Origin of the sequence: Enterovibrio norvegicus (assembly GCF_002876705.1) — a bacterium.
Lineage (GTDB): Bacteria > Pseudomonadota > Gammaproteobacteria > Enterobacterales > Vibrionaceae > Enterovibrio > Enterovibrio norvegicus_B.
On the sequence record NZ_MDAG01000035.1, the window covers coordinates 114,466 to 165,345 of the forward strand.

General features: G+C 48.8%; 48 protein-coding genes. 38 read left to right on the plus strand and 10 right to left on the minus strand.

The window, feature by feature from the left end:
* Positions 1-155 precede the first annotated feature (155 nt).
* The 17 genes from fliO (at position 156) to BCT27_RS17355 (ending at position 16,665) form a co-directional block, all read left to right on the plus strand.
* The gene (fliO, locus tag BCT27_RS17275) at positions 156-587 is read left to right on the plus strand and encodes a flagellar biosynthetic protein FliO (protein WP_102318298.1); all 432 of its coding nucleotides are present in this window, start codon (positions 156-158) and stop codon (positions 585-587) included.
* Complete coding sequence (fliP, locus tag BCT27_RS17280) at positions 577-1,419, plus strand: flagellar type III secretion system pore protein FliP (RefSeq protein WP_017009373.1); 843 nt, start codon at positions 577-579, stop codon at positions 1,417-1,419. The genes fliO and fliP overlap by 11 nt, the downstream gene beginning before the upstream one ends.
* A 9-nt stretch (positions 1,420-1,428) precedes the next feature.
* A complete protein-coding gene (gene fliQ / locus BCT27_RS17285; protein ID WP_017009374.1) occupies positions 1,429-1,698 on the plus strand; it encodes a flagellar biosynthesis protein FliQ in 270 nt (89 codons plus the stop codon).
* Positions 1,699-1,711: 13 nt separating this feature from the next.
* A complete protein-coding gene (gene fliR / locus BCT27_RS17290) occupies positions 1,712-2,509 on the plus strand; it encodes a flagellar biosynthetic protein FliR (RefSeq protein WP_102318299.1) in 798 nt (265 codons plus the stop codon).
* Entirely contained in the window at positions 2,509-3,642 is a 1,134-nt protein-coding gene (gene flhB, locus BCT27_RS17295; protein WP_017009376.1) for a flagellar biosynthesis protein FlhB, read from the plus strand. The genes fliR and flhB overlap by 1 nt, the downstream gene beginning before the upstream one ends.
* A gap of 112 nt (positions 3,643-3,754) precedes the next feature.
* Entirely contained in the window at positions 3,755-5,857 is a 2,103-nt protein-coding gene (gene flhA / locus BCT27_RS17300) for a flagellar biosynthesis protein FlhA (protein WP_102318300.1), read from the plus strand.
* A 31-nt stretch (positions 5,858-5,888) separates the two neighbouring features.
* The gene (gene flhF / locus BCT27_RS17305) at positions 5,889-7,598 is read left to right on the plus strand and encodes a flagellar biosynthesis GTPase FlhF (protein WP_102318301.1); all 1,710 of its coding nucleotides are present in this window, start codon (positions 5,889-5,891) and stop codon (positions 7,596-7,598) included.
* A complete protein-coding gene (locus tag BCT27_RS17310; RefSeq protein ID WP_017009379.1) occupies positions 7,591-8,478 on the plus strand; it encodes a MinD/ParA family protein in 888 nt (295 codons plus the stop codon). Before flhF ends, BCT27_RS17310 begins: the two co-directional genes overlap by 8 nt.
* Complete coding sequence (locus tag BCT27_RS17315) at positions 8,471-9,193, plus strand: RNA polymerase sigma factor FliA (protein WP_017009380.1); 723 nt, start codon at positions 8,471-8,473, stop codon at positions 9,191-9,193. The genes BCT27_RS17310 and BCT27_RS17315 overlap by 8 nt, the downstream gene beginning before the upstream one ends.
* 49 nt (positions 9,194-9,242) lie before the next feature.
* Entirely contained in the window at positions 9,243-9,611 is a 369-nt protein-coding gene (cheY, locus tag BCT27_RS17320; RefSeq protein ID WP_017009381.1) for a chemotaxis response regulator CheY, read from the plus strand.
* A gap of 35 nt (positions 9,612-9,646) precedes the next feature.
* Entirely contained in the window at positions 9,647-10,369 is a 723-nt protein-coding gene (locus BCT27_RS17325) for a protein phosphatase CheZ (RefSeq protein WP_102318303.1), read from the plus strand.
* A gap of 9 nt (positions 10,370-10,378) precedes the next feature.
* Positions 10,379-12,511 carry a chemotaxis protein CheA gene (locus BCT27_RS17330; RefSeq protein WP_102396343.1) on the plus strand — a complete coding sequence of 711 codons (2,133 nt, stop codon included), beginning with the start codon at positions 10,379-10,381 and terminating at the stop codon, positions 12,509-12,511.
* A 17-nt stretch (positions 12,512-12,528) separates the two neighbouring features.
* Positions 12,529-13,692 carry a protein-glutamate methylesterase/protein-glutamine glutaminase gene (locus BCT27_RS17335; protein ID WP_102396344.1) on the plus strand — a complete coding sequence of 388 codons (1,164 nt, stop codon included), beginning with the start codon at positions 12,529-12,531 and terminating at the stop codon, positions 13,690-13,692.
* Positions 13,693-13,701: 9 nt separating this feature from the next.
* Entirely contained in the window at positions 13,702-14,481 is a 780-nt protein-coding gene (locus BCT27_RS17340; protein WP_102318306.1) for a ParA family protein, read from the plus strand.
* Positions 14,471-15,718 (plus strand): chemotaxis protein CheW, encoded by a 1,248-nt coding sequence (locus BCT27_RS17345; protein ID WP_102396345.1) that lies wholly within the window; start codon positions 14,471-14,473, stop codon positions 15,716-15,718. Before BCT27_RS17340 ends, BCT27_RS17345 begins: the two co-directional genes overlap by 11 nt.
* A 33-nt stretch (positions 15,719-15,751) precedes the next feature.
* Positions 15,752-16,240: a chemotaxis protein CheW gene (locus BCT27_RS17350; protein ID WP_017009387.1), complete on the plus strand. Its 489-nt coding sequence runs from the start codon at positions 15,752-15,754 to the stop codon at positions 16,238-16,240.
* Positions 16,240-16,665 carry a DUF2802 domain-containing protein gene (locus BCT27_RS17355; protein WP_102391965.1) on the plus strand — a complete coding sequence of 142 codons (426 nt, stop codon included), beginning with the start codon at positions 16,240-16,242 and terminating at the stop codon, positions 16,663-16,665. Before BCT27_RS17350 ends, BCT27_RS17355 begins: the two co-directional genes overlap by 1 nt.
* 29 nt (positions 16,666-16,694) lie before the next feature.
* On the opposite strand, the gene BCT27_RS17360 is transcribed toward BCT27_RS17355, so the two are convergent.
* Entirely contained in the window at positions 16,695-16,988 is a 294-nt protein-coding gene (locus BCT27_RS17360) for an EscU/YscU/HrcU family type III secretion system export apparatus switch protein (RefSeq protein WP_017009389.1), read from the minus strand.
* Positions 16,985-17,749: a flagellar hook-length control protein FliK gene (locus BCT27_RS17365; protein ID WP_102396346.1), complete on the minus strand. Its 765-nt coding sequence runs from the start codon at positions 17,747-17,749 to the stop codon at positions 16,985-16,987. The genes BCT27_RS17360 and BCT27_RS17365 overlap by 4 nt, the downstream gene beginning before the upstream one ends.
* A gap of 122 nt (positions 17,750-17,871) precedes the next feature.
* Here BCT27_RS17365 and ccmA point away from each other — a divergent pair, with 122 nt between their 5' ends.
* The 10 genes from ccmA to BCT27_RS17415 all read left to right on the plus strand — a co-directional run bounded on the left by ccmA (position 17,872) and on the right by BCT27_RS17415 (position 25,705).
* Positions 17,872-18,486 carry a cytochrome c biogenesis heme-transporting ATPase CcmA gene (gene ccmA, locus BCT27_RS17370; protein ID WP_102318311.1) on the plus strand — a complete coding sequence of 205 codons (615 nt, stop codon included), beginning with the start codon at positions 17,872-17,874 and terminating at the stop codon, positions 18,484-18,486.
* A complete protein-coding gene (gene ccmB / locus BCT27_RS17375; RefSeq protein WP_017009392.1) occupies positions 18,486-19,154 on the plus strand; it encodes a heme exporter protein CcmB in 669 nt (222 codons plus the stop codon). The genes ccmA and ccmB overlap by 1 nt, the downstream gene beginning before the upstream one ends.
* A 31-nt stretch (positions 19,155-19,185) precedes the next feature.
* Positions 19,186-19,923 carry a heme ABC transporter permease gene (locus BCT27_RS17380; RefSeq protein ID WP_017009393.1) on the plus strand — a complete coding sequence of 246 codons (738 nt, stop codon included), beginning with the start codon at positions 19,186-19,188 and terminating at the stop codon, positions 19,921-19,923.
* Positions 19,924-19,925: 2 nt separating this feature from the next.
* Positions 19,926-20,132, plus strand: coding sequence for a heme exporter protein CcmD (gene ccmD, locus BCT27_RS17385; RefSeq protein ID WP_017009394.1), 207 nt, complete (start codon positions 19,926-19,928; stop codon positions 20,130-20,132).
* Positions 20,129-20,608 (plus strand): cytochrome c maturation protein CcmE, encoded by a 480-nt coding sequence (gene ccmE, locus BCT27_RS17390; RefSeq protein WP_017009395.1) that lies wholly within the window; start codon positions 20,129-20,131, stop codon positions 20,606-20,608. The genes ccmD and ccmE overlap by 4 nt, the downstream gene beginning before the upstream one ends.
* On the plus strand, positions 20,608-22,584 hold the full coding sequence (locus BCT27_RS17395; RefSeq protein ID WP_102396347.1) for a heme lyase CcmF/NrfE family subunit: 1,977 nt from the start codon (positions 20,608-20,610) through the stop codon (positions 22,582-22,584). The genes ccmE and BCT27_RS17395 overlap by 1 nt, the downstream gene beginning before the upstream one ends.
* 2 nt (positions 22,585-22,586) lie before the next feature.
* Positions 22,587-23,141, plus strand: a complete 555-nt coding sequence (locus BCT27_RS17400; RefSeq protein WP_102396348.1) for a DsbE family thiol:disulfide interchange protein — start codon at positions 22,587-22,589, stop codon at positions 23,139-23,141.
* Positions 23,141-23,629, plus strand: coding sequence for a cytochrome c-type biogenesis protein (locus BCT27_RS17405; protein ID WP_102396424.1), 489 nt, complete (start codon positions 23,141-23,143; stop codon positions 23,627-23,629). The genes BCT27_RS17400 and BCT27_RS17405 overlap by 1 nt, the downstream gene beginning before the upstream one ends.
* Complete coding sequence (gene ccmI, locus BCT27_RS17410; protein WP_102396349.1) at positions 23,626-24,843, plus strand: c-type cytochrome biogenesis protein CcmI; 1,218 nt, start codon at positions 23,626-23,628, stop codon at positions 24,841-24,843. Before BCT27_RS17405 ends, ccmI begins: the two co-directional genes overlap by 4 nt.
* Before the next feature lie 73 nt (positions 24,844-24,916).
* A complete protein-coding gene (locus BCT27_RS17415) occupies positions 24,917-25,705 on the plus strand; it encodes an MlaA family lipoprotein (protein WP_102391961.1) in 789 nt (262 codons plus the stop codon).
* A 99-nt stretch (positions 25,706-25,804) separates the two neighbouring features.
* On the opposite strand, the gene BCT27_RS17420 is transcribed toward BCT27_RS17415, so the two are convergent.
* From BCT27_RS17420 to BCT27_RS17435, 4 genes are all read right to left on the minus strand, one after another.
* A complete protein-coding gene (locus BCT27_RS17420) occupies positions 25,805-27,121 on the minus strand; it encodes an outer membrane protein transport protein (RefSeq protein WP_102396350.1) in 1,317 nt (438 codons plus the stop codon).
* Positions 27,122-27,436: 315 nt separating this feature from the next.
* Complete coding sequence (locus BCT27_RS17425; RefSeq protein ID WP_102396351.1) at positions 27,437-28,756, minus strand: outer membrane protein transport protein; 1,320 nt, start codon at positions 28,754-28,756, stop codon at positions 27,437-27,439.
* A gap of 230 nt (positions 28,757-28,986) precedes the next feature.
* A complete protein-coding gene (locus BCT27_RS17430) occupies positions 28,987-29,709 on the minus strand; it encodes a DUF3379 family protein (RefSeq protein WP_102396352.1) in 723 nt (240 codons plus the stop codon).
* The gene (locus tag BCT27_RS17435; protein ID WP_074926237.1) at positions 29,696-30,271 is read right to left on the minus strand and encodes a sigma-70 family RNA polymerase sigma factor; all 576 of its coding nucleotides are present in this window, start codon (positions 30,269-30,271) and stop codon (positions 29,696-29,698) included. Before BCT27_RS17435 ends, BCT27_RS17430 begins: the two co-directional genes overlap by 14 nt.
* 728 nt (positions 30,272-30,999) lie before the next feature.
* Here BCT27_RS17435 and fadI point away from each other — a divergent pair.
* The gene (fadI, locus tag BCT27_RS17440) at positions 31,000-32,310 is read left to right on the plus strand and encodes an acetyl-CoA C-acyltransferase FadI (protein ID WP_017014189.1); all 1,311 of its coding nucleotides are present in this window, start codon (positions 31,000-31,002) and stop codon (positions 32,308-32,310) included.
* Positions 32,310-34,466 (plus strand): fatty acid oxidation complex subunit alpha FadJ, encoded by a 2,157-nt coding sequence (fadJ, locus tag BCT27_RS17445; protein ID WP_102318320.1) that lies wholly within the window; start codon positions 32,310-32,312, stop codon positions 34,464-34,466. The genes fadI and fadJ overlap by 1 nt, the downstream gene beginning before the upstream one ends.
* Positions 34,467-34,540: 74 nt before the next feature.
* On the opposite strand, the gene BCT27_RS17450 is transcribed toward fadJ, so the two are convergent.
* Positions 34,541-37,315, minus strand: a complete 2,775-nt coding sequence (locus BCT27_RS17450; RefSeq protein ID WP_241908591.1) for an insulinase family protein — start codon at positions 37,313-37,315, stop codon at positions 34,541-34,543.
* Positions 37,316-37,455: 140 nt separating this feature from the next.
* Between BCT27_RS17450 and sixA the strand changes: the two genes are divergently transcribed.
* Complete coding sequence (gene sixA / locus BCT27_RS17455; protein WP_102396425.1) at positions 37,456-37,944, plus strand: phosphohistidine phosphatase SixA; 489 nt, start codon at positions 37,456-37,458, stop codon at positions 37,942-37,944.
* 108 nt (positions 37,945-38,052) lie between these two features.
* Here sixA and smrB read toward each other — a convergent pair whose 3' ends face one another.
* Positions 38,053-38,583 (minus strand): endonuclease SmrB, encoded by a 531-nt coding sequence (gene smrB, locus BCT27_RS17460; protein WP_017009410.1) that lies wholly within the window; start codon positions 38,581-38,583, stop codon positions 38,053-38,055.
* A gap of 134 nt (positions 38,584-38,717) precedes the next feature.
* On the opposite strand from smrB, the gene prmB reads away from it, so the two are divergent.
* Together prmB and aroC are read left to right on the plus strand one after the other, a co-directional pair.
* On the plus strand, positions 38,718-39,650 hold the full coding sequence (gene prmB, locus BCT27_RS17465) for a 50S ribosomal protein L3 N(5)-glutamine methyltransferase (RefSeq protein WP_074926420.1): 933 nt from the start codon (positions 38,718-38,720) through the stop codon (positions 39,648-39,650).
* Positions 39,651-39,879: 229 nt separating this feature from the next.
* Entirely contained in the window at positions 39,880-40,965 is a 1,086-nt protein-coding gene (aroC, locus tag BCT27_RS17470; RefSeq protein WP_102396353.1) for a chorismate synthase, read from the plus strand.
* 96 nt (positions 40,966-41,061) lie between these two features.
* Here aroC and BCT27_RS17475 read toward each other — a convergent pair whose 3' ends face one another.
* The gene (locus BCT27_RS17475; protein ID WP_102396354.1) at positions 41,062-41,721 is read right to left on the minus strand and encodes a trimeric intracellular cation channel family protein; all 660 of its coding nucleotides are present in this window, start codon (positions 41,719-41,721) and stop codon (positions 41,062-41,064) included.
* A 225-nt stretch (positions 41,722-41,946) separates the two neighbouring features.
* On the opposite strand from BCT27_RS17475, the gene BCT27_RS17480 reads away from it, so the two are divergent.
* The gene (locus BCT27_RS17480) at positions 41,947-42,471 is read left to right on the plus strand and encodes an elongation factor P hydroxylase (RefSeq protein ID WP_017014184.1); all 525 of its coding nucleotides are present in this window, start codon (positions 41,947-41,949) and stop codon (positions 42,469-42,471) included.
* Between the two features lie 8 nt (positions 42,472-42,479).
* Positions 42,480-42,746, plus strand: a complete 267-nt coding sequence (locus tag BCT27_RS17485; RefSeq protein WP_017014183.1) for a YfcL family protein — start codon at positions 42,480-42,482, stop codon at positions 42,744-42,746.
* 123 nt (positions 42,747-42,869) lie between these two features.
* Here BCT27_RS17485 and mnmC read toward each other — a convergent pair whose 3' ends face one another.
* Positions 42,870-44,888, minus strand: coding sequence for a bifunctional tRNA (5-methylaminomethyl-2-thiouridine)(34)-methyltransferase MnmC2/FAD-dependent 5-carboxymethylaminomethyl-2-thiouridine(34) oxidoreductase MnmC1 (mnmC, locus tag BCT27_RS17490; RefSeq protein WP_102396355.1), 2,019 nt, complete (start codon positions 44,886-44,888; stop codon positions 42,870-42,872).
* 308 nt (positions 44,889-45,196) lie between these two features.
* On the opposite strand from mnmC, the gene fabB reads away from it, so the two are divergent.
* The 4 genes from fabB to BCT27_RS17510 all read left to right on the plus strand — a co-directional run.
* Complete coding sequence (fabB, locus tag BCT27_RS17495; RefSeq protein WP_102318325.1) at positions 45,197-46,408, plus strand: beta-ketoacyl-ACP synthase I; 1,212 nt, start codon at positions 45,197-45,199, stop codon at positions 46,406-46,408.
* Between the two features lie 240 nt (positions 46,409-46,648).
* Entirely contained in the window at positions 46,649-47,788 is a 1,140-nt protein-coding gene (locus BCT27_RS17500; RefSeq protein ID WP_102396426.1) for a 4-phosphoerythronate dehydrogenase, read from the plus strand.
* A 2-nt stretch (positions 47,789-47,790) separates the two neighbouring features.
* On the plus strand, positions 47,791-48,816 hold the full coding sequence (locus BCT27_RS17505; protein WP_102396356.1) for an aspartate-semialdehyde dehydrogenase: 1,026 nt from the start codon (positions 47,791-47,793) through the stop codon (positions 48,814-48,816).
* 183 nt (positions 48,817-48,999) lie between these two features.
* Positions 49,000-50,880, plus strand: a 1,881-nt coding sequence (locus BCT27_RS17510; RefSeq protein ID WP_277872022.1) for a FimV/HubP family polar landmark protein, incomplete at its 3' end; no start/stop codon positions are given.

Genomic DNA, 50,880 nt, shown 5'->3' on the forward strand with positions numbered 1-50,880 from the left:
CGCATTGCCACACACGTTTGTTTGTGCATTTTTAGCCATGCGCGAAGGTTCAAAGGGCGTCTCTGTTTAGAGGCGCTTTTTTTAGGCCTGAATCTTGCTTAATCCCTCTTTACGTCACGCATTTTATTCTTATCCAACTTTCAATGGACGTCACGATGGCACAGAAACGACTGGCAATAGTTAGCGCATTATTCGCGCCAACGGCATTCGCCGCGCCCACTTCAAGCGAAAGCTTGGCAACAACCCTTGCAGCGTTGCTCGCGGTCATTGGTTTGATCTTTGCGTTGGCGTGGTTGTTAAAACGTATGAAAGTGCCAGCGCTCATGGGTGCAAAGCCTGGTTTGAAGGTGGTCAGTCAGCTTCCATTAGGGCAAAGAGAGCGTGTCATGGTGCTGGATGTGAATGGTGAACAGGTCTTGATTGGGGTGACGTCGCAGCAAATCACGCTGCTGAAATCGCTTGATACGCCGATGGGAAATGCAGAAGACAACACGAAAGCCACGAATGCTAGCCCTAAAACGTCTGACGCGAACAGCGCGTTTTCATCTCAACTCAACAAAATTTTGAAGAACAATGATGCGTCTTAAATCCGTCACCGCCATTTTTCTGGCGCTTTGCTGTTTTATTGTCACTCCGTTTGCATACGCAGAAGCGGAACCTGCGCCGACACCGTCATCTGAAACGGTCACCGAAACCTTGCTAAATGACGCGGGTGAAGCGTCAATGATGCAAGCTAAAAATGGGGGAGGGGGAATTCCCGCTCTTACCATGACGGTGAACCCAGACGGCACAGAAGATTACTCCGTCACGCTGCAAATTCTCGCGCTAATGACGGCGCTGGGCTTCTTACCCGCCATCGTGATTTTGATGACGTCCTTTACCCGTATCGTGGTGGTCATGTCGATTCTTCGTCAAGCCATGGGTTTGCAACAGACACCGTCAAACCAAGTCATTATCGGCATTTCGATGTTCCTGACGTTCTTTATCATGTCGCCCGTCATTGACCGAATGAATGTATCCGCGGTTCAGCCGTACATGAATGAAGAGATTTCTTCTAAAGAGGCGTTTGAACGTGTGCAGGTGCCGCTGCGTGAGTTCATGCTCAAGCAAACGCGCGTGAAAGATCTCGAAACCTTCGTGAACATGTCAGGCTCTGATGCCACAGACCCAGAAACTGTGCCGATGTCGGTGCTTATCCCTGCCTTCATCACGTCTGAGCTGAAAACCGCGTTCCAAATCGGCTTTATGTTGTTTTTGCCGTTCTTGATTATCGACTTGGTGGTGGCGTCTGTTCTGATGGCTATGGGTATGATGATGCTCTCGCCCATGATTGTATCTTTGCCGTTTAAGCTCATGTTGTTTGTGTTGGTTGATGGGTGGAACCTCATCTTGTCGACCCTTGCTGGCAGTTTTGGGTAGGAGTCGGTTATGGCACCAGAAGCGTTTGTAGAGCTGTTTCAAGATGCGCTCTACCTGATCATCATCATGGTATGCGCCATCATTATTCCCGGTTTGTTGGTGGGTTTGATTGTTGCGGTTTTCCAAGCGGCGACCTCTATCAACGAACAAACTCTGAGTTTCTTGCCCCGTTTGATTGCCACCTTGCTCGCGCTGATGCTCTTTGGGCATTGGATGACCCGTATGCTCATGGAGTATTTCTTCCGTTTGATGGAAGAGATACCGCATTTGTTGTACTGACGAGCCTCACGGTATGGAATACCCTGCAACTATCATCCTCGAGTGGTTAGCCCAGTTTTTTTGGCCGCTGACCCGTATCTCGTCGATGATGATGACAATGACCTTTTTCGGCGCACGTTTCGTGCCCGTTCGCGTACGTTTGTACCTGTCACTTGCAATTACGTTTGCGGTAATGCCTTCTATTCCTCGTGTACCCGACACGGTTGAATTGGTGTCGCTCGGCGGTGTCATCATGCTGGCGCAGCAGATTTTGATTGGCGTGGCGATGGGCACGGTAACGCAGTTCATTATTCAAACTTTCGTGTTGCTAGGTCAGATTTTGGGTATGCAATCGAGCTTGGGTTTTGCCTCCATGGTTGACCCCGCCAATGGCCAGAATACGCCATTGCTTGGTCAGCTCTTTATGTTTGTGTCCACCATGATTTTTCTTGCGACGGATGGGCACTTACAAATGCTTAATCTGGTGGTGATGAGTTTTAAAAGCCTCCCGATCGGTGAATCGCTGCAATCTGCAGATTTTCGGGCGATGGCCTCTTGGTTCGGCATCATGTTCAGTGTTGGCCTTGGTATGTCGTTGGCGGGGATTATCGCGTTGCTCACGGTTAATCTGTCCTTCGGTATCATGACGCGCGCTGCGCCTCAGCTAAATATCTTTTCTCTCGGTTTCTCCTTTGCGTTGCTGGTAGGTTTGTTGATCTGTTGGTACATCCTCAGTGGCATTTTGCCGCACTACTTGAACCACTGGGATACGGGCCTGAATACCATCTGTGACTTGATTCGTCTCGACTGCGCTAACGGCGGAGGTGCCTAATGGCAGAGAATGACGGTCAAGAACGCACAGAAGACGCCACACCCCGAAGGCGGGAGCAGGCGCGGGAGAAAGGTCAGGTTCCGCGCTCAAGAGAATTGGCATCGGTTGCAGTACTGGTTCTTGGCTCTGTCGCGCTGATGTGGTTCGGTGGCGGGCTTGGCGAAGCCTTGCTCGAAGTGATGCGTAAATTCTTCTCGTTAACGCGGGATGAGATTTTTGACGTCACCTCGCTGGGGAACATCATTTATGGCGCGATCTTCCATTTGGTGTTGCCACTCATGCTCATTTTGATGATGCTTTTTGTGGCGGGATTGGTGGGAGCTGCAGCCTTGGGTGGCGTGTCGTTTTCGTGGGAAGCCGCGCGACCAAAATTATCGAAGATGAGTCCGCTTCAGGGCATCAAGCGCATGTTTGGCAAGCAGAGCATGGTGGAGCTTATCAAGTCGATACTGAAAGTCGCCTTGGTGTCTGGTGTGGCTTTCTACTTGATGTGGGCAAGCCTTGAAGATTTCTTCCAGCTCAACATCGAAACCTTCCCCGGAAACCTTTTTCATGCGCTCGATATTCTGTTGAACTTTGTGCTTCTGATCAGCTGTTCTTTGTTGGTTGTGGTTGCGATAGATGTGCCATTCCAAATTTGGCAGCACAATGATCAATTGAAAATGACCAAGCAAGAAATCAAAGATGAATACAAAGACACCGAAGGTAAGCCAGAAGTAAAAGGCCGCATTCGTATGTTGCAACGTGAAATGGCGCAACGTCGAATGATGTCAGAAGTGCCCTCCGCCGATGTGGTCATCACCAACCCGGAACACTATTCCGTCGCGCTACGCTATGACAGTAAGATAGATAAAGCCCCAGTTGTCGTGGCAAAAGGTTCCGATTTCCTCGCGTTAAAAATCCGAGAAATTGCAGCGGTAAACGACATTATGATTGTTCCCGCACCACCGCTTGCGCGTGCGGTTTATTACAGCACGGAGCTTGAGCAACAAATTCCCGACGGTTTGTTTGCTGCAATCGCCCAATTACTGGCATATGTTTTCCAATTGAAGCAATACAAGAAGGGGCGTGGACGTAAGCCTAAGCCGCTTGTAGAACAGCAAATGCCCATACCGACAGAATTACGTCGCTAATCGTTTAATAACTGCGCGGTTTTTGTAATAAACTGATTAAAAAGACAAAAAAACATGGTTCGTTTTTTGCTAGATAGGGTTTAGTGATGTAGCCCGAGACGACAGACAACCCATGAAGCTCTCTTTGCCGTTCTACGACAAGGTCCAAAACAAACTCCCATTTAAGATTGGCGTTATGCCAGCGATTGGCGCACCCGTATTGGTGCTGTCTGCGCTGGCCATGGTTGTTCTGCCTGTTCCTGCCTTTTTGCTTGATATGTTCTTCTCGTTCAACATTGCTTTGTCGCTGGTTGTGCTTCTGGTGACTATCTACACCCGCAGACCCCTTGATTTTGCAGCGTTCCCCACCGTTCTTCTGATTGCCACACTGTTACGATTAGCCTTGAACGTTGCATCGACACGTGTCGTTTTACTGCATGGTCATGAAGGGCCTGGCGCTGCTGGTCAGGTGATTGACGCGTTTGGTTCCGTTGTTATTGGCGGTAACTATGCGGTAGGTCTCGTGGTGTTCCTTATCTTGATGATCATTAACTTCATGGTTGTTACTAAGGGTGCGGGGCGTATTTCTGAAGTAAGCGCGCGTTTTACCTTGGATGCTTTGCCGGGTAAACAAATGGCGATTGATGCGGACTTGAATGCGGGCTTAATAAACCAAGACCAAGCAAGAACGCGTCGTCAAGAAGTGACCAAAGAAGCGGATTTCTACGGCTCAATGGACGGTGCCTCGAAATTCGTAAAGGGCGATGCCATTGCTGGCATATTAATCCTCGCCATTAACATTGTTGGTGGTCTCTCCATCGGCATGATCCAGCATGATGTGAGCTTTTCTGAAGCGATTGAAATTTATACCTTGCTGACCATTGGTGATGGTCTTGTTGCACAAATTCCATCACTCCTCTTGTCAATTGGCGCTGCAATGATGGTGACGCGCCAAAACACCGACGAAGACATGGGCCAACAATTGGTCTTCCAATTGGTTGATAACCCGAAAGCCTTGATCATTTCGACCGGTATTTTGTTCGTGATGGGGGTTGTGCCGGGCATGCCACATGTGCCGTTTTTGGCATTGGCGCTTATCTGCGGCAGCTTTGCTTATTGGAAAGTGAAAACACAAGAGAAAATCAAAGCCGCAGAATTGGCCAAGCCGACACAAGAAATTGTTGCGCCAAAACCTAAAGACCTTTCTTGGGATGATGTTCAGCCCGTTGACGTGATTGGGCTGGAAGTGGGGTATCGCTTGATCCCTATGGTCGACCGAGACCAAGGTGGCGAGTTGCTTGACCGTGTGAAAGGGGTGCGTAAGAAGCTGTCTCAAGATTTTGGTTTCCTGATCCCACCTGTACATATTCGCGATAACCTTGAGTTGCCGCCAAATAGCTACCGCATCACCTTGATGGGTGTTGCTGTGGGTGAAGCTGATATTCGTCCTGACAATGAATTGGCGATTAACCCTGGGCAGGTCTTTGGCCCTATCGATGGTGAACCGACGATTGACCCTGCGTTTGGTTTGGAAGCGGTGTGGATTGAAAAATCACAACGTGAACATGCGCAAGCATTGGGCTATACCGTGGTGGATTCAGCCACGGTATTGGCAACACACCTCAGCCAGATGCTGACCAATAACGCGGAACGTTTATTGGGCCATGAAGAAGCACAGAACCTGGTTGAGCTTTTGGCGAGACAAGCCCCTCGCTTGGTAGAAGGGTTGATCCCTGATCTTATCTCGCTGGGTGTGGTGGTAAAAGTGATGCAAAATCTACTGAATGAAGCCATTCCTATTCGCGATGTACGAACTATCATACAGACACTTTCTGAGTACGCGCCGAAGAGTCAAGATCCCGACATTTTAACTGCCGCTGTGCGAATTTCATTGAAGCGTTTAATCGTTCAAGAAATCAATGGTATAGCGCCAGAGCTACCTGTTATCACGTTGGTTCCTGAGTTGGAACAGATATTGCATAAAACTATGCAGGCATCAGGGGGAGAGTCCACTGGCATTGAGCCAGGACTGGCAGAGCGTTTGCAACAAAGTCTGTCAGAGGCGACGCAACAGCAAGAATTGCAGGGTGAGCCTGCCGTGTTGTTAACGTCAGGTGTATTACGCTCAACCCTAGCCCGATTTGTGAAAAACACGATTCCGACGCTTCGAGTTCTCTCTTACCAAGAAGTGCCGGATGAAAAACAGATAAGAATTGTGAGAGCGGTTGGCAACTGATGCCAAGCATCAGTAAATCAGGACAACGATTTTGAAGATTAAACGATTTTTTGCCAAAGACATGCGAACTGCACTAGCCGAAGTGAAAGAAGCTTTGGGTGCGGATGCAGTCATCATGTCAAACAAGAAAGTGACTGGCGGCGTCGAAATCGTGGCGGCTGTCGACACTGAAACGCCAACTCGCGATACGCGCCAAGACGCGGCGCGTACACAAATGGCGCAAAGCATGGATCGCGTACACCAGCAACGTCGTCTGGTGGAAGACAAAGTGCACGTGCGTCGTGACATCAACAAAGAAGCAGCGAGAAGGCCTCTGGGTGGTGCGTTAGGCAGTAAGTTTTCAAGCTTGCTCGACCGTTATCAGTCTCAGTTACCTGAGAGCCAAGTCGATGACGAGCCCGGCAAAGAAATGGATTCGTTGACTGCGCTATTAGCCCGTCAAAAAGACGCGCGACTTCGCCAAACTGAAACGGCATACGCCGGGCAATCTTCATCAAACCGACGTGATGCGGGTGCATCGCAAGGCTATGGCGGCGCGCCGCAACAATCTTCACAAAGTGCAGGCCAAAACCGCAGCGGTTACGGTGCTTCGCAAAGCCGTGGTTCGTCACAAAATCATGGCTCGTCACAAAACACCAGCCAGCACGCACGAAACCAACAAGCCAAAGGGCAAGAGCTTGACCGTCTGTATCGTCAAAAACGTGACGAAGCAGATCGCCGCGACATGCGCGGCAATGGTCGCCAAGAAAATAGACTCGACGCAACACGCGTGGAATCTCGTAAGAATGCACCACGTCAAACTGACGAAATGGAAGCCATGCGCAAAGAAATGGCGACCATTCGCGGCCTTTTAGAGCACCAATTATCAGGTTTGATGTGGCAAGAAGTTGAACGTAAAGAACCGCTTCGTGCAATGCTGATTAAACGGTTAGAAAAGATGGGTCTATCACCCGTTCTTGCCGATCAATTAGCAGGCTATATCCCAGAGGATACGCCACCGAACGAAGCATGGTCTGAGTTACTTGATTTGGTTGCAGATCAAGTCATTACTACAGACGAAAACTTGCTAGAAACAGGCGGTGTGATTGCATTGTTAGGCCCGACGGGCGTAGGCAAAACCACCACCATTGCAAAATTGGCAGCGAGAGCAGCGATGGACTTCGGTCCGGAAGACATTGCCCTTGTTACAACAGATACATTTCGTATCGGTGCTCACGAGCAATTAGCAACCTACGGCCGAATTTTGGGCTGTCCAGTAAAAGTTGCTAAAGATGCAGAGGCGCTGGCCGATATACTGTATCAGTTACGTCATCGACGACTGATTCTGTTAGACACTGCAGGGATGGGGCAGCGGGATCTTAGGTTATCCGAACAGCTGGACACGCTCATTCAAAGTAGCGGTTCACATATCCGAAGCCTACTCGTGTTACCAGCGACGTCTCAACGTCGCGTGTTGCAAGAGACGATTGACCATTTCCGACGTATTCCACTTTCTGGATGCGTACTGACTAAGTTGGATGAATCCCTCAGTCTGGGGGAATTACTCAGTGTGACCATTGAAAACGCACTGCCTGTGACTTATTTGGCCGATGGCCAACGAGTCCCGGAGGACATCCGGCAGGCAAGTGGCAGATATTTGGTCAACAAAGCCAGTGAATTAATGGCTCAGGATTCAGAGCAGCAAAACCATTTCTGGAGTCATGATGTACCAGAGTCGAATGCGGCGGACTTTTATGATTGAGACAACCATGCATGATCAAGCAAGCGGCCTCCGCCGCCTGACCAACCCGACTCGCACCAAAGTGATTACCGTCACCGGCGGTAAAGGTGGTGTTGGTAAAACAAACATTACGTTGGGCATCGCCGCTTCCATGGCGAAACAAGGCAAGAAAGTCATGGTCTTGGATGCCGATTTGGGTCTTGCCAATGTCGACGTCTTGCTTGGCCTTCGAGTGGGCAAGAATTTGAGCCACGTAATGCAAGGGTTGTGTGACCTAAAAGACATTATTGTCGAAGGTCCTCACGGAATGCGCATTATCCCTGCTTCGTCAGGGATGCGGGGCATGACAGAACTTTCCACGGCACAACATGCAGGGCTTATCCGTGCATTTGGTACCTTGGATGAAGAAGTGGATGTGTTGCTGGTAGACACTGCAGCCGGCATTTCTGACATGGTGTTGAGCTTCTCTCGTGCAGCACAAGACGTGGTTATCGTGGTGTGTGATGAACCAACATCTATCACAGATGCTTACGCGCTCATCAAATTATTGAGTCGCGAACACGGTGTTACGCGCTTCAAAGTTGTTGCCAATATGGTGCGCAGTTATCGTGAAGGTAGAGACTTATTTACAAAATTAACGCGAGTAACTGAAAGATTTTTAAATGCTAATCTAGAATTAGTAGCATGTGTCCCATTAGATGAACGTGTGCGACAATCTGTGAAGAAGCAAAAAGTGGTTGTTGATGCGTTCCCAAGTTCACCTGCAGCGTTGGCATTGAATGCGCTAGCGAACAAAGCGTTGACGTGGCCAGTACCACGAAACCCTGGTGGACATTTAGAGTTTTTTGTTGAAAGACTGCTCGTGAGAGACGAGGCAGCGGGAGATTACCTCAGTGAATAGAGCGCTCACCTACAGCAGGACAGGCGCATCTACTGAGACTGTGATTGAGCAGTACTCTACGCTCGTTAAGCGTATTGCTCATCACTTGATCTCACGGTTGCCCCCGAATGTTCAGGTCGAGGATTTGATACAAGCCGGCATGATCGGTTTGTTAGAAGCGCAACAAAACTATGACCCTTCAAAAGGGGCGAGTTTCGAAACCTATGCAGGTATCCGAATTCGTGGCGCGATGCTTGATGACATTCGAAAGGGTGACTGGGTACCGCGTTCTGTTCACAAGAACAACCGTCAGATCAGTGACGCCATTGCACACCTCGAAGGTGAGTTAGGGCGCGATCCAAATGACAAAGAAATTTCAAAACGTCTAGGCATGAGCCTTGAGCAATACCACAACGCATTAAACGACATCAATTCAGGGCGTTTAATCGGGATGGATGATCTAGGCGTTTCAGAAGATGCTTTCGTGATTGAAAGTCATCGAGAAGAAAACCTTCCCTTTCAGGAAGTGGAGGAGGATAGCTTCAAGGTTCACTTGGCTAAAGCTATCACCGAGCTACCTGAAAGAGAGGCTTTGGTACTCTCTCTCTATTACGATGAGGAACTTAACCTCAAAGAGATAGGTGCCATTATCGGGGTCAGTGAATCCCGAGTTTGCCAGATACAAAATCAGGCAATGCAGCGGTTACGGACTAAGCTATCCGCTTGGTCAAAGTAAGTTTTAACAATTATAAGGGACCTCACCGGAGGCAACTTTGAACACAAACATGAAAATCCTCATTGTTGATGACTTCTCAACAATGCGCCGTATCGTTAAGAACCTCCTTCGTGATCTGGGTTTCAACAACACTGTTGAAGCTGATGATGGCCTAACAGCTCTGCCAATTCTTAAGAAAGGCGGAATCGAGTTTGTCGTCACTGACTGGAACATGCCTGGCATGCAGGGCATTGATTTGCTCAAGCACATCCGTGCAGATGATGAGTTGAAACATCTTCCTGTATTGATGATCACTGCAGAAGCTAAGCGTGAGCAAATCGTTGAAGCTGCTCAAGCGGGCGTAAACGGCTATATCGTTAAGCCGTTTACCGCTGCAACGCTAAAAGAGAAGTTGGATAAGATTTTCGAACGCATGTGATCTGCTTCTTCGCGCAGTGAAGGAATATTTAAACGATGATAACACTCGACCAAGCTAAAGAGCTGGTCAGTTTTCTCGAAGAAGGGAATCAGGAAAGTGCGAATGAGTTACTGCTGAGCATCGGCAGTGAAACTCGCAATCCGCTCTTCAATGAGGTGGGAAAACTGACTCGACAACTGCATGATTCGTTGTCCAATTTCCGCTTGGATCCGCGTGTCAATGATCTCGCTAATAGTGAGATCCCTGATGCAAAAGATCGCCTTAACTTTGTTATGGAAAAAACGGAACTTGCCGCCAACCGAACCATGGATGCAGTCGAAGCGACGTTGCCTATTGCTGATAATCTTCAGGAATGCCTCGCTCAAGTTCGTCCTCAATGGAACAACTTGATGGGAGGGCGGATTGACCTCGTCAGTTTCAAAGATCTCTGTCATCAGATTGATGGTCTTTTGACGCAGGTAGAAGGCGGCACAACAAAACTGCACGGTCAATTGACTGAAATCCTTATGGCGCAAGATTTCCAAGACTTAACAGGTCAGGTCATTCGACGCGTTATTGAGTTGGTGCAGGAAGTTGAAAAACAATTGGTCGAAATCTTAACCGCGTTTGGGTTAGACGACGATCAGCAAGAAGAAACAGAACAAATATCTGGCATCGAGGCTGAGGGTCCGGTCGTTACTGAGGAACAGCGTCAAGAGAAAAACGTGATGCAGAGTCAGGACGATGTAGACGACTTGCTTTCTAGCCTGGGCTTTTAGGGGTGCGTTATGAGCTTTGAAATGGATGAAGAAATCCTGCAGGACTTTTTGATCGAAGCAGGTGAAATTCTGGAGTTGTTGTCTGAGCAGTTAGTGGATCTGGAAAAATCGCCAGAAGACCGCGATTTGCTAAACGCAATTTTCCGGGGATTCCACACGGTTAAAGGTGGTGCTGGCTTCTTATCGCTCAAAGAGTTGGTAGATACCTGCCACGGTGCGGAAAATATTTTCGATAATCTCCGCAATGGCGGTCGAGAACTGACACCTGAGGTGATGGATATCATCCTTCAAGCGCTCGACACCGTTAACGAACAGTTTGCGTGTGTTCAGCAAAGCGAACCTGCCCCTGCCGCAGATCCATCTTTGTTGGACGCGTTGCACAAGTACAGCCGCCCAGCTTCTGAAGACGAAGCGACGGCAGAGCCTGAGCCGGAACCCGAACATGAGCCGGAACCTGAAGTTGTCGCAGAAGCGCCAGCTGAAAATGGTGATGCGATTGCGGGTGACTCCGTCGATGAAATTACTGATGATGAATTTGATCGGTTACTTGACCAACTTCATGGGTCGGGTAAGGGACCACAAGTAACAGAAAAACCTGCAGCTGAAGCACCAGCTGGGGGATCTGACAGCGGTGATATCACGGACGACGAGTTCGAGAAACTGCTGGATGAGCTGCACGGTTCTGGCAAAGGACCTCTTGAAGGTGACGCTGCCGCGCCACCACCTCAAAACGCAGCGGTGGAAAGTCCAAGCGGTGATGACATCACTGACGACGAATTTGAAAAGCTTTTGGATGACTTGCACGGTAAAGGCAAAAGCCCTATCGACAATGCACCGAAAGCAGAAGCGCCAAAGGCTGAACCCGCGCCAGCGCCTGCACCAAAACCTGCGCCGAAAGCTGAAGCGCCTGCGGCAAAACCACCCGCCGTTGCTGCGAAGCCGCCGGCCAAAACAGAAGACAAAAAACCACCTGTTCCTCAAGCTGAGCAAACAGTACGCGTAAACACCTCGACGCTAGACACCATTATGAACATGGTGGGTGAGCTGGTGTTGGTGCGTAACCGTTTGGTGAGTTTAGGTGCGAACAGTGAGGATGAGAACATGGCGAAAGCCGTGACCAACCTCGATGTGGTGACAGCTGACTTGCAAGGTGCGGTCATGCAAACGCGCATGCAGCCCATCAAGAAAGTATTCGGTCGTTTCCCACGCGTTGTTCGAGATTTGGCGCGAAGCCTCAAAAAAGACATCGTATTGGAAATGCGCGGTGAAGAAACCGACTTGGATAAGAACTTGGTTGAGGCATTGGCCGATCCCATGGTCCACTTGGTGCGTAATTCGGTCGACCACGGCATTGAAATGCCGGACAAGCGTGAGCAAAACGGTAAGCCTCGCGTAGGTACTGTGACCCTTGCAGCATCTCAGGAAGGCGATCACATCTTGCTGACCATCGAAGATGATGGCGGCGGTATGGATGCTGAGAAGCTTCGTGGCATTGCGGTAGAACGTGGTGTGATGGATGCAGATGCAGCGGCACGTTTGACAGATACCGAGTCATTCAACCTGATTTTTGCGCCAGGTTTCTCGACCAAAACAGAAATCTCCGATATCTCGGGCCGTGGTGTGGGCATGGATGTGGTGAAAACCGCGATCACCGCATTGAACGGCACGATCTCCATCGATTCAGTATTGGGTCGCGGTACGATCATTTCGATCAAGGTGCCGCTAACACTCGCCATTCTGCCAACCTTAATGGTCGGTATCGGCGGAAACCCATTTGCTTTCCCACTTTCTAACGTTAATGAAATCATTAGCCTAGATTTGGCGAGAACCAATACCGTTGATGGTCAATTGACCTTAATTGTTCGCGATAAAGCCATCCCACTGTTCTATTTACAGGATTGGCTGTGCAAGAAGCGCGCGTCGAAGAAAGACTCTGGACATGTCGTCATCATTCAGATGGGTCATCAGCCAGTTGCCTTTGTTGTTGATTCACTCATTGGTCAGGAAGAGGTGGTGATTAAACCTCTTGATGAATTGTTGCAAGGTACGCCGGGTATGGCGGGTGCGACGATCACCAGTGATGGTCATATTGCTTTGATTCTGGACGCGCCGAATCTGCTTAAACGCTACGCGGGACGATAAGAGTAATAAGGACTGATATGGCAGTGAAAGTGTTGGTGGTGGATGATTCGAGCTTTTTCCGCCGCCGAGTGAGTGAGATTATCAATGGCGATCCGCGTCTCCAAGTCATTGACTGTGCAGTCAACGGCAAAGAGGCAGTTGAGAAGACGGCGCAATTGAAGCCTGATGTCATCACCATGGACATTGAAATGCCGGTAATGGATGGGATCACAGCGGTTCGCGAGATCATGAAAGCCAATCCAACGCCCATTTTGATGTTCTCGTCGCTGACGCATGATGGCGCGAAAGCGACGTTGGACGCATTAGACGCTGGTGCACTCGACTTCCTGCCTAAAAAGTTTGAAGACATCGCAAGAAACCGTGATGAAGCGGTTTCTCTGCTGCAACAACGCGTGAATGAAATTGCTCGTAAGCGCGCATTCATGCGTCGTCCAATGCCAGCCGCGCGTCCTGCCGTTGCAACGCCTGCCGCAACAACTGCGGCGACGGCAACAGCAACACCGACGCGCACGCCTGTGCGACCACTTTCTAGTCCGGCAAGTTCTGCGCTATCAACCAGACCGACTTCGCCTGTCTCGATGAGTCGATTCAAAGCTAGTGGTAAGCGTTATCAACTTGTCGCGATTGGCACCTCCACGGGTGGTCCTGTTGCATTGCAGAAAGTACTGAGTTCACTTCCAGCGAACTTTCCTCTTCCTATTTTGTTGATCCAGCATATGCCTTCCACGTTTACTGCAGCCTTTGCTCAACGCCTTAATGGCTTATGCAAAATCTCGGTGAAAGAAGCGCAAGATGGTGACACGCTGCAAGCGGGTAGCGCATACCTTGCTCCTGGTGGTATGCAGATGATGATTGATGGTCGCCCCGGTGCGGCACGTCTTAAAATCATCGACGGTGGTGACCGTATGAACTACAAACCGTGTGTAGATGTGACGTTTGGGTCTGCCGCCAAGATATATGGTGATAAAGTATTATCCATGGTTTTGACGGGCATGGGCGCAGACGGTCGTGACGGAGCAAGAATGTTGAAAGAAGAAGGTTCAACAGTCTGGGCTCAAGACGAAGAAAGTTGCGTTGTTTATGGCATGCCACAGGCGGTCGCAAAGGCTGGGATATCGACAGAAGATCTCCCTCTTGAGCGAATTTCTGAGCGCATTCTCGTCGAGCTCAACTTGGTATAAGGAGCAGTCGTGATAGTCTGGAGTATTGCAAACCAGAAAGGCGGCGTTGGAAAAACAACATCCACGATTACCCTTGCTGGTCTTCTCAGTGAAAGAAACAAGCGTGTTTTGCTGATCGACACCGATCCGCATGCGTCGCTCACTACCTATCTGAATTACGATTCGGACACATTGCCACGTTCTCTTTTTGATCTCTTTCAGCTTCAGACGATTAATCGCGATACGGTAAAACCGCTTATCCTCAACACTGAGTATAAGAACCTCGATTTATTGCCTTCACACATGTCGCTAGCAACACTCGATCGCGCTATGGGTAACCGTGGTGGAATGGGGCTGATGCTGAAAAAGACACTCGCGTGTCTCGAAGAAGAATACGATTATGCGCTGATCGATTGCCCGCCAATTTTGGGGGTAATGATGGTGAACGCATTGGCGGCCAGTAACCGCATATTGATTCCGGTACAAACCGAGTTCCTCGCAATGAAGGGACTCGAACGCATGATCCGCACGCTGCAAATTATGCAGAAGTCGCGCAGCTCAGCGTTCAAGGTGTGCATTGTTCCTACTATGTATGACAAGCGGACGCGTGCCTCTCTTGAAACGCTTCAGGAGCTCAAAGTGCGATACCCCGATCAGGTATGGACATCTGCCGTGCCCATCGACACCAAATTCCGCGATGCGAGCTTGAAACACATGCCACCATCGTATTACGCAAAAAACTGTCGTGGCGTTTTTGCCTATAAAACGCTGCTTTCTTACCTAGAGCGATTGGAGCAGGATGAAAGATAGCGGTGCTTTATCCAGTGTTGAAGCACTGGACGCTTACTTCGATGCTTTGTTGGAAGACGATGATTCTCTCCAGCAAGAACAAGAAGAGGTTGTGCAACCAGACAACATGTATCTGGATGCCGACTTCTCTGAGGCGCCTGCACCTGCGTTAAAACTGCAAGAAGTGACGAGCCCTGAGCGTTTTACAGGTCGGACACTGACGCAGGAGGAACGTGATCTCTCCCATGTCGAAAAATTATTGAGCCAATTGAAGCTTGATGAAGACATGGAGGTAGAAGTTGAAGAACTCACCGATGTTGAATTGGCTTCTGAGCTAGAAACCGACATCGAGACGGTAACTGATGCCGCTGCTGCGGTAGAAGCGTATACCGAAGCCTTAACGGAAACCGTTGATGACATTGCTGAAGTGACGCCTGCAGTGTCGTTGCATTTAGTGAGCGACACCGAAACAGATTTAGATACAGAGATGGATACCGACATAGAGCTCGACGTTGAGAGCTGTGTCGACACCTCGGTATTAGAAGAAGCAGCGCTTCAGGAGGAGACGGCACTTCAAGAAGAAACAGATCTGCTTGAAGAGGTTGAGGTTCAACAAGACATTGAACCCGCCACCGTAACGCCACTTCATGTCGACACGCATGTAGATGCTGAGGTAGACGTTATCGAAGAGGTGTACATCGCCTCCGACGTTGAAAGCGACATTGTTGTTGACGCTGATGTTGATGTTGATAGCGAACCGGACACGCAAGCGGGTGAAGATATCATTCCGCCTTGGCAAAACATCGTGCCAGAACATGCGTTCCAAGTACTTTTCTTTGAATCAATGGGCGTGACTTACGCGGTGCCGCTGGCTGAGCTTGGCGGTATCCACCAATTGGGCGAATGCAATCATTTGATTGGTCGTCCTGATTGGTACTTGGGATTACAGACAGAGCGAGATCAGCAACTCGATATTGTTGATACCGCGAAATGGGTAATGCCAGAAAAAATAACAGATAACAGCCATCGCGATGACTATAGTTATATTGTGATCTTGGGTGACAGCAAATGGGGTTTAGCATGTAACACCCTATTGGGCACAGAGTCACTCAACGGAGAGCAAGTGCGGTGGCGCGAGCAAGCGGGCAAACGGCCTTGGTTGGCTGGATTGGTCAAACAAAAGATGTGTGCACTTATTCATGTCGAAGCGCTAATTGCCATGCTTAATCAAGGTATTGATGCCAATGCATTGGCGTAACTGATGTAGCACAGCACGTAAAGAGGAAAACAAATGTCTCAGGTAGCTGAAGTCCAAAAAGACAACGTGAACGATGAGGTCCTGCAGTGGGTGACCTTCCAATTGGAAGAAGAAACCTATGGCATTAATGTAATGCAGGTTCGTGAAGTTTTACGTTACACCGAAATTGCGCCTGTACCTGGTGCGCCAGACTATGTTCTGGGCATTATTAACCTGCGCGGTAACGTTGTGACGGTTATCGATACGCGTTCACGCTTTGGTTTGATGCAGGCTGATGTGACTGACAACACGCGTGTTATCGTGATTGAAGCTGAATCGCAAGTGATCGGTATCATGGTTGATAGCGTGGCGGAAGTGGTTTATCTGCGTACCTCTGAAATTGACACCACACCAAGCGTGGGTACGGACGAAAGCGCCAAGTTTATTCAAGGCGTGAGCAACCGTAATGGTAACCTGTTGATCTTGGTTGATTTGAACAAACTGCTCTCAGACGAAGAGTGGTCTGATATGGCAATGCTGTAATGCTCGATGTCGTGTTGTACTGGTTACCGCTCGGTGTTTCAGTTGTCATCGGGGTTGTTCTACTTCTTCTGCTTCGCCGAGAGAAAAAGGCGCGACAGGCGCTAGAAACTAAATTCCAAGCCATGGAATTGGTTTACAAAAATGCGCGCCAGCAGCAGGAGAGCCTGACCAAACAGTTCAATGAACTGCGTGCAGGTTCGATAGGAATGAGCCAGAAGCTCGCAGAGCTTTCACAGCGTTTCGATGACGTTGTTGATAAGCAAAACGAGCTAGAAATGCACGACCCAGACGGTCGACTGTATAGTCGAGCGAGCAAGATGGTAGAACTAGGCGCAGATATTCATGAGTTAATGGAAGAGTGTGATTTGCCGAAGGCAGAAGCTGAATTACTTCTGAGTATTCGAAAGCAAAGACTCGTGCGATAACTGGTACAGTGAAGCAAGCATTGGCTTGCTTATACTGACTGATTCACAAAAGCCCCTTCCCATCCGGGAGGGGCTTTTCCGTCTAGGTACCACGCAAACGCGATAAGTTCGGCGATCACAAGATAGAGTTGTTCAGGGATTTCGTCGCCAACCTCTAGCGCGGAAAGCCAATTCATTAATGTCTCATCGCTGTGGATGAGACCGCCATTCTTTTCCATTTCTTCAATGAGCTTCTCTGCCAGTGCTTCATAGCCTTTCGCGCTGACCGTTGGCGTGTTCACGCCATCATATCGCAGAGCAACGGCACTTTTTTCTTTCTTCATACTTGTATATTAACCCCGCTTGAAACCGTCGCTGGTGCTGATGGCTCAGTGGCTTCTACTTTGATATTGGATAAGTGAAGTTGATGTTTGCTCAACTGTTTTTCTAAAACGGGGAGCGCGGCTTCAACTCGCTTTTTTAACCCTTTGGAATTGGTGGAAAACGCCAGCGAAAGTTCTTGGTCTTCAAGTTCCACGGTTGCCAACACCTGACGATTTTTTGAAAGCGTTAAATTGACAGTGATAGACCAACGAGATTTTTTCGCTTTGGTTTGGGTCTTCTTTTTAACGGTGACATGAACGGGGCTTTGATGTTGCGGGTGAAAGGGAAACAACCAAGTGAACTCCCCCGGTTTATTGCTGTCTTGAAAGCGTTGCTCTGCAAAAAGCATGAGCATCGCTTTTAGTTTGCTTGAGCCTTCGTTATCAGCGGTCGATAAAAGACGTAGCGCATCAAGGGTACTTTTGTCTGTTTGACGCTCTGCTAACCAGTTTGCGGCAAGCTCGGGTTTACTCGGCATAAACAAAGAATTAAGCAGCATGGTGAGAGGGACTGATGGTGCATTCTGTGTGCCTGTTGAACGTGTTAACAGTGGGAAAATATTCATCAATGATAGTAATTGAGAAAGCTGTGAACTATTCGTTCCAGTTTTAGCAATAGATTTCGAATTTTCTTTGCCGATTAACAACACGCTTTCTACGGGCTTATTCTTCAGCACCTCAAGCATTAATGCACTGATGTTACTGTTATTATCGATTTTCATACTTACTCACAATTAGTCACATTTGAGCGAGAGCGTTGGGATCGTGCCGCTAACGATTTTAAAAACCTCTATGTTATTATCGGGTAGATTTTTCATTACTTTATCGGGAATTGACAATCGCTATGTTGGAAGTGCGTCAACTAAGCAGCATCCGTGATGAGCGTGTGTTGTTTGAAGACCTTAATTTTACCGTGTCGCCCGGTGATCTTGTTCAGATAGAAGGACCGAATGGCGCGGGTAAAACAACCCTGCTTCGCATTATTGCGGGGCTGGGATTGTCAGAGTCTGGTGACGTATTTTGGAACGGAAATTCGGTCACGAAAGCCAGAGAAGAGTTCTACAGTGACCTCTTGTTCTTGGGGCATAGTACAGGTGTTAAGCGTGAGCTAACGGCTTACGAAAATTTGGCGTTTTACCAGAAAATGCACGGTACTCCCGATGAAGATCGCCTTTGGGATGCACTCGCCCGTGTGGGGCTAGCAGGGCGGGAAGACGTTCCAGCCGCTCAATTATCGGCGGGACAGAATCGACGTGTTGCATTGGCTCGACTTTGGGTCAGTGAGTCTTTACTTTGGATCCTTGATGAGCCACTAACAGCCATTGATAAACAAGGTGTTAAGGTATTGGAACAGCTATTCCAGAAACACGTTGATAACGGGGGCATAGTGCTGTTTACCACTCACCAAGATATGTTCCACGATAACCCTAAACTCCGTCGCATCACTTTGGGGGCGTAATGGGAAAGGCGTTATTTGAACTTATCCATCGTGAACTCTTGGTGGCTTTCCGACGTCAGTCTGACATGCTGAACCCGTTATGGTTTTTCATCATTGTCATCACTTTGTTCCCGTTGGGTGTAGGGCCAGGACCAAATCTTCTTGCAGAGATTGCGCCGGGTATTATCTGGGTTGCAGCATTGCTGGCGGCAGTCGTCTCACTGGAACGACTCTTTCGTGACGATTTTGTCGATGGCTCGTTAGAACAAATTTTGCTGATGCCAGAGCCGCTTCCGGTCTTAGCGTTTGCAAAAGTCGTGGCGCACTGGCTGCTGACGGGCTTACCGCTATTGATCATAAGCCCGCTTCTAGCAGTATTACTTTCATTAGATTGGCCGACATACAAAGCCGTGGTGTTGACGTTACTGTTAGGAACACCAACGTTGAGCTTTTTGGGCGCAATAGGTGTGGCATTGACCGTTGGCCTGAGAAAAGGTGGCGTGCTTGTGAGCTTATTGGTGCTGCCGTTGTTCATCCCAGTCTTAATTTTTGCTACATCTGCCATTGATATGGCAGCCAATGGATTTCCGATTAACGGGCAACTCGCCATTCTTGGTGCGATGTTGGCTGGGTCGGCAACCTTATCACCTTTTGCAGTGTCAGCGGCACTGCGCGTGAGTGTTCAATAATTCTTATAATTTACTGAGAGCGGTAATAGCAATGTGGAAATGGCTTCATCCCTATGCCAAACCCGAGGCAACCTACCAGCTGTGTAATACACTGCTGCCGTGGTTCTCTGTGCTGGCATTGTTGTCCTTGATTACGGGTACGATTTGGGGGCTTGCGTTTGCGCCTTCTGACTACCAACAAGGTGACAGCTTCAGGATCATTTACATCCATGTGCCAGCAGCAATTTGGTCGATGGGTGCGTATATGTCGATGGCAATCGCCGCCTTTATTGGCCTTGTTTGGCAAATCAAAATCTCTGACTGGGCAGCCGCTGCGATGGCACCGATTGGCGCTGTATTTACCTTCATCGCGCTGTTAACTGGTGCGGTATGGGGCAAGCCGATGTGGGGCGCTTGGTGGGTGTGGGATGCGCGTCTAACCTCAGAGCTTATTCTGCTGTTTCTCTACCTGGGTGTGATTGCACTGTATAACGCGTTTGACGATGAGCGTACCGCGGGTCGTGCGGCCGGCATTCTCGCTATGGTGGGTGTGATCAATCTCCCTATTATTCATTTCTCTGTGGAGTGGTGGAATACCCTTCACCAAGGCGCAACCATCACTAAATTTGCGAAGCCTTCTATCGCCTCAGACATGCTTTGGCCATTGTTGCTGAACATTTTTGGGTTTGCCTTCTTCTTTGGTGCATTAACCTTGATGGGGCTGAAAAACAAAATCCTTCAGCGTGAAGCGCACCGCCCTTGGGTGCGTCAATTGGTAGAGCGAGGATAATCATGCATTTTACTTCCTTCTCAGCATTCTTAGACATGGGCGGCTATGCCGCTTATGTGTGGAGTTCTTTCGGTATTACGTTTGGTGCCTTGTTGTGGTTGGTTATTTCCGCCCACCTGACACGCCGTAAGCTCTTCAATGACATTAAAAATAGAGCCGCCAGAGAGCAGCGCATCAAAAATGCCCAAAATATGGAGAACACATTATGAACCCAAGACGCAAAAAACGATTAGGGCTGGCTCTGGCCTTAGTATTGGGCGTAGGTGCGACTATTGGGCTTATGCTGTATGCGCTGAATCAGAATATGGACTTATTCTATACGCCAACGGAGTTGGTGAACGGGAAGCCTGACGGAACCAAACCTGAAGTTGGTCAGCGTTTGAGAATTGGTGGCATGGTTGTCACTGATTCCGTTCAGCGTGATCCAGACTCTCTGAAAGTGAGTTTTAAAGTGGCCGATGTAGGCCCACAAGTTACCGTTATTTTTGAAGGTATCCTTCCTGACCTGTTCCGTGAGGGGCAGGGTATTGTGGCGCAAGGCGAGTTGGTCAATGCCAACACAGTTAAAGCGCACGAAGTGCTCGCAAAGCACGATGAAGAATACATGCCACCCGAAATTGCAGAGGCCATGAATAAAAACCATCAGCCTCTTGAATACACAGAGCAACAAAAAGGTAGCTACTAATGATTGCTGAACTGGGGCATTTTGCCCTGATCATCTCCCTCGGATTTTCGGTGCTGTTGAGCATTTATCCGCTGTGGGGAGCGCAGATCGGAAACCAAGCCATGATGCGTTCAGCGCGTCCATTGGCGATTGGCATGTTCCTCATGCTACTGATGTCTTTCATCGCGTTGAGCTGGGCGTTTTACGCCAATGACTTCACCGTTAGCTATGTCGCGAGTAACTCTAACAGTGCATTGCCTTGGTATTACCGTCTAACCGCGGTATGGGGTGCTCACGAAGGGTCTTTGTTGCTTTGGGTTCTGATCCAAGCGGGTTGGACACTTGCCGTTGCTCTGTTTAGCCGTGGTATGCCGCAAGAATCAGTCGCGCGTGTATTGGCGGTGATGGGCATGATCGGCGTCGGTTTCTTACTCTTCATTATTTTGACGTCAAACCCCTTTGACCGCACCTTGCCTTACTTCCCTGTTGATGGTCGTGACCTCAATCCGCTATTGCAAGATCCGGGACTGATTGTTCACCCGCCAATGCTGTACATGGGTTACGTAGGTTTCTCGGTTGCGTTTGCGTTTGCGATAGCGTCCTTGATGGCGGGTCGTTTGGATACCGCGTGGGCGCGTTGGTCTCGTCCTTGGACAACGGCTGCATGGGTCTTCTTGACGATTGGTATCGCTCTGGGCTCTTGGTGGGCGTACTACGAACTCGGCTGGGGTGGCTGGTGGTTCTGGGATCCAGTAGAAAACGCATCATTCATGCCTTGGCTGGCGGGTACTGCGTTAATGCACTCCCTCGCGGTGACTGAAAAACGTGGCACCTTTAAAGCGTGGACGGTATTGCTTGCGATCTCTGCGTTCTCTTTGAGTCTGTTGGGTACTTTTCTTGTCCGTTCTGGTGTTCTGGTTTCGGTGCACGCGTTTGCATCAGATCCAACCCGTGGTCTCTTTATTCTGGCGTTTTTGGTTGCGGTCATCGGTGGTTCATTACTGCTTTATGCACTGCGCGCGTCTGAAGTGCGTGTCCGGGGCAATTTCGAATTGGTGTCTCGTGAAAATGCGTTATTGGCAAACAACATTCTTTTGATTGCAGCCCTCGTGGTTGTGCTGTTAGGAACCTTGCTGCCATTGGTACATAAGCAAATTGGTTTGGGTTCTGTCTCTATCGGCGAACCGTTCTTTAACTTGCTTTTCACCTGGCTGGCTGTGCCATTTGTGTTCCTGTTAGGTATTGGTCCACTGGTTCGTTGGAAACGCGACAACCTGAAAACCGTCAAGAAAGAGCTGATCATCTGCGGCATTTTGTCTATTGTTGGTGGTATTGCTCTGGTCGCTATTTTCGCGGATGCCTTCATGCCACTTGCAGCGCTAGGTGCAGTGATGGGGTTGTGGATTATCCTGACGCAATCGTTCGAAGTGTACCAACGTGCAACACACCGCGATGATTTCATGACGGGTGTTCGCAAGCTAGGTCGCAGCCACTGGGCCATGATATTTGGTCATATCGGTCTTGCTGTGTCGATTCTTGGTATCGCGATGGTGCAGAACTACGACATCGAACGCGATGTGAAAATGGCACCGGGCGACACGGTAGAAATTCAAGGGTATCACTTCAATTTCGCGGGTCTTCGCGAAAAAGATGGCCCGAACTATGACGGCTACATCGCTGACTTTGATGTGTACCGTGGCGATCGTCGCATCAATACGTTGCATGCAGAAAAACGCTTCTACAACGTACAACGCTCGATGATGACAGAAGCTGCGATTGACCGTGGTATCACCCGTGACTTGTACATTGCGATGGGTGAACGCTTGTCCGATGGATCATGGGCCGTTCGAATTTACTACAAGCCATTTGTTCGTTGGATTTGGTTTGGTGCGGTATTGATGGCTGTTGGCGGTATCTTTGCCATGTCTGATAAACGTTACCGTTTCAGACAGAAATCGACATCGGTGATCAGCGCCGAGCCAGCGAAGGAGATTTAAGGGTGAAACGTCCTTTATTGTTTATCCCATTGGCTCTCTTCATGGTGCTTGTGGCGGTGTTTTTTGTTCAGCTTGGTAACAATGCTGACGGTGACGATCCCACCAAACTAGAGTCTGTTTTGGTTGGGAAACCGGTTCCAGAGTTCCGTTTGGAAGATTTGGCTGAGGCTGGAAAGCTTTATGACCAGAGCGTTTTCCATGGACAACCTCTATTGCTCAACGTTTGGGCGACATGGTGTCCAACCTGTTATGCCGAACATTCATTTTTAAATGAATTGGCAGGCGACGGTGTGAAAATCATTGGCCTTAACTACAAAGATGATCGTGTTAAAGCGATCGGCTGGCTGAATCAATTGGGTAACCCTTACTTGATCAGCCTGTTTGATGGTAACGGCATGTTGGGGCTGGATCTTGGTGTGTATGGCGCGCCTGAAACATTCCTCATTGATGCGAACGGTATTATTCGTTATCGCCATGCCGGTGATGTAAACACACGTAATTGGGAAGACACGTTGAAACCCATTTATGACCAAATGTTGGTGGAGGCGAAAGGATGATGAAACGTATCCTGCTGCCGTTGATTTTGGCGGCGAGTGCAGCATTCTCCGTGTCTGCAGCCATCGAGGTTTATGAGTTTGATACGCCTGAACAAGAAGCGGCGTTCCATCAGTTGGGTAAAGAACTTCGTTGCCCTAAGTGTCAGAACAATAACATTGCGGATTCCAATGCAGGTTTAGCACAAGACCTTCGTGCCAAAGTGTATGAGATGCTCAAACAAGGTAAGAACGAAGACGAGATCGTAGAGTACATGGTTGCTCGCTATGGCAACTTCGTGACGTACAATCCGCCGCTTACCGCGTCAACCATGATCCTATGGGCGGGTCCGTTACTGTTTGTGATTGGTGGTTTTACTGTGTTGGTAATGCGCAGTCGTAAGAGCCCGAAAGTGGTGAAAGACACGGCATTAGACAGTGAAGAACAAGCAAGGCTTGATGCGTTGCTGGATGAGCAAAACTCAGAAAAGAAAAAGGATGACCAAGCATGACAGAAACGATGTTTTGGCTGATCACAGCCTTGATGATGCTGGTATCCATTGCAATATTTGTGTTGCCGATTTATCGCGGGAAAGACCAAGATGAAGAAGCCAGTCGTGATGAGTTGAACAAAGCATTCTTCCGTGATCGTATGGAAGAAATTGAGGAAGAAGCGCAAGAAGGCTTGATTGAAAACCAGGGCGAACTTGCTGTTGAACTAAAACAATCCTTGCTTGATGACATCCCAACGCAACAAGCCGTCACTGAAAGCAAGAATACAGTGTCAGCGATGATGCTTGCTCCGGGCGTGTTAATTTTGGTGATACTAAGCTACTTCCTCTACAACACTTTTGGTAGTTACGGTGCTGTGGTGTCATGGCAAGAAACCACCAACAACTTGCCCGAGCTGTCCCAGCGCTTGATGTCGGAATCACAAGAGCCGTTGACCGATCAAGAAATGGCTGACCTCACGCTAGCACTCCGTACCAAGCTACAACAAACACCTGATGATGCAATGGGTTGGCTGTTACTGGGTCGTATTGGCATGGCGAATCGTGATATTCAGACAGCAGAAGGTGCTATGGCGAAAGCGTATGGCCTTTCTCCTGAGAATAGCGACATCAAGCTGGGTTATGCACAATCGCTGATCTTTTCGGGGGACGAAACCAACGTGACGAAAGCACGTGGTCTACTTCGTGAAGTGATTCGAGAAGATCATGCGAACATGCAAGCATTCTCATTGTTAGCATTTGAAGCATTTGAGCGAGGTGCTTATGATGAGGCAATTGCAGCGTGGTCAACCATGAAGAAATTGCTGCCTGAAAATGATCCACGCATTGCGATGCTTGAGCGCAGCATTGCTCGCGCAAATACGCAAATGAACGTGGGTTCAGGACAGAAGGTGTCTGTGACCGTTACTCTGGACGAAGATGTTGTCCTTCCTGAGCAAGGCGTATTGATTGTCTCTGTGCATTCAGCAGATGGCGCCCCAATGCCGATTGCAGCGAAGCGATTGCCTATCAATCAGTTTCCACTGACCGTCGAGCTAACGGATGCTGACAGTATGATTCCTGAGCGCCTCATGTCGTCATTGCCTGAAGTCTTGGTGAAAGCACGTATTGACCATGATGGAAACGTCATGACGAAAGATGGCGATTGGTTTGGAGAAACCTTGCCGTTTGCATTAGGTGGACAGTCGCAGATAGTGATTAACCAAAAGTATTAACTGATTTATACTTTCTGGTAACAATTGAAACGGGCTGGTGCAAACCAGCCTCTTTTTTGGAAATAATAATACAATGTGGAAAGGCTTTATACTGGCAGTAGGCCTTGTGGTGGGGTTGAGCGGATGTGCTCAAACACCTGAAGAGAATACTGCTGACGCAGAAACGAATGCAGAAACGCACGTTGCGCACCCTAACGATCCGTTTGAAGGGTTTAACCGTGCAATGTGGACGTTGAATTATGATTACCTTGACCCGTATGTCGCACGCCCAGTATCAGTGGCGTACGTTGATTACGTGCCAAGTTGGACGCGAACAGGTATCTCAAACTTTATCAACAACCTTGAAGAACCTGCGAGCATGATCAACAGCCTTATTATGCTGGAAGGTGAAGACGCGCTTGTACACTTCAACCGATTCTGGTTGAACACCGTCTTTGGTCTGGGTGGCATCATCGATCTCGCTTCGGCCGCTAACGTCCCTAAGCTCAGTGACCGACAGTTTGGTGATGCGATGGGGTATTACGATATTGGGCAAGGTCCTTACATCATGGTGCCTGTCTACGGCCCAATCACGGTACGTGAAGGGGTAGGGGATACAGTCGATGGGTTGTACCCACCATTATCACTGCTGACATTCCCGCAATCAGTGATCAAATGGGCGCTAGATGGCATGGAAACGCGCGCAGCATTGGTGAAGCAAGAAGGTATTCTTGAAAACTCGCCGGACCCGTATGCGTTCACGCGTGATGCGTATTTGCAAAATAAAGCCTTTAAGGCGCGTGGCGGTGAGGTTGAAATCGACGCTGATGAAGAAGACGATGAATATCTTGAAGAATTGATGGACGAGATTGACGCTTACTAAGACGCTGCCGCCATCTCTGTATCGAACAAAAAGCCACTCGACTGAGTGGCTTTTTTTGTCTGCTAACGTTGAGCTTACACTCAAACTCTCAGTTGACGCTTAGAAGCGGTAGCTTGCTTGAACACCTGCTAGCCAAACGCTGCCAGAGGTTTTACCTTCAAATGACCCGCCGAAAAGCTGACCAAGTTGATCTGATGCAACATGATCACGAGGCTCTTTTACAGGGGCTTCTTTTGCAAAGATATAGGTGAAACCTGCATCTAGCGTTAGGTTTTTAGACCACTCGTAACCCGCACCTAGGCTTAGCCATAGACGGTCAGTTTCAGGAATGGTGATAGTACGGTTCGCATCATCTACCGCTGATGTGTCGTAAGCCACACCTGAACGAAGTTCTGTTTTGTCGTTTAGCTGGTAGGTCGCACCAACTGCAACGCGGTAGTTGTCACGCCAATTCTCTTCTTTCACCATTTGAGTTGGCTCAGACAGCGAAGGAATGTTGGCTTCTAGTTTTTCAAATTCGCTCCAATCAGTCCAATTCACGCTTGCGTGAACAGCCACTTTTTCGGTGATTTGGTGAAAGCTTGCAATTTCTGCTGTAGCAGGTAGTCCCAACTCCATGCTACCTGGCAATTGACCTGTTGTTGTGCCGAAAGACAAGCCAGAAGCATGACCAGCAAGCTTTAGATCAACCGCAGAACGGTAGTTGAAACCAATTCGGTTTGAATCGTTGAGCTGCCATGCTGCACCTGCTTGCCAACCCCAAGATGTGTCATCGCCTTCCATGTATTTAAGCGTCGTACCATTTGGTACAACAGCGACCCCGCCTTGACCATTTGGCATTAGGGTCGCTGAAGAACTTTTCGCTCCAATGCTACCTTCGCCCATGACAAAACGGACGCCACCACCAATCGAGAACTGGTCGTTAATGCGGTAAGCCACATTTGGGTTGATTTCAACGGTGGTGATCGATGCTTCGTTACCGAATTGCGTGCCTTTAAAATTGTCATCCAACTTGGTGTTCATGCCGAAGTTAGAGGCTAGCGCAAGACCAAGAAATACTTGTTCATTGACTTGGTGAGATACATAGAAATTTGGAACGACAGCAGCATCAGCAAAATCTTTAGATGATGTTTGCGTCTCGTTACCGAAGAATGTTGTCGTGCCATCTACATCGACATTCGGGTCAACGTAGATCATGCCCGTCGAGACTTGTGTACCTTCAAGGTAAGTCAGCATCGCAGGGTTACGGAATTGCGCAGCGGCATTATCTGCCATCGCTGCTTCACCCGCGTATGCGCGTCCTAGGCCGGTTGCTGAATACTCAGCAAGCTGGAAACCTGCCGCATAAGCAGATGTTGAAGAAAGAGAGCCAAGAGCGGCTGCAATAGCCAAAGGTAGAATTTTATTCTTATTCATAATTCATCGATTGCTTTTTTAGGTCGCTACAGGGTACTGAGGGAACGATAGGTTGCAATTTAGAATTGTTGATGACTCATTATTTGGAATTATATATTGGTATGTCGTTCTGTAATGGTGATAACAACTGTTAAATACGCATCAGGTTACACATGTACGCTGGAACTGAGCGAACACGTGTAACTGTTATCGGGGCTAGTTATGGGGTATGTACGCTGTAAAAACGCTGAAATTATTAGAATTTATGGGATGTCATTTCAAAATCCGCGCACAAAAAAAAGGGAGCTGATGCTCCCTTTTTTATCGCTTCATAGCTTAGAACTTGTAGCTGTATTGAATGCCGTATAGCCACGCGTTTGCGCGAGTGGTTGCTTCTACGTTTGACAGGGTCAATTCTTGACCGCCAACCTCTGTTGAGAGGGTGTCACTAACTTTGACATCTTCACCCATAAGGTAAGTTACGCCAACATCGATGGTAGAGTTTTTGGTTGCGCGGAAGGTAGCACCTGCTGATACCCACTGACGGTCGGAGTCAGGAACGGAAATAGATTTCTTTTGATCCTGGGCACTGGTGTCATACATGTAACCGGCACGAAGGGTCCATGCATCGTTCAAGTAGTAAGTACCACCGATAGAATAGTGCATACCATCTTGCCAATTGTACTCATTCAACACAGTACCATCGGTTGTCGCTAGTTGGTCGAAGGTACTCCACTCAATCCACTGTACAGAGTAATGCATTGCAAACTTGTTAGTGAGCAGATGATAGCCTGAGAATTCTGCGATATCAGGCAGCGGCAAAACAAGTTTACCGCTTAGCTGCTCCCCTTTGTACACCATGGTGTCACCGTCAGCTTTGATATCTGGACTATGGCGGTAGCTAAGACCAAAACGGTGCTTCTCGCTCAGCTCATAAACAACACCTGCATTCCAACCAAAGCCAGTGCCTTCTGCATCAATGTTCAACATGTTGTCACCAACACTGCTCTCGAAAGATGAACCGAATACAGGCAGTTCTCCAAGGTGATCGAGACCCGAACGTTGCAACTTACCAGTGCCTTGAATGAAATCAACACCGGCACCTAGGCTTAGTTGCTCATTAACGCGGTAAGAGCCGCTTAATGCAAAGTTAACACTTTTAACGTCGGTTAGACCGCCAAGTTCGTTAGCTGCAAAGTTGGTGTCAAATTCTGTTTTTGTACCGAAATTAGAATAGATACCAGCACCTACTGCAAACTTCTCATTGATTGGGTGAACGTAGAAAATATTAGGTACATAAGAAATGTCGCCAGCTTGTGCATCATCTAAGTTTGTTGATGAATACACTGGCTGTATGCCTTGTTGAGTAAGGCTCATTCTGTCCAAGTAGGTGTAATCGCCACCTTTAATCTGAACATCAGTATCAATTGCGATCACACCCAAAGAAAGCTCTGGAGAATCAAATAGCGCCATCGCTGCTGGGTTACGCGCCATTACCGATGCGTTATCAGCGATAACGGCATCACCTGCAAACGCACGACCAAGGCCTGTTGCTGACTGGCCATTTAACTGGAAGCCAGCGGCGAACGCTGACGTAGAACTTGCCGCAACAGCCACTGCAATAGCTGAACGAATAAACAGACGCTTCTTATTCATAATGTGAATCTATCCAAATGAATTTATTGTAATTTTGTTTATATGGGCTTTATAAAGCCGCGCGGATTCTATTGTGTAGGATAAAATTTTGAAATCTGACCAGTTATGAGACGCTGTCTTGTTTGTGCGTTATATTTTCTTAGTTGATTGTTTTATAGATAAAAAAAGGGAGAAGCAGATGCTTCTCCCTTTTTGTGTAAATGAATGTTTTATCGCAAAGTCTGCCTAGTTTATGCTTTTTGATTCAAATGCTTTTTCAGAGACTCAGCGAGAGGAAGAATGTTTGAACCTTCTTCACCTACAACAATCACGCTGCTGTTGTTTGCCGGAAGCGAAATGGCTTCCATATTACCGTCGCTAAATGTTTCCATCGCTGGCGATTTTTGCGGCACGACAAAGACAGTGAAATCTTCGCCATTCTCTGCTTTTAGCACCATGTGTACAGCATGCTGATCGTCAAAGCTGCAATGGTTCAAGTAAGCAACCTGGCCTGGCAAATTCCCGTTAAAGGTGCTCCCTAAAGGTGCTAGTTTGGCATTCACCTGTTGGAGGCTTGCACCTTCGTTGGCAGCGAGCGCGAAACCTTCTTCATGGTAGTAATGCTGTAGCGCAATTTGCCCTAGGCTTTGGTCACCTGGCAAAATAGGTAAGTTCGACCAATTAAACTGACCAAGCATGATGCCAAATACAAACGCAATGGACGCGGCAATGGCCAAGTGAAATTTGGGTTGGCGCTTTTCTCGAACAACATCGCTGGTTTGCTTAAACAATACTTTATCGACTAGGTCGTCTGGCACGTCAACTCTCAATGCCTGATCGATCATCGCATCTAATTGCTCTAGCTCTGAAGCAAGGCTCTGGTTTGCGGTTGAGCTACGCTTGGCATCAAGCAACTCAGGATCCTGGTCTTGGGGGTCGGCGAGAAGACGGCGACGAAATTCAAGATCGTCCATTTTGCGCTCCTCTTTGTGGGGTGTTTTGAGTATCCATGAACTCTTTTAATTGATTGCGCGCTCGAAAAAGACGAGTCATCACAGTGTTTTTGTTCAAGTCCAATATATCTGCAATTTCTTCGCCGCTGAATCCTGCCATGACCTGAAGCACTAATGGTTCACGGTATTCGGGGGCAAGACGCATAATTTGTTTATGCAGCCACTGCTGCTCTACCGACGCTTCTTCGCTCGGCTGGGTATTGTCTGCTACTTGATGATCGTCAATATCAACCAATTCTAACTGCTTACGTTCGAATCGGCGTGCGTTTTCTCGACGGAGAATGGTGATTAGCCATGCTTTCGCCGCATTATCATCTTGAAGGCTATCGAGCGATCGCCAAGCACGTAGACAAGTTTCTTGTACCAAATCTTCCGCCACATGTTGGTCTTTGGTAAGCCAATATGCGTAGCGATAGAGATCCCTGTGCCAAGCTCTCACGAGCGCTTCGTATCGTCTTTGTTTTTCCATATCAGTAGAGACCTGCGTATCTTCGGTTTTATTTCGAAGTTTTTTCAAAACCATTCAGACTATCCTTAGCTCTTTGTTATTTCGCAATTAAAGACAGCCATTAGGTGACGATGAGGATGACGCTGTAGCTTGCGAGCATGAATCATTGACGATGTAAGTGTAGTTTTTTCTGTCAATTTATCCTTGTTCTTCTCGGTGTTAAATATTCTAACAGTGAGATTGTTTATTTTGAGAGCAATTGATTGAAATGCATTGTTAGTGGTACGGAAATCTCTCAATTGGAGCTGTGTGTATAGATGCGTATATTTTGATAGGGGAAATGTTCGCGTGGAAAGGCCTCGTTTGGCAGGAAGCGTTACAGGGCAATTGTAATGACAATTCTTTTGTTTTTGTGCTGATGAAGAATTGAACCAAACATTGATCTGCTTCAAAAAGACGCGACGCTTGACGGGTATAGTAAGCACTGTCATCTGGTAGCGCATTGATAGACCCGTTGGTTTACCGGCCTGTGAATGTGCGACACCGTGTTGAGCAAGATGACAACTTCCTTTTTTGAAGGCTGACTTTACTTTCTCCTCAGGTTTTATACCTGATTTGCAATTGGCTTTACGTTAATTGAATTCTACGTGATTGCTTTCCACATACGTTACCACACCCATTCGGTGTGGTTTTTTTTTGCCTGTGATCCCAGACTGAAGAACAATTTAAAACGTACGTTTTAATTTAATAACAAATTGGTTACACTCTTCTGGTCTGACCTCTAATTCATGCAAGGAGCAGCAATGAACTCTCCCCAGAACCTGACTACGCGTCAAGGTGAACGTATCGCAGTTGTCGCAGGGCTTCGAACGCCTTTCGCGCGACAGTCTACGGCCTATGCCGATGTCCCGGCCGTCGACCTCGGCAAAATGGTCGTTAGCGAAATGCTGAATCGTACTGCCATTGACCCCAAGTTGATTGACCAACTTGTTTTCGGGCAAGTTGTGCAAATGCCAGAAGCGCCCAATATTGCGCGTGAAATCGTGCTGGGTACGGGCATGAACATTCACACTGACGCTTACAGTGTCTCCCGTGCCTGTGCGACCAGCTTTCAATCTGTCGTGAATGTCACGGAGAGCATCATGTCTGGCACTGTTGATATCGGTATTGCTGGCGGTGCGGATTCTTCTTCTGTCTTGCCGATCGGTGTGTCGAAGCACCTCGCGGCAACCTTGCTTGCGCTCAGCAAAGCCAAAACCATGAGTAAGCGCCTTAAGCTTCTGAGCAAGCTATCGCTTTCAGATCTTGCACCTGTGCCGCCAGCGGTTGCTGAATATTCAACAGGTTTGAGCATGGGACAAACGGCGGAACAAATGGCAAAGAGTCATCAAATCAGCCGTAAAGAGCAAGATGCATTGGCGCACCGTTCTCATACTTTGGCGGCGAAAGCGTGGGCTGATGGTTTGGTGCGTGATGAAGTCATGACTGCTTTCCCTGAACCTTACCGTGCGTGGATCGACAAAGATAACAACGTCCGTGAAGACTCTACACTGGAAGGTTATGCCAAATTACGTCCTGCGTTTGATCGCAAACACGGTTCAGTGACGGCAGCGAATGCCACGCCATTGACGGACGGCGCTGCCGCAGTGATGTTGATGCGCGAAGGCCGAGCAAAGGAATTGGGTTTGGAGCCACTGGGCTACATTCGCTCTTACGCGTTTGCCGCGATTCAAGTTGAACACGATATGCTGATGGGGCCATCTTATGCCACACCGATGGCACTTGATCGCGCAGGCATTACCTTGTCTGACTTAACCCTGATCGACATGCACGAAGCCTTTGCGGCACAAGCGTTGGCGAACGTGAAAATGTTTGGCTCTAAAACGTTTGCAGAGCAGAAGCTCGGACGTAGCCAAGCGATTGGTGAGATCGACATGGACAAATTTAACGTGCTTGGTGGTTCTATTGCTTATGGTCACCCATTTGCAGCCACTGGCGCACGCATGATCACCCAAACCTTGAACGAGCTTCGTCGTCGTGGCGGTGGGTTGGCATTGAATACAGCTTGTGCGGCAGGTGGGCTCGGCGCAGCGATGATTTTGGAGGCAGAATAATGAGCGAACAAACGACAGATACGTCCGCACCAGAATCGACGGAAACCGTGTCTACACCGTCAGCATTTTCACTGCGCTATGCGGATAACGGGGTCGCTTGGCTTGCGATAGACGTACCCGGCGAAAGCATGAACACGCTTCAGGCGACCTTTGCCGATGAGATCAGCGAGATCTTGACCGAGCTTGAAGGCAAGTCTGATGTTAAAGGCTTGGTGCTGCACTCAGCGAAACCTGACAACTTTGTGGCGGGCGCGGATGTCCGCATGCTGGATGCATGTAAAACCGCTGAAGATGCACAAGCCATTGCAGAGCAAGGGCAGAAGCTGTTCTCTCGCCTTGAAGCGCTGCCATTTCACGTGGTAGCTGCTATTCACGGCCCGTGTTTGGGCGGTGGGTTAGAGCTGGCGCTGGGTTGTCATAGCCGCGTCGCGACAGACGACGACAAAACACGTATTGGTTTACCTGAAGTGCAATTGGGCTTGTTACCAGGCTCGGGCGGAACACAGCGACTGCCGCGTTTAATTGGTGTAGCGGGTTCACTGGATATGATCCTGACTGGCAAACAGCTGCGCGGTAAGAAAGCGAAGAAAATGGGCGTGGTCGATGACTGCGTGCCACATTCTGTGTTGTTGCAAGTGGCGGAAGAATTGGCCCTCAAGAGTAAGCCAACGCGCACTAACAGCTGGCAGAGCTGGGCCATGGGCGGCAACGCACTGGGTCGCACCGTGGTTTTCGATCAGGCAGCAAAGAAAACGCGTGAGAAAACCCGTGGAAATTACCCTGCGACGGAAGCGATTCTCGACACCATTAAATACGGTCTCGATAAAGGCATTGAAAAAGGCCTGGCTCGCGAAGCGAAGCATTTCGGCCAGTTGGTCATGAGCACGGAATCGGCGGCACTTCGTAGCCTGTTCTTTGCAACCACGGCAATGAAAAAAGAAACCGGTGCAGATGCAGAGCCTGAGAAAGTCACGGGCGTCACTGTGCTAGGTGGCGGTTTGATGGGCGCGGGCATTGCGAATGTTTCTGCGACGAAGGCAAACGTGCCGGTGCGTGTGAAAGATGTCAGCAATGATGGCCTGCTCAACGCCATGAACTACAGCTACAAGCTGCTAGAGAAAAAGCGTAAGCGCCGCATTATTTCAAAAGCGCAGCTTCAAGAACAAATGGCACGCATCAGTGGTTCAACGGATTACAGCGGTATGAGCCGCACAAACGTTGTCATTGAAGCGGTGTTTGAAGATCTTGAGCTGAAACACAAGATGGTTGCTGAAGTCGAAGACGCGTTGGGTGAAAACACGATTTTCGCTACCAACACCTCGTCACTGCCTATCCATCAGATTGCTGAAGGTGCTGCACGACCAGAGAACATCGTTGGTCTGCATTACTTTAGCCCGGTCGATAAAATGCCGCTGGTGGAAGTCATTCCTCACGCTGGCACCTCTGAAAAAGCCGTTGCAACGGTCGTGAAACTGGCGAAGAAGCAGGGCAAAACACCGATTGTTGTCGCTGACAAAGCGGGTTTTTATGTAAACCGTATTCTCGCGCCATACATGAATGAAGCCGCGATGACTTTGCTGTCTGGTGAAACCATTGAGCATATCGACAATGCACTGCTTGATTTCGGCTTCCCTGTGGGGCCTGTGACCTTGCTGGATGAAGTCGGCATCGATATCGGTGCGAAGATCAGTCCAATATTGCTGAACGAGTTGGGTGAGCGATTCCGTGCACCAGACGTGTTTGATGTGATGCTGAATGACGGCCGTAAAGGGCGTAAGAGCGGTAAAGGTTTCTACCAATACAATGGTAAGAAAAAAGAAGTTGATAAGCGTGTTTATGGCTTGCTAGGTGTTGAACCGAAGAACCAGCTAAACGGTCATGAACTGGCGCAGCGCTGTGTGTTGATGATGCTTAATGAAGCGGCGCAATGTTTGGATGAAGGTGTGGTGAAATCTGCACGTGATGGCGACATTGGTGCGGTATTCGGTATCGGCTTCCCGCCGTTCTTGGGTGGCCCGTTCCGTTACATGGATCAGATTGGCGCGAAGCGTTTAGTGGAACTGTTGGAACAACATGAAGCCAAATTCGGTGAGCGTTTTGCACCATGTCCGCTGCTGAAAGCGATGGCAGCAGAAGAAAAACGCTTCTTCGAGTAATGCGCAACACGTAAATTAGCTAAATAACAAAAAGCCCCGATGTTCGGGGCTTTTTCGTATCACTCACCAGGTCTTTACGGCCGTTCTAATCGGTTGCGACGGAAGGCGGTAATTGAATCAATTTCGTGCGTTTCTTCTGGGAAGCATTGTCCTTGATGCGCGCCGCCACAACTGTGCATCACTAACCTATCAGCGGTACGCGGTTTGAGCTTGTCGACAACAAACTTAATCATTTCCGCGCGACTCATTTGACGAATTTCTTCGGCGACGCGACGACGCTGAGAAAACGTGCGGTCTTTGTTGCCAATGCTTATCCAGAGTCGCTGAGCGCGAGCGCGCAAGTTGGCATCCGGCTCTTCAATCTGCGCAATCAGGCCTTGTTTACTGGCTTGCCATTGCGCTTCACTAAGTTCCATCAAGACGAGGAAGAACGCATTGAGGAAATCATCAATGGCTTCCATTAGCTTGGTAGGCCCTACCTGTGGTGACTGCACATAAAAAATTAATCCAGGGTGGCGATTGAGCGGCATGTTGCCCGACCCAACCATGTACCCGAGTTGTTGCTTGGTGCGCAATTCATTGAAGAATATCGCTGACATCAAATGCTGCGCGAAGGTGTGCATGGCCACATCTTCCGCTTCTGTGCCGTGGCTTTGGTAATACACTAACACCGCGGAATCTTGGCTTTCACAATCGAGATGATAAGACGCACTGCCGACGTTGTTCAAAAGAACAAGCGGGCGCGTGGATTCTTGATAGCGTTGATTGTGAACGCGCAGTGCATCTTTGATGGTGTCTGCCAGTGCCAAGGTTTGTTGTTTCTGCCAATTGCCATAAACGAACATTTCGACATGCAGTTCAGACATGACAGATTGGACAAAGTCCGGAAGTTCAGAAACCTGCAACGGCATGAGCGCTTCAATCATTTGCTCATACGTCGGATTATTTGGCTGTAAAATGCCCGTCATCGCATTGTATAAGCGGCTAATGGGTTTGTTTTGCGTGGCGTTCTTCCAGCTTCTCAGTAATTGCGTTTTGATGATGTCGAAACGTTCTGGTTTGAAATCGCGATGGGCGAATTTCTCCAAGACTAAATTCATCAGCAGTGGCAGCTTTTCATTGAATCCACTGAGCTTAAGCGTGACACCGCCTTGGTGCGCATACAGGTTGTAATTTAATCCGGCCACTTCTGCGGGGTAGGCAATTTCGTTGATGGCCTCTAAGAGCATTTCAACACTGACGCGTGTTTTCACGATGTTCTCAACGGATTCGACAGCATGTGGGCTGTCGATAGCCACGTAAACGACCCCTTTAGGGACACGGTATTCCGTGTCCTGCAAATGCCACAAACAAAAGCCGGGCAGCTCCTGAATCTTCTCAGGTTGCTGGGTGTCTGGGGCTTCGAGTTCAATAGGGTCAAGATCATAACTGATATAAGGGTTGGTTTCCGGCAGGGTTAAGGTGCTGGAGATCAGTGCTGAGTGCCATTTTTCAAGCTGGCTCTCGGTAATGGGCTTAACGCTGTAAGGGGTGTCATACCAATTTGCTTGTCGGTCGTGCTTTCCGCCTTTCGCAATCAAAGTCAGTCGCATGTGTTCAGGCGACAAGTAATTGAGCATCTCTCGAATCAAGGCTTCATCAAACCCTTGCATCATATAATCGCCGTAGAGCGTGTCGTCTGTCGCGTAGTGTTGAAGGTTCAACACCATGTGGCTAACGGTGTCTAACGGGCGAGAAGGCTCTTGATAGCGAAACGCCATTTCTTGCACGGCGCGTTTTTCTGCATAACGCCAATCATTCAACCCTTGCTCTTTGATGAGGTTAATCGCTTGGAAGATATACATGACGATGGCGTCGATTTTGCTCAAGCCGATTTCAGTCAAACTGACACTGACGGTGAATTCGCGGAAATTGGATCCACTGATCCCGCCACCAGCAGACAGGTTGTTGATGTAGCCTTTGCTTTTCAGCATCGACATCACGCTGCCAGAGCCTTCATACCCCAGTAAGTGTGCAATGTAAGACAGGGGCTTGATGCGATAGTGTTTGTCTGTTTCAGGCAGCGAGAAAGCCATGGTCAGCTTGCGCACATCCTTCAAGGGTTCAATGGTGATGAATTGCTTTGTCTGCGCCTTGGTGACAAACGGAACGTCTGGGATGAAAGGCGCGAGATCCAAATTGGGGATATCTTCGAATACGTCACGCGCCAATACTTCCAGCGAATCTAGCGTGAAAGGGCCAGTGATGGAGGCTGTCATCAAATTGGCGCTGTAATGTTTTTTGTAAAAGGCGATCAGTTCATCACGCACGGTATTGCCTTCGCGATCGGCGAGGGTGTCAGCACTGCCGACCGAGAATTTCGAAAAAGGGTGTTCGGGGTTGATGGTCTCTTTCTGCACCTGGTAGATACGACGCACATCGTCTTGCAGCTTGAGCTTGTATTCGGAATCTACGGCGTTGCGTTCTTTATCGACAGCATCGGCATTGAACAGCGGTGCGGAGAAAAACTGCCCGAATCTATCCAACGCTTCATCGAAGTAATCATGCTGAATATCGAAAAAGAAAGAGGTGTTCTCGGTACCTGTCCATGCATTGTTGCTGCCACCGTTGCGGCTAATGAAAGATTGGAACTCTCCAACAACAGGGTAGCGCTCTGTGCCTAGAAACAGCATGTGCTCGAGGAAATGCGCCAGGCCTTCGCGATCGGCGGGATCGCAGAAGTGTCCAACATTCACGGTTAGGGCAGCAGCGCTGCGTGGTGCTTGCACATCTTCGATCAATAATATCCGTAATTTATTGTCGAGAGTGATGTGTCGGTAAGCACGATGATCGTTGGGACTTATTTGCACAAGGCACCTTCACTGGTAGGGGCAAGGTCTTAATTATGACCAGCGAAGTACATTGAGGCAAACATCTGTGCGCTTTATCGTTCCCGAATGCCGTAGAGACTGATAGCATTAACGAAATTGCAGAAACCAGCAGTATGAATATGCACATTTACATTATGCGCCATGGCGAGGCTCATGCCTTCGCTGCCAGTGATGAAGAACGTCAGCTCACTGAGTTGGGGGAACACCAATCTGCAGCCATGGCGAAATGGCTTGCAGGGCAGTTACCAACAGGCACGTTAGATATCGTGCTCGTGAGCCCTTACATCCGTGCGCAGCAAACATGGCAAGCCTGTGAGAAGCTTTTACCTGCAGCAACCAAAGTGCTGACAGATGAAGGCATCACGCCATACGGTGACAGTGAAGACGTCGCAGCATATTTACGTGCGCTTATCGCGGTTGATAAGCCTGATTCGGTGCTGGTGGTCTCTCACTTGCCGCTTGTAGGGTATTTAACCGCAGAGTGGTTGCCAGGTATGCAACCACCTATGTTCCCTACATCATCGATGTCTTGCGTGGAATATGATGTTGAGACCGACAAGAGTGATGTACTTTGGCTAAAAACACCGTCTCAAGTGATGAATGGTTAGTCAGTCGTAAGACGTGGTTTTAGACGCATTAAAAAAAACGCCCGATTGGGCGTTTTTTTGTGTTTATTTTTGCGTCTATATATAGCTTGGCGTTGGGTCAGTAAGCGATTAGCGCTCTGGAATTTCAATCAACACCAACAATGCGCCCGCTCCACCAAACTCTAAGGGGGCTTGATGGAATGCCAACACGTCTGGGTGTTGTGCCAGCCATAGGGGCGTTTTCTGTTTAAGGATGTGTTTGCCGATGCCGTGCATCACACACGCGCAGCTCACACCATCTTTAATACATGCGGCAATCAACGCGCCGAGTTCACGCTTGGCTTCCAGCTGTGTCATCCCGTGAAGATCTAAGAACATGTCGGGTACATAGACGCCGCGACGAAGGCGCTTCACTTCATATTTAGAGACCCCGAAACGTGCGTATTGCGTTGGGCCTTCTTCTTTCAGCAGTGGTTCAAATTCGTCAGAAAAATAAAACGAATGGTCACGTGCGGAAGAATCGGAAAGCTTCGCTTTAGATTGCGCGGCTGTCTGGCGTCTTGGCGGGTTTATGGTATCCTGCTGCAGTTTTTTAACGCCTTTCACCGCATCGCGGAACGCCGAAAAATCGTCGTCTGAGATCGGGGTTTTCTTACTCATAAATCAATTCCAAATATCGATAGGCGCATTGTACCCGAAAAGTGCTTAATGTCTCGCTGTCGGATTTGGAATTGTCTCAACACACAGCGCGGGCTTGTGGTGGGTGAAGGCGATATAGGCTAGTGGAGGCCATTTTGGACAAGATTATTGTTGATGAAGTTGTCAACGAACTACGTACGCTGCAAGACATGCTACGTTGGACGGTAAGTCGCTTTAACGCGGCAGGATTGTTTTACGGTCACGGAACGGACAACGCATGGGATGAAGCAGTGCAACTGGTGTTGCCAACCCTTTACCTGCCTATTGATGTACCAGCAGAAACGCGTCATTCACGCCTCACTACCAGTGAGCGTCACCGCATTGTTGAGCGTGTTGTTCGTCGTATTAACGAGCGTACGCCAGTGGCTTACTTAACCAACAAAGCGTATTTCTTCGGCCTTGAGTTTTTCGTGGACGAACGCGTTCTTGTGCCTCGTTCGCCAATCGGTGAACTGATTGAAAACCGCTTCGAGCCTATGTTGTCTGTTGAACCAACACGCATCATGGATTTGTGCACAGGCAGCGGTTGTATCGGTATTGCGTGTGCATACGCCTTCCCTGATGCAGAAGTTGACTTGGTGGATATCTCAACAGATGCGCTGGCAGTGGCTGAAATCAACATTCAAGATCACGGTATGGAGCAGCAAGTTTTCCCTCTGCGTTCTGATTTGTTCCGTGATTTGCCAAAAGATAAATACGACCTGATCGTGTCGAATCCGCCGTATGTGGATGAAGAAGACATGGGCTCCTTGCCTGAAGAATTCCGCCACGAGCCAGAATTGGGCTTGGCAGCAGGCAGTGATGGCTTGAAACTGATGCGCCGCATTATTGCGAATGCACCAGATTACCTTACCGAGCAGGGTGTGCTGATCTGTGAAGTGGGTAACTCGATGATCCACGTTGATGAGCAATATCCAGAATTGCCGCTGACTTGGCTAGAATTTGAGAACGGCGGCCATGGCGTGTTCATGATGACTTACCAAGATTTGGTGAGTGTTGCTGACGAGTTTGCTCTCTATAAAGACTGATTCAAACGGCGTTGACCGCATATAGACAAAAAGGCTGAAAACAACAGGTTTCAGCCTTTTTTGTTTTTATGTGCCACTTTATCGACATTTCATCAAACGATGCCTTTTACACGGCGAGTTGACCGCGACGGCGATAAAAAGCTTTTGCTTCTGATGCGCGGTTATGTTTCATTAACTGCTATGCAGGAATGACGAAACACATGCAGTCAGTAAGAAGACAGAGGAAGTAATGGCAGGCAATACAATTGGTCAAGTTTTTAGGGTAACCACCTTTGGTGAAAGTCATGGATTGGCGTTGGGCTGTATTGTGGATGGTTGTCCGCCAGGGCTTGAAATTACAGAAGCCGATCTTCAAGTTGACCTAGACCGTCGCCGCCCAGGCACGTCGAAGTACACAACACAGCGTCGCGAAGCCGACGAAGTGAAATTCCTTTCTGGTGTTTTTGAAGGCCAAACGACAGGTACGTCGATTGGTATGATCATCGAAAATACCGATCAGCGCTCGCAAGATTACTCAAAAATCAAAGACCGTTTTCGCCCAGGCCACGCCGATTACACATATCACCAAAAATACGGTGTTCGTGATTACCGTGGTGGTGGTCGTTCGTCTGCACGCGAAACCGCAATGCGTGTTGCTGCGGGTGCAATTGCAAAGAAATACCTCAAGCAAGAATACGGCATTGAAGTGCGTTGCTACCTGTCCCAAATGGGGGATGTAAAAGTCGAACAGGTTGATTGGGATCAAGTGGAACAAAACCCGTTCTTCTGCCCTGACGTGAACAAATTAGATGCGCTAGACGAGCTTATCCGTCAGCTTAAAAAAGAAGGCGATTCCATTGGTGCGAAACTGACGGTCGTTGCGAACAACGTGCCTGTTGGTTTAGGTGAGCCAGTATTCGACCGCTTAGATGCAGATATTGCTTACGCATTAATGGGCATTAACGCTGTGAAAGGCGTGGAAGTGGGTGATGGCTTTGATGTTGTGAATCAACGCGGCAGTGAACACCGTGATGCGCTGACGCCAGAAGGCTTTAAAACGAATCACTCCGGCGGTGTATTGGGCGGTATTTCTTCTGGCCAAGACATTGTTGCACATCTTGCGTTGAAGCCAACGTCGAGCATTACCATCCCTGGTGAAACCATCAATGTGGAAGGTGAGACTGTGGATGTGATTACCCGTGGTCGTCATGATCCTTGTGTGGGTATTCGTGCTGTGCCGATTGCAGAAGCCATGGTTGCTATCGTGTTGATGGATCACTTGCTTCGCCACCGCGCTCAAAACTCGGGTGTGACAACCACAACCCCTAAAATCTAACAGAAAGGCCCTAGGTGCGAGACTCGTAGGGGCTGACTAAAAGGAAAAGGGCTGGCAGTTTTAAACTGGCAGCCCTTTTCGTACTGTTCGCTTTTTCTAGGTCCTAGGTCCTTCTTTTCCTAGAACCTTTTGCTCTTCTTCCGCAAAGCTAAACACAGGCAAACGCCAACTGAATCTCACTGCTGCCATACGGAAAGCAAAACCCAACATCAGGGTAGACAAGGTTGCGGTGTTCTCGCTGATGCCAAATTGCTCGCCGTGCGTGATGAGCGCCCAATAAACCCAGCCTGCTAAAAACGCGACAGATGCATAAAGTTCTTTGTGTAACACCATAGGCTGCTGGCGGCAGATGAGATCACGCAATAAACCACCAAACACACCTGTCACCAGCGCAGATACCACACAAATCAATGGGGATAAGCCCATGTCCATGCCAACGCGACAACCAATTATGCTAAACGCAATCAAGCCGAGTGAATCAAGCCACACAAACAGTTTGTGGTTACGAGCAACCCATGAGGCAAGCCATGTGGTAACAATACCTGCGACACAAACGATGACGAGATAGTGCGGGTTAGCGACCCAACCTAAAGGATAATGACCCAATAAAATGTCACGCACCGTGCCACCACCGATCGCAGTAGCGCTTGCAACCAACATGACGCCAAACCAATCCATATTTCTGCGACCCGCAGACAGCGCGCCCGTCATGGCTTCCGCGGTGATACCGACAATGTACAAAGTAGACAACAACATGATGCTTATTCAATAAGATGCGTTTAAAGGAGAATGTGGCGCGATTGTAGGTGTGACAGCTTTCTCAATCCAATGAAAAGCTGTGAACTCACGCATGAATTAGATTCATGCTTTTTGGGTGTAAAACGGACATTTCACGCCATTATTGCAACGACAAGACCTGTTTTGGCAGGTACAATGCCGCCCGACTTAATTTGCTGTAACTGATTGTTCACATTTATCACGATGCAACACGACTATAACGACCTAATCCACGTTTTTAATCAAACGTTTATTGATTCCTTCAACACTGAATTATTACTCGGTGGGGATGAGCCTATTTATTACCCTGCGGATGCGGAACACCCAAAACATCGCATCATTTTTGCACGAGGCTTTTACGCTTCCGCGATGCATGAAGTGGCGCATTGGTGCATTGCGGGGGATGAACGCCGCTTATTGGAAGACTATGGCTATTGGTATCACCCTGATGGCCGCGATGAAGCAACACAAGCGGAATTTGAAAAAGTAGAAGTGAAGCCGCAAGCGGTTGAATGGATCCTTTCCGCAAGCTGTGGTTTTCGTTTCCAAGTTAGCTGCGATAACCTAAGTGGCGCTGAATCAGACCGCGGTGGGTTTACCGCAAAAGTGCGCGAGCAAGTGCTTGTGTATTTGCGTGATGGCATGCCATCGCGTGCAAAGACCTATTCAGACGCACTGAGAACGTTTTATAATCAGCCTCCTTTGACTGCATCCGATTTTGACGCCTGAGAGACAATATGATCCAAGAATACGAAGAAAAAATCCTCGACCTGATTGATGCCATGGTAGATACCGCGACAGATGATGAGTTGTTCGCCAGTGGTTATCTGCGTGGTCATATTTCTCTCGCAGCTGCTGACTGTGAACAAGACGGGATTGAAGATTTGGATGCCTTGAAGGTTCGCGTTGATGGCAGCTTGAAAGACAATGCCAATGAGTTAACCCCGAGCGACCAAGTGCTGGTGGCTAACTTGTGGTCATCATTGCAAAAGAAAGCGAGCTGAGCGTTCATCTGCGGACATAGAACCCGCACATGTTCCAATGAGAAAAGGCGCATTAAGCGCCTTTTTTGTGTCTGCAATGCCGGGTTAAACGACGCATCGCCAGCGAAAATAGGGTCACGCGAATTAGAGCGCTTTCCCTTTCAGCAGTTTTCGCACCCACATGCGGCCCGGGTGCAGTGCATTCAGCACGTCTAGAGGTAAAGGTAGCGGGTGTCCGCTAAGCTGAGATGCCATCAATTCGCCTACGATAGGCGCAGACGTTAGGCCGCGCGAACCCAATGCCAGCATGCTGTAGAGGTTTGGATACACGGGCACATCTGCAGCTGTGTCTTTGTTGTCACGCAGGTTGCTATATTGCGCTGCAAGGCGTTCAGAATCACACACGTCGCCAACAAACGGTAAATGATCGCGACTTGCACAACGCACACCGACGCGGCCTGCACCGTGGTTCGTATCAACCTCATTCGGCCAGTCAGCTGAAATACAATTCACCAAACGTTGTTTGTTGTCTGCTTGATCATCCATTTTGAAGTCTTGTGATGCATCATTTCGCCCGTAACTTGCGCCAATACAATGCGTGTCGTTCTTTGGGTTAACGGGCGTCAGGTAGCCGTCATAACACAATACAGTTTTCAGCCCTTTAAGGGTTGGCGTGGTATTGATGTGGCTTACCTGCCCACGGACTGAGTACGCAGGGATTGCTGCAGTCTGTTCAAATTGTGTGAATTTGTGCCCGTTGGCGATCACCACGGTTTGGTGCGAAAAAGTGCGTTCTTCAGCGGTTAGTTGCCACGCCGTGCCATCGTGCGCCAATGCCGTGATTTCACGATTGAAGTGGCTCGTCATAAGGCCAGTGGCTTCTGCTTTAGCAATTAAACCTTGAGTCAGTTGCTGTGGACATAGCCAGCCCCCGAGTGGGTAACTGACCCCCGCATGACCGGTTTCTACCTTGGTTAACGCCGCGGTTTCTTCTTTGCTCAATGCGGTAATTAAGGTCTCAGGGAATCCGCCTTTGAACATTTTTGCCAGCTTGTCTGCACTTTTCTCATCCCACCCCAGTTGGGTCACACCACACCAATCGTGATCGAATGCCACAGTCTCTGCTGCTTGTTCAATAAATTGACGTGAGAACAAAAAGGCCGGTGCAAAGAAACGAGGCAGCGCGTCATCATTGCCGTTCAGTAAAGGATAAACTGCACCTTGGCGGTTACCAGAGGCTGCAAGTCCAGGCTTGTCGTGTTCGCAATAGAGTGTGACTTGCTTGCCGCGACGTACAAGGGACAATGCCAGTGTTGCACTTGCTACGCCGCCGCCAATGATGGCGATGTCTGATTGGCCTGAAGAGGTGTTTTGTTGCGGGGTGAGACGCTTAAACCAAGGTGCCTGAAGGCCCGTTTGTTTGCGCTCCTGAATGGAACCGACGAGCATGTCACGCTTGGTACCAAACCCTTTTGCTTTCTTCATGGCAAAGCCAGCATCAATCAGGCCGCGACGTACAAAGCCTGCCGCCGTGAAGGTGGCAACCGTACAACCTTGTTTAGCCAGGCGTGCCATGCCATTAAACAAGTCTTGGCTCCACATCTCTGGGTTCTTGCTTGGGGCAAACCCATCAAGAAACCAGCAATCCACAATACCGTCATCGGATGTCCACACTTGTGGCATACAGTCTTTGATGTCGCCGAACCATAGGTCGAGTGTGATCATGCCTTCAGCAAGGATGAGGCGGTGACAGCCAGGCACTGCCGCAGGGTAGTGCTTACGAAGTGCATCTGCATAACTGGCCAGTTCAGGCCACGCTGCATGAGCCTTTTCGAGGTCGTGTTTGGACACGGGGAATTTTTCAAAACTGATGAAATGCAGCTGATTGGTAACGGCATCCGGATTTTCGGTGATGAACTGCTCAAACCATTGCCAAACGGCGAGGAAGTTTAACCCCGTACCAAATCCTGTTTCAGCGATGACGAAGCGGTCTTTATCTGTTTCTTCCCAACGTGCAGGCAATTGATTTTGTTGCAGGAACACATACCGTGTTTCTTCCAGTCCATTGGCATTGGAAAAGTAAACATCATCAAAGTTGTCTGATACGGGTGTACCCGAGTCATTCCAATGAATTTGGGCGTGTTCAATACGAGGGTGGGTCACAGGTTAACCTTCATGTTTATCATCAGTGTCTGGGCGCGGATTCTACCTTCAAGCGTGGTGAAGATACAGATTTAGGCAAATTGAGCGCTGTGGCATGGGGTGAAAAACGTGCGAGGTCAGAGGAAGATGCGAGCATGGTTCGGTTTCGAACTGAAATGAATACATGTTAGTTGCCAGACATTTATGCTGTAGCATGCACGTTTGGTAATAACGTCAATCTCGGTGCAGCACAGGTACAATGAAAGCTGACCACTTTGTAACTTTAAAACCGCTATCATCGGTGCGAACTTGAAGTGTAGGAACAAATGATGAAACGAGCCGTAATTACAGGTATGGGAATTGTTTCCAGCATCGGTAACAACGTTAAAGAAGTGCTGGAGTCATTGAAGGCGGGTAAATCAGGGATTAGTTTTTCCCAGCAGTTCGCAGACATGAAACTACGCAGTAATGTTTGGGGCGATTTGAAGCTGAATCCAGTGGATCATATTGATCGCAAGAAATTTCGTTTTATGGGTGATGCTGCAGGCTTCGCTTATCTCTCAATGGAACAAGCTATTGAAGATGCAGGTCTGACTGAAGACCAAGTCTCTAATGATCGCACAGGTCTGGTTGCAGGCTCTGGTGGCGCATCTTCCATTAACCAAGTAGCAGCAACAGACACCTTGCGTGAAAAAGGCGTAAAACGTGTCGGTCCTTACATGGTGCCTCGTACCATGTCTTCGACTGTTTCTGCTTGTTTGGCAACACCGTTTAAAATCCGTGGTGTGAACTACACCATGAGCTCTGCATGTGCGACCTCAGCACACTGTATCGGCCACGCGGTTGAATTGATTCAACTGGGTAAGCAAGACGTTGTTTTTGCAGGTGGTGGTGAAGAGCTAGATTGGTCTTTGACCATGATGTTTGATGCGATGGGCGCATTGTCGACCAAGTACAACGACAACCCAGAACATGCTTCACGCACCTATGATGCAGACCGCGATGGTTTCGTTATCTCTGGTGGTGGCGGCATGGTGGTTATCGAAGAGCTTGAGCATGCGCTAGCGCGCGGTGCAAAAATCTACGGTGAAGTTGTGGGCTATGGCGCAACCTCTGATGGCTACGACATGGTCGCTCCATCAGGTGAAGGTGCTATCCGTTGTATGAAGATGGCGATGCAAGACGTCGACCAAATCGATTACATCAATACACACGGTACCTCTACCCCTGTGGGTGATGTGAAAGAACTCGGCGCGATCCAAGAAGTCTTTGGTCACAACAGCCCTGCGATTTCAGCAACCAAAGCGATGACGGGTCACGCATTGGGTGCAGCCGGTGTTCACGAAGCGATTTATTCAACGCTGATGTTAGATAACGGTTTTGTGGCTCCAAGCATTAACATTGACAACCTTGATCCAGCAGCTGAAGGCTTGGATATCGTGACGGAAATGCGTGAGCAAGAGTTGAAGACAGTGATGTCTAATAGCTTTGGCTTTGGCGGCACTAACGCGACGTTGGTCATTAAAAAATACGAAGGCTAAGCGATTTCGCTTTCCTGACGAATTTCCGGGACGTTGGCCTTACGGCCTACAACAGACGCGGGTTTTGACCGATGAGAGCCGGTCTCTACCTTTCAGATCCTGGATTTTACCCGGCTACGGCCGGGTTTTTTCGTTTTAAGTCGCCGTAAAAACCGTCACAATACAGATATACCCAAGCAACCTGTATCCAGCATCTTCAGGTTGCTTGGGTATATGTTGTTCGGAGAAAGAGAAGATCACGTGAATATTCTGATTGATGAAAACATGCCTTATGCGGCAGAACTGTTTAGTAAACTTGGCACCGTAACAGCCAAGGCAGGGCGTACCTTAACCGCCGATGATTTGATTGATATTGATGCTTTGATGATTCGCTCGGTCACCAAAGTAGATGAAGCGCTGTTAGAAAAAGCCAATTGTCTCCGCTTTGTGGGTACAGCCACGGCGGGGACGGATCATGTCGATGCCAACCTTCTTGCCGATCGCGGAATCTATTTCACCGCTGCGCCGGGCTGTAACAAGGTCGGGGTTGCTGAATACGTGATCAGCGCACTACTCGTGTTAAGCCAGCAACAAGATTTCACACTCACAGACCGTAAAGTTGGCATCGTCGGTGCAGGGCAAGTAGGGAGTTATTTGTCGAACTGTCTGGCCGCCTTGAATATTCCTTACATTCTGTGTGACCCGCTAAAACAGGCGGAAGGTGATACGCGCCAATTCCATTCTCTGCAAACCTTGTTGGCTGAATGTGATGTTATTACGACCCACACGCCAATCACACGCAATGGCGAGCACCCTACACATCACCTTATTGGTGAAAAAGAGTTGGCATCGTTGAAACCAAACAGCATTTTGATCAATGCGGCGCGTGGCCCTGTTGTTGATAACGATGCGCTAAAGGCAGCGCTGAAAGCTGACAAACTGACCGCCGTGTTAGATGTGTTCGAGTTTGAACCCGAAGTCGATCTCGAATTGTTGCCTCTGCTCGCGTTTGCAACGCCACATGTCGCTGGGTATGGACTTGAAGGGAAAGCGCGCGGCACGACCATGATTTACAACGCTTACTGCGAGTTCCTTGGCAATCAAGAAGAGCGCGTCGAGGCCTCGTCGTTGCTGCCTGTTGCGCCTATTCCACACGTGAGTTTGAGCAAAAAGTGGGATGCCGCAGATCTGATGGCGCTTTGCCAACTTGTTTATGATATTCGTCGTGATGACAGTGATTTCCGCCGAGCAATGGCTGACGTTGCTGAGCAGCGGACAAGCTTTGACCGCTTGCGTAAGAATTACTGGGACAGACGCGAGTACAGTGCGATTACAGTAGCGGGCGATGCCGCGTTTGGGGTAGAGTCGCTCGCTAAATTAGGTTTTACCGTAGAGGAATAAACATGACAGAAGAATTTGATGTTGCATACGACGTCGCTGTATTAGGTGCAACTGGCGCTGTAGGTCGCACCATTATTGAGGTGTTGGAAGAGCGTAAATTCCCTGTGCGCAAACTTTACTTGCTAGCAAGTGAGCGCAGCGCCGGTGAAACCATTCGCTTTAATGGCAAAAGCCACCTGGTGCGTAATGTTGAAGACTTCGATTGGAGTCAGGTGCAAATCGCCTTATTTTCTGCGGGTGCTGAGCTGTCAGACCGTTATGCGCCAATGGCAGCTGACGAAGGTGTTGTTGTTATCGATAACACCTCACGTTTTCGCTATGAATATGACGTTCCTTTGGTTGTGCCTGAAGTTAACCCAGAAGCCATTGCTGATTTCCGTAACCGCAACATAATTGCGAACCCTAACTGTTCGACGATCCAAATGTTGGTGGCGTTGAAACCCATTTATGACGTTGCAGGTATTGATCGCATCAACGTCGCGACATACCAATCAGTGTCGGGCTCAGGCAAAAAAGGCGTGGATGAGTTAGCGGGCCAAACCGTTAAATTACTGAACAGCCAAGAAGCAGAACCAAGTCTGTATAAAAAGCAGATCGCGTTTAACTGCATCCCACACATCGATGAGTTCATGGATAACGGCTACACCAAAGAAGAAATGAAAATGGTGTGGGAAACCCAGAAAATTTTAGGTGATGACACCGTTGCGGTAAACCCAACGTGTGTTCGTGTGCCTGTTTTCTATGGTCACGCTGAAGCGGTGCATATCGAATGTCAGCAACCGCTTGATGCGACCGAAGCGATGGATATTCTGTCTCGTACGGAAGGCATTGAAGTGTTTGCCAATGAAGATTACCCAACGCAGGTAAAAGACGCGACGGGCAAAGATCATGTCATGGTTGGCCGTGTTCGCAATGATATTAGCCACCCGAATGGTCTGAACCTATGGATTGTTGCTGATAACGTGCGCAAAGGCGCAGCGACCAACAGCGTTCAAATCGCCGAAGTGTTAATTCGCGATTACCTCTAAATTGCGTCGCCTTTGCGATTCCTCGCACGGGCAAACTCAAGAAAAAACAACCGGCACCAGTGATCTGCTGCCGGTTGTTTGATCACAAAACACAGTTTTATCTCTTCTCACTACAGTTTTCAGCTGGGCTTCCGATATAGTTAGGGAAATAACCATCAAGCCTATTTTTTCTGCCATAGAGGAATGCGGGCAGTGTCTGACGCAGATTTTAATAACGTTATGAAGCGAAGCCTTTTTTCATCATCCATCAGCCGTCGTCTCGGCAAAACGCTTGCCGTTACGTCTTTGTTGCTGAGCGTCATTGCGACGTTTTCTGTGCAATCGGCGATTCGCATCATTGGTCCTCAAGAAGAGGCCCAACCTCAAGCAACGTCTGAACCTTTGTCTCGTACGACGACTACGTCAACGCGAGGTCGCAGTGCCGTGGGCCCCACCCGCGATAGCGACACGCTTTGGTCCATTGCCTCACGCTACCAGCCAAACCAGTCTGTCAGTGTGTACCAAACCATTGGTGCCATTTTCCGCCTTAACCCGTCCGCTTTTGAAGATGCCAATATTCATGGGTTAATGCCGGGCAGTACCTTGGTGATGCCTTCTTTGGCAGAGATTCGCCGTGAAAGCACTGATGATGTTGCTCAACGCCTTCAAATTGATCAGGCGAGAAAAGAAGCACAACGCACGGTGAATCGTCGTCCGTTGAGCGAGCAAGTGCCTGCGCCGACACCTAAAGCCCCTGTAGCACCTACGGTAGCACCAATGCCAGCACCAGAAACGGCAATGGCAGAAGACAAAAAATCGATGATGGACGACGCCAAGTCTAAAGAGGCGATGGCTGACACCGATGGTGCAATGTCAGATAAAATGGCTGACGCTGGCGAGAAAATGACGCCACCCAAACCGGACATGATGGGCGTACAAGATCAGATCAATGAATCTGATATGCAGATGGGTAAGTTGGTTGAAAGTAACCACATCCTCAAGATTCGTTTGGCTGAAGTTCAAAACGAACTGTCAGCGCTAAAAGAACAAATGACCGTTGATCAGGAACTCACAGGAGAAATCAAAGAGTTCTTAGAGGTTCAGCGCGTGCGCCAAGCGAAAATGGAGACCAAAGAGCCTTCATTCCTTGAAACGCTCATGAATAGCCCGTTGATGCTCGCAACGGTAGCCATCATTCCAGCGCTTCTCGTGATTGGTGCGGCCGCCTTTATCATTATGCGTCGTCGTAAAAGCGACGATGCGGAAGAGCCAGAAGGCCTAGACGGCGAAGTGCCAGATGACATGAATGTCATCATGGTGCCTGAAGTCGAAGACGACACCGATGAGTTAGTGCTTGAAGACGATGAGCTTGAAGTGACTGATGACACTGATGCCGATGATCTCTTCGGTGACGACAGCATGTTTGATTCTGAATTGGATGACATCAATTTGTCTGATTCACTTGAGCTGTCGGAAGAACCTGAAGAATCAGGCGTGTCGATAGACGATGAGTTCGAAGCAGGTTCAGACATCTCTCTCGACGATGACTTCGATGCGAGCTCTGAATTGAATGTTGCTGCAAGCAGTGACGACGCTATTGGCCTTGAAGACATGGAGCGTGCGCTCGATGAAATGGCCGATAACGAAGAAAAAGAACTCAGCCCTGATGAAGCCCTCGCGGCGGCATGGGAGCAATCACTGGCCGGCGGCGATGACGGTGATGTAGATGATATCGATGCATTGCTAAATGCTGAGCAATCTGGCGGTTCTGATACAGAAGAAAATACCGCTGACGATTCTCCAGACGACATTTTAACTGATGACGATCTCAATGACGCCTTGTTCGACAAGGTGCTAGAGGGTGAGCCTGAAGTGGACTTGTCTCAAGATATTGATTTATCGGATGACGATGCTCCTGTTGCGGCTGAAGCGTCAGGCCAAGATGATATCGATGATATTTTCAGTGCTAATGAAGCGTCAGGCCAAGACGATATCGATGATATTTTCAGTGCCAATGAAGCGTCAGGCCAAGACGATATTGATGATATTTTCAGTGCCAATGAAACGTCAGGCCAAGACGATATC

What these genes read in the sequence shown, in the direction of transcription:
- fliO (WP_102318298.1), top strand. Translation starts at nt 156, where the DNA reads ATGGCACAGAAACGACTGGCAATAGTTAGCGCATTATTCGCGCCAACG.
- fliP (WP_017009373.1), top strand. Translation starts at nt 577, where the DNA reads ATGCGTCTTAAATCCGTCACCGCCATTTTTCTGGCGCTTTGCTGTTTT.
- fliQ (WP_017009374.1), top strand. Translation starts at nt 1,429, where the DNA reads ATGGCACCAGAAGCGTTTGTAGAGCTGTTTCAAGATGCGCTCTACCTG.
- fliR (WP_102318299.1), top strand. Translation starts at nt 1,712, where the DNA reads ATGGAATACCCTGCAACTATCATCCTCGAGTGGTTAGCCCAGTTTTTT.
- flhB (WP_017009376.1), top strand. Translation starts at nt 2,509, where the DNA reads ATGGCAGAGAATGACGGTCAAGAACGCACAGAAGACGCCACACCCCGA.
- flhA (WP_102318300.1), top strand. Translation starts at nt 3,755, where the DNA reads ATGAAGCTCTCTTTGCCGTTCTACGACAAGGTCCAAAACAAACTCCCA.
- BCT27_RS17310 (WP_017009379.1), top strand. Translation starts at nt 7,591, where the DNA reads ATGATTGAGACAACCATGCATGATCAAGCAAGCGGCCTCCGCCGCCTG.
- cheY (WP_017009381.1), top strand. Translation starts at nt 9,243, where the DNA reads ATGAAAATCCTCATTGTTGATGACTTCTCAACAATGCGCCGTATCGTT.
- BCT27_RS17325 (WP_102318303.1), top strand. Translation starts at nt 9,647, where the DNA reads ATGATAACACTCGACCAAGCTAAAGAGCTGGTCAGTTTTCTCGAAGAA.
- BCT27_RS17330 (WP_102396343.1), top strand. Translation starts at nt 10,379, where the DNA reads ATGAGCTTTGAAATGGATGAAGAAATCCTGCAGGACTTTTTGATCGAA.
- BCT27_RS17335 (WP_102396344.1), top strand. Translation starts at nt 12,529, where the DNA reads ATGGCAGTGAAAGTGTTGGTGGTGGATGATTCGAGCTTTTTCCGCCGC.
- BCT27_RS17345 (WP_102396345.1), top strand. Translation starts at nt 14,471, where the DNA reads ATGAAAGATAGCGGTGCTTTATCCAGTGTTGAAGCACTGGACGCTTAC.
- BCT27_RS17350 (WP_017009387.1), top strand. Translation starts at nt 15,752, where the DNA reads ATGTCTCAGGTAGCTGAAGTCCAAAAAGACAACGTGAACGATGAGGTC.
- BCT27_RS17355 (WP_102391965.1), top strand. Translation starts at nt 16,240, where the DNA reads ATGCTCGATGTCGTGTTGTACTGGTTACCGCTCGGTGTTTCAGTTGTC.
- BCT27_RS17360 (WP_017009389.1), bottom strand. Translation starts at nt 16,988, where the DNA reads ATGAAGAAAGAAAAAAGTGCCGTTGCTCTGCGATATGATGGCGTGAAC.
- BCT27_RS17365 (WP_102396346.1), bottom strand. Translation starts at nt 17,749, where the DNA reads ATGAAAATCGATAATAACAGTAACATCAGTGCATTAATGCTTGAGGTG.
- ccmA (WP_102318311.1), top strand. Translation starts at nt 17,872, where the DNA reads ATGTTGGAAGTGCGTCAACTAAGCAGCATCCGTGATGAGCGTGTGTTG.
- ccmB (WP_017009392.1), top strand. Translation starts at nt 18,486, where the DNA reads ATGGGAAAGGCGTTATTTGAACTTATCCATCGTGAACTCTTGGTGGCT.
- BCT27_RS17380 (WP_017009393.1), top strand. Translation starts at nt 19,186, where the DNA reads ATGTGGAAATGGCTTCATCCCTATGCCAAACCCGAGGCAACCTACCAG.
- ccmD (WP_017009394.1), top strand. Translation starts at nt 19,926, where the DNA reads ATGCATTTTACTTCCTTCTCAGCATTCTTAGACATGGGCGGCTATGCC.
- ccmE (WP_017009395.1), top strand. Translation starts at nt 20,129, where the DNA reads ATGAACCCAAGACGCAAAAAACGATTAGGGCTGGCTCTGGCCTTAGTA.
- BCT27_RS17395 (WP_102396347.1), top strand. Translation starts at nt 20,608, where the DNA reads ATGATTGCTGAACTGGGGCATTTTGCCCTGATCATCTCCCTCGGATTT.
- BCT27_RS17405 (WP_102396424.1), top strand. Translation starts at nt 23,141, where the DNA reads ATGAAACGTATCCTGCTGCCGTTGATTTTGGCGGCGAGTGCAGCATTC.
- ccmI (WP_102396349.1), top strand. Translation starts at nt 23,626, where the DNA reads ATGACAGAAACGATGTTTTGGCTGATCACAGCCTTGATGATGCTGGTA.
- BCT27_RS17415 (WP_102391961.1), top strand. Translation starts at nt 24,917, where the DNA reads ATGTGGAAAGGCTTTATACTGGCAGTAGGCCTTGTGGTGGGGTTGAGC.
- BCT27_RS17420 (WP_102396350.1), bottom strand. Translation starts at nt 27,121, where the DNA reads ATGAATAAGAATAAAATTCTACCTTTGGCTATTGCAGCCGCTCTTGGC.
- BCT27_RS17425 (WP_102396351.1), bottom strand. Translation starts at nt 28,756, where the DNA reads ATGAATAAGAAGCGTCTGTTTATTCGTTCAGCTATTGCAGTGGCTGTT.
- BCT27_RS17430 (WP_102396352.1), bottom strand. Translation starts at nt 29,709, where the DNA reads ATGGACGATCTTGAATTTCGTCGCCGTCTTCTCGCCGACCCCCAAGAC.
- BCT27_RS17435 (WP_074926237.1), bottom strand. Translation starts at nt 30,271, where the DNA reads ATGGTTTTGAAAAAACTTCGAAATAAAACCGAAGATACGCAGGTCTCT.
- fadI (WP_017014189.1), top strand. Translation starts at nt 31,000, where the DNA reads ATGAACTCTCCCCAGAACCTGACTACGCGTCAAGGTGAACGTATCGCA.
- fadJ (WP_102318320.1), top strand. Translation starts at nt 32,310, where the DNA reads ATGAGCGAACAAACGACAGATACGTCCGCACCAGAATCGACGGAAACC.
- sixA (WP_102396425.1), top strand. Translation starts at nt 37,456, where the DNA reads ATGCACATTTACATTATGCGCCATGGCGAGGCTCATGCCTTCGCTGCC.
- smrB (WP_017009410.1), bottom strand. Translation starts at nt 38,583, where the DNA reads ATGAGTAAGAAAACCCCGATCTCAGACGACGATTTTTCGGCGTTCCGC.
- aroC (WP_102396353.1), top strand. Translation starts at nt 39,880, where the DNA reads ATGGCAGGCAATACAATTGGTCAAGTTTTTAGGGTAACCACCTTTGGT.
- BCT27_RS17475 (WP_102396354.1), bottom strand. Translation starts at nt 41,721, where the DNA reads ATGTTGTTGTCTACTTTGTACATTGTCGGTATCACCGCGGAAGCCATG.
- BCT27_RS17480 (WP_017014184.1), top strand. Translation starts at nt 41,947, where the DNA reads ATGCAACACGACTATAACGACCTAATCCACGTTTTTAATCAAACGTTT.
- BCT27_RS17485 (WP_017014183.1), top strand. Translation starts at nt 42,480, where the DNA reads ATGATCCAAGAATACGAAGAAAAAATCCTCGACCTGATTGATGCCATG.
- fabB (WP_102318325.1), top strand. Translation starts at nt 45,197, where the DNA reads ATGAAACGAGCCGTAATTACAGGTATGGGAATTGTTTCCAGCATCGGT.
- BCT27_RS17505 (WP_102396356.1), top strand. Translation starts at nt 47,791, where the DNA reads ATGACAGAAGAATTTGATGTTGCATACGACGTCGCTGTATTAGGTGCA.